Raw genomic sequence first — 55198 nt, 5'->3', positions numbered from 1 at the left:
TGCGAACCGGGCACCGGCGAGATCAACTACCCGGCGATCGCGGCCGCGCTGCGAAAGCATGGATATGACGGCACGGTCGGGCTGGAGGCGTTCGCGTCGGGCGAGAGCGAGCTGGCGTTGCGGCGTTTCCGGGACGCGTTCACAAACGCAGAGATCTGATCAAATCAGGGTGGTGGGTCGACGGATCAGGGGGAAGCCTTCAGGATGTGCGCATGAGTACCGTGCAGGTCCAGGTGGATAGGAGTAGCCGCACGCCGTTGCATGTGCAGTTGGCACAGCAACTGGAGGCGGCGATTCAGAGTGGGGAGTTGCCGGTCGGATCGCGGCTGAGCAACGAGGTGGACCTGGCCGAGGCGTACGGGCTGAGCCGGCCGACAGTGCGGCAGGCGATCGCGCGGCTGGTCGACCAGGGACTGCTGGTGCGCAAGCGCGGCGTCGGCACGCAGGTGGTGGGGAACTCGGGTCAGGTACGCCGCTCCCTTGAGCTGACCAGCCTGTACGACGACCTGGCTGCGGCGCATCGCAAGCCGGAGACCGAAGTACTGCGCTTCGGCATCGCTCCAGCGACCGCTGAGGTCGCCACTGCCCTGCAGATCGAGCAGGGCGACCGGGTGCTGCGGCTGGAGCGACTGCGGCGAGCGGATGGCGAGCCGCTCGCCCTGATGCGCAACTGGCTGCCGCCGGAGCTTCTGGAGACCGACCCGGCCACGCTGGCCGAGCGCGGTCTGTACTCGCTGCTGCGCGCCGAGGGAGTGCGGCTGAAGGTGGCGCACCAGACCATCTCCGCACTGCCTGCCACCACCGAGCAGGCGCGCTTGCTGGCCGAGGAGCCGGGCGTCCCGTTGCTCGCCACCACCCGGATCACGTACGACGACCACGGTCAGCCGGTCGAGTACGGGTCGCACCTGTTCCGCGCCAGCCGCTACGCGTTCGAGCACACGCTGGTCCATCGCTGAGGGTTATCCACAGGCTGTAGTGACCGGGTGGCGCCGGGTGCTCCCCGCTTGAAAGTATGGTCGCGCATGGTGATCGAGTGGTTGCCAGACGGGACATACGGGGAGACCGATGACAGCCGACAGACTCGCCACGCGCCGGTCCGGCTGGGACGGCGTCGTCGAGGTGATCGACGCCCAGGTGCGCGACGTCGTACGCCGCGAAGGCATCGATCCGCTCCGTGACCCGGCCGCGGTCGACCGCATCGTCGCGACAGTGGTCCGGGAGTACGACGAACGCAGCCTGACCGGCGTGGTCCCACCGATCGGCGACCTCGAGGCGGTCAGCCGTGAGGTGCACGACCGCGTCGCCGGCTTCGGCCCGCTGCAGCGGTACCTGGACGACCCGGCTGTCGAAGAGATCTGGATCAACGAGCCGTCGCGGGTGTTCATCGCCCGGGACGGGCGGCACGAGCTGACCACGACCGTGCTGACCGAGGAGGAGGTCAGCGACCTGGTCGAGCGGATGCTGAAGTCGACCGGCCGGCGGATCGACGTGTCGCAGCCGTTCACCGACGCGCGGTTGCCGGACGGGAGCCGCGTGCACGTCGTGCTCGGCGGCATCACGTACAAGCACGCGGCGATCAACATCCGGAAGTTCACGGTCCGGGCGACGCGGTTGAGCGATCTCGTCGCGCTCGGGTCGCTGACACCGCACGCGGCCGCGGTTCTGGACGCGGCTGTCGCGGTCGGGCTGAACATCCTGGTCTCCGGCGGGACGCAGGCCGGCAAGACGACGATGCTGAACGCGTTGGCCGGCTCGATCCCCGGGAGCGAGCGGGTGATCAGCTGTGAAGAAGTCTTCGAGATCAAGCTGCCGATTCCCGACTGGGTGTCGATGCAGACCCGGCAGGCCGGGCTCGAGGGGACCGGAGAGGTTCGGCTGCGCGACCTCGTCAAGGAGTCGCTGCGGATGCGCCCGTCGCGGGTGATCGTGGGCGAGGTTCGCGGTGAAGAGTGCCTGGACCTGCTGCTCGCGTTGAACAGCGGGTTGCCCGGGATGTGCACGATCCACGCGAACTCGGCGCGCGAGGCGCTGACGAAGATGTGCACGTTGCCGTTGCTGGCCGGCGAGAACATCGGTTCGCGGTTCGTGTTGCCGACAGTGGCCGGGTGCGTGGATCTCGTCGTACATCTGGGCATCGGGGCGGACGGGCAGCGGCGGGTGCGGGAGATTGTGGCGGTCAGCGGGCGGATCGAGGAGCAGGCGATCGAGACGGAGACGTTGTTCGGCACGTACGAGGGGACGTTGCGGCGGGCCGAGGGGCATCTGCCGCATCCGGAGCGGTTCCAGCAGGCCGGGTACAACGTGGCTGGGTTGCTCACCGAGTTGCCGCGCGGGGTGAGCTGATGGGGCTGCTGCTGGGGTTGTTCTTCGGGATCGGTCTGTTGCTGATCATCTGGACGTTCGTGGCGCCTGCGGATGAGCAGTCGGCCGGCGACGGCCGGTTGATCTCGCGCAGCCGGGAGCTGCTCGCGAGTGCCGGCGTCGAGGGTGTGACGCCTGGCGCGTTCATCGGTGCGTGCGTGATCACGGGCGTGGTCGGCGGTGTGCTGATGTTCGTGGTGTCGGGCGCTTGGCCGGTTGGTGCGGTGTTCGGGTTGATGGCGGGGTGGTTGCCGGTTGCGCTGTTGCGGAGCCGGGCGCGGAGGCGGCTCGCGGAGTTCCGTGAGCTGTGGCCGGATGTGGTGGACAACATCGCGTCGGCGGTTCGGGCCGGGCTGTCGCTGGCGGAGGCGTTGGCCCAGGTGGGTGAGCGGGGGCCGTTGCCGTTGCGCGAGCCCTTTCGGCGCTTCGGGGCGGACTATGCGTCGACGGGACGGTTCGCGGACTCGCTCGACCGGTTGAAGGCGCGGCTGGCGGATCCCGTCGGCGACCGCGTGGTCGAGGCGCTGCGGATCGCCCGCGAGGTCGGCGGTGGTGATCTCGGCCGGTTGCTGCGCTCGCTGTCGACATTCCTGCGCGACGACGCTCGTACCAGGTCCGAACTGGAGTCTCGCCAGTCCTGGTCCGTCAACGGCGCTCGCGTGGCGGTCGCCGCTCCCTGGCTGGTCCTGGCACTTCTGTCCTTTCAGGGCGACGTCATCCAGCGCTACAACACTCCGGTCGGGGCCCTCATCATCGCCACCGGTGCCCTGGTCTGCCTCCTCGCGTACCGCCTGATGCTCCGCATCGCTCGCCTCCCCACGCCCGAAAGGGTCCTCCGATGAACGGTGGACGGTGGTTGCCGTGAGCCCGATGGTGTTGGGGGCTGTGCTGGGTGGGGTGTTCGGGCTCGGGCTGCTTGTGGTGGTACGGCGGTTGCCGTTCCTGCGGAAGCCGCCGGTGGATGAGCGGGTCGGGCCTTACCTGCGGGATCTCGGCGGCGGCGAGGTGTTTCTCGGGGTGGCCGACTCCGGGTCGCCGTTCTACGCGATCCTGCGGTTGTTCGGGCCGACGCTGCGGGCGGGCGCGACCCGGCTGGAGCGACTGCTCGGCGGAGCGGGCTCGATCCGCCGTCGGCTCTCGCGTGCGGGGATCGACCGGACGGTCGAGGAGTTCCGGATCGAACAGTTGCTGTGGGGGACCGCCTGCTTCGGCTTCGGGCTGGTCGTCTCGATCGTCGCGCTGGCTGTCGGCGCCGGGAACCCGGTCGGCATGCTCCTGTTCTGCGCCCTGCTCGGCGTGATCGGAGTGCTTGCCCGCGACACCTATCTGACCACGCAGGTACGGCGACGTGAGCGGCGACTGCTCGAGGAGCTGCCGACCGTGGCCGAGTTGCTGGCGTTGTCGGTGGCCGCTGGTGAGGGACCGGCGGCTGCGCTCGATCGGGTCGCGCGGTCCTGCCGCGGAGAGCTCGCCGAGGAGCTGAAACGGGTTCTCGGCGAGACCCGCGCGGGGGAGACGCTCGTCCGCGCGCTCGACGGACTCGCGGACCGGACCGGGTTGCTGGCCTTGTCGCGGTTCGCGGACGGGCTTGCCGTCGCACTCGAACGCGGTACGCCGCTGGCCGACGTACTGCGGGCCCAAGCGGGTGACATCCGTGAGGCCGGGCGACGGGAACTGATCGAGTCCGGCGCCCGCCGCGAGGTCGCCATGATGATCCCGGTGGTGTTCCTGGTGCTGCCGGTGACGATCGCTTTCGCCTTCTACCCAGGCGCTGTCGGAATCCGGCTGATCGCCGGATGAACTGAGGAGAGTTCATGCAGTCACTGCTGACGAAACTGTTCGTGGCGCTGGTCCTGACCCCGCGCCCCGCCCGCAGGGAACGCGGCGACGTCCCGGGCTGGGTGCTCATCACCGTGATGACCGCGGGCCTCGTCGTCGCCATCTGGGCGGTCGCCGGACCCCAACTGTCCAAGATGCTCCAAGACGCCCTGAGCTCAGTCACCAACAAGTGACCACCAACTACACCTTCAATGCCCGCCGACGGGGTGAGCGGGGGAGTGCGGTGGTGGAGTTCGTGCTGGTCTCGATGCTTGTGGTGCCTTTGTTCCTGGGGGTCCTGCAGGTCGGGCTGTACTTGTACGTGCGGAACACCGTGGCGGCTGCGGCCTCGGAGGGCGCGCACTACGCCGCGGTGCTGAACCGGGAGCCGGCCGACGGTGAAGCACGCACACGTGAGCTGGTCGACGGGGTGGTGAACGACCAACTGATCGACTCGGTGGCGGCGGAGGAGGTCGACGTCGACGGGCAGCCTGGCGTACGGGTCGTGGTGCAGGCCCACATGCCACCCCTCGGCCTTTGGGGACCCGGCATGGGTTTCACGATCGAAGGCCACGCGGTCAAGGAGACCGGCGAATGACGACCCGGCGGACCGCGGCTTCGCGGGACCAGCGCGGCAGTGCTGTGGTGGAGTTCTCGTGGCTGGCGTTGCTGCTCATGGTGCCGTTGGTCTACGTGATGCTGGCGGTGTTCGACGTACAGCGAGCGTCGTACGGCGCGACCGCTGCGACCCGGGCAGCAGGACGCGCGTTCGTGATCGTGCCGGCCGGACTGTCGGAGGACGAGGCGCGGGACCGTGCGTTCGAGGCGGCGCGGTTGGCGATGAAGGACCAGGGCAGGGAGCTGAGCTCCGACGAGCTGTCCATCACCTGCAGTCCCGCCTGCCTGGAGCCCGGCTCGACCGTCACAGTCACGCTCGACACCGCCGTACGCCTGCCCTTGATCCCCGACGCGCTCGGTGGTGAACCGCCCGCCGTACACATCAGCGCCTCGCACACCGAGACGTACGGCGACTACCGCGAAGCCAAGGGCGACGGATGAAGCGCTCCAGGGATGAGCAGGGCCAGATGACCGTCCTGATCATCGGCTTCCTGGCCGTCATCCTGCTGATGATCGTCGTGGTGACGGACATCTCCAAGGTCTTCCTGGTACGGCGGGACCTCGATGCGACCGCGGACGGCGCCGTACTCGCGGCGGCGAACGGCCTGGCGGCGATCTACTCCCAGCCCGCGGCCGGCGGGAACGCCGAGCTCGACCCGGAGCAGGCGCGCCGCCTCACCGCCGAATACCTCGACCAGATTGCCGCCGGCAACAGATTCGGCAACCTCGACTGGTCCGCCGACGTCACCGGCACCACCGTCACCGTCCGCCTCACCTCCACCGTCGACCTCCCCTTCGAACCTCCCGGCTGGCAAGGCTCCACCGACATCGCCTCCGAAGCCTCCGCCATCGTCCCCCTCCGCTGACGGCGCCCAGCGCTGGAGGTAGGCGGTTGATCACGCTCCGTGGCGGGGTGGGCAGGTCGTTTTCGGCGATCTGCGTCACGGCCTTTTAACGGCAAGCAGCGACTAGCGGGTAGTCTGCTTGGTTGTGGCTGGACTGGATTTTGACGCTGAGCTCAAGCAGCTCGACGCGACGCTGACCTCGATCGAGAAGGTGCTCGATCTCGACGCCCTGCGCAAAGAGATCGCCGACCTCGGCGAGCAGGTCGCCGCGCCCGACCTGTGGGACGACCAGGCGAACGCGCAGAAGGTGACGTCGCGGCTGTCCAGCCTGCAGGCCGACGTGGAGCGGGTGACCGCGCTGCGCGGCCGGGTCGACGACCTCGGCGTCCTGGTCGAGCTGGCCCGGGAGGAGAACGACGCGGACAGCCTGGCCGAGGCGGAGAAGGAGATCGGCTCACTGGCCAAGGCGATCCAGTCCCTCGAGGTCCGCACGCTGCTGTCCGGTGAGTACGACGAGCGCGAGGCGCTGGTCACGATCCGCTCCGGCGCGGGCGGTGTGGACGCGGCGGACTTCGCCGAGATGCTGCAGCGGATGTACCTGCGCTGGGCCGAGCGGCACGGATACGGCACCGAGGTCTACGACACGTCGTACGCCGAGGAGGCCGGGATCAAGTCGACCACATTCGCGGTCAAGGCGCCGTACGCCTACGGCACGCTGAGTGTGGAGTCGGGCACGCACCGGCTGGTCCGGATCTCGCCGTTCGACAACCAAGGCCGTCGGCAGACCTCGTTCGCCGCGGTCGAGGTGGTCCCGGTGCTGGAGCAGACCGACGAGATCGACGTCCCCGAGGAAGAGCTGCGGATCGACGTCTATCGGTCGTCCGGTCCGGGTGGTCAGAGCGTCAACACCACGGACTCCGCGGTCCGGATCACCCACATCCCGACCGGGACCGTGGTGTCCTGCCAGAACGAGAAGTCCCAGCTGCAGAACAAGGCCAGCGCGATGGTCATCCTGAAGGCGAAGCTGCTCGCGCTGAAGAAGGCCGAGGAGCGGGCCCAGCTGGACGCGCTGCGCGGCGACGTCGCCGGCTCGTGGGGTGACCAGATGCGGTCGTACGTGCTGCACCCGTACCAGATGGTGAAGGACTTGCGGACGCAGTACGAGTCCGGCAACACCTCCGGTGTCTTCGACGGTGAGATCGACGACTTCATCGAGGCCGGCATCCGCTGGCGCCGGACCGGCCAGACGGTTGCCGAGCAGAACTGACCTTCGGGCCGACTGCAGCAGCTGCTTCGGCCTCTGCTGCGTCGCGCTGACGTTCAGCAAGTCGGCGGACTTCGCGATCGACAAGCCCGCCGGTGACCCGTGCCCGAATCTCAGCGAAGACTTCCGCTGCTCGATCCACAGCAAGCTGCGGCCCGCGGGCTTCCCGGGCTGCACGGTGTACGACTGCTTCGGCGCGGGACAGGAGATCTCACGCCGCGCGGGCAAGAGCTGGCGAGAACAGCCCGGGCAGGAGATGTTCGCGGCCCTGCCGATCCTCCGCCAGCTGCACGAGCTGCTCTGGTATCTCACGGAAGCCCTTGAATACAAGGCCTTTGACGCCGAGGTGCGTACGGCGATCGCGCGCGTCGAGGCCGTGAGCCGTACGGCGGACCTCACCACGGTCGACGTGGTCGCGGAGCGCGCGGCCGTCAACGAGATCCTGCTGAAGACCAGTCAGCTCGTCCGCGGGAAGCAGAGCAAGAAGAAGGAACGCCACGGCGCCGACCTGATCGGCGCCCGTCTGCGCGGCGCCGACCTGCACAAGGCCAACCTCCGCGGCGCCTACCTGATCGGCGCCGACCTCCGCGACGCCGACCTCCGCCAGGCAGACCTCATCGGCGCCGACCTCCGCAACACCGACCTCCGTGGCGCCAACCTCACCGGCGCCCTCTTCCTCACCCAGTCGCAGATCAACGCGGCAGTCGGCAGCGAGACCACCAAACTGCCGGAGGCAGTCACCCGGCCCGCGCACTGGTGACCGCCCGTCGGCGCGCCCGGACGAGCCGCCATCCACGCCACCCGAGGTAGCCGGCCGCTCCGAGGCCGAGCGCCGCGACGAACATCCACTCGTCCGAGTCGCCTCCGTGGATCGACGGCCGGTCCGGGGTGCCGACGTACTGGGCAGGAACGCTCTCGCCGACATCACCGGGATCGCCTTCGAACAGCACATCAGTCAGCCGGACTTCGCCGTCACTACTGCTGAAGTTGCCGAAGTAGGTGCAACCGCCGCCCTTCTCCCACCACGGCCGGCACTCCTTGCGGATCGTGGTGAACGTGCCGGGGACGCCTTCGTTGCGCGCTGCCCGCAGGCTGTCAGGGAGGTCGGCGATTGCGAAGCCGAGCACGAGCACGGCAACCACGGGGTACACCAGGCTGACCAAGGCTGTGCCGAACCTGGACAGCGCACGCCCTATGCCGCGTGCTCGCGGCCTCCCCGTGCCCATCGACATCCCGCCCTCCTCGCGTGGGCGGATCTTACGTGACGGGCGGTCAGTCGCGGGCGGTGCGCAGTTGGTGGGTGACTGGGGTCATCAGGAGGGAGATCGCGGTGATGGCCAGGGCTACTGCGGCTAGTGCGCCGCCTTGGCCCCAGGTGGTGCCGGCGAGGGCTAGGTAGGCCGTGCCTACTGTGGCGGCACCTAGGGCTAGGCAGGTTTGCTGGCTGGTGAGGAGAATGCCGCTGCCCAGGCCGGCTTGGGCTGGTGGGACCTGGCTGACTACTACGCCCATGAGCGGGACCATGACCAGGCCGCTGCCGAAGCCGGCGATCAGCATCGGTAGCGCGAGCTTGAGCGGGTCGACGTTCGGCCAGAGGGTCAGGGCGGCGACTGCGAGCAGGCCGTAGCCGACTGCTTGGACGATCCAGCCGCGCAGGATGAGGCCGGCGCCGTACCGCTGCTGCAGGCGCGGTCCGTAGATCGACGTGATCAGGAAGCCGACCGCCATCGGCAGCAGGCTCAGACCGCCTTCCAGTGGGGACATGTGGGCCTCGCCCTGCGTGGCGAGCGCGAACACGAACATGAAGCCGCCAAAGGTGGTGAAGAACGCGACCGCGAGCAGCAGACCGATCCGCATCGCACGCAGCCGCAGTACCGTCGGCGGGATCAGCGGAGCCTGGCCGGACTGCTCGGCGCGGTGCTGGTGCAGGCCGAGCACCGCTACGGCAGGGATGGTTGCGGCGAGGCAGAGCCACGTCCAGAGTGGCCAGCCGAGCGGACGGCCTTCGGTGAGGGGGAGGAGCAGGAGCACGAGCGTCAACGCGAGCAGTGCCGCTCCGACGAGGTCCACGCGGTGTGCCTGGTCCGCTTTGGTCTCGGGGAGCAGCCGGATCGCGGCAGCCACGGCGAGCACGCCGACGGGCACGTTGACGAGGAACACTGCGCGCCAGCCGAGGCCGAAGACGTCTGCTTCGACCAGTACGCCGCCGAGGATCTGACCGAGCGCGGCCGCGGCTCCGCCGGCGACACCGAACCACGCCATCGCGCGAGCGCGGTGCTCGCCGGTGAGCAGGCTGGTGATGGAGGCGAGGACCTGCGGGGTCATGGCGGCCGCGGCTGCGCCCTGTACGACGCGAGCCGCGAGCAGCACGCCGATCGTCGGGGCGATGGCGCAGATCAGGGACATGACGGTGAAGCCGGTCAGCCCGATCAGGAACAGGCGCTTGCGGCCGAACCCGTCGCCGAGCCGGCCGCCGACCACGAGCAGGGTCGCGTTGGCGATGCCGTAGCTGCCGACGACGAGCTGGAGCTCGCCGGAGCTGGCGCGCAGGTCGGAGCCGATCGCGGGCAGGGCGACGTTGATGATGAAGAAGGAGAGCATCGGCAGGAATGCGCCGAAGAGCAGGGTCGTGAGTGCCACCGGCCCCAGCGGTGACGCGCTGACGCGCGCCTGGGCGGTGACCTGGGTTGCTGTCATGCCACCAGCATGCGCGACTCCCGAGCCTGGTAGTTAGAGCCTGCTTATCCTGGTACCAACACCACCTGGAACCACCCTCCACCCCGATCCACCATGGAACGGTGACTACCATGCCCACCCTCCCACCACCCACCGACACGACCACCACCTCCCGACGACACCACGCCGGGGCCGGCGGAGAGCCGCAGGTGCCGGGCGATGGCGGGGAGCGCCTCGCCGGTGGCGAGCCGGCCGAGACCGGCCGAGCCGGCGGAGTGCAGCCCAGGGACGAGCCGGCCGGCGCCTCGCCCACCACCCACTCAGTTGCTCGCGCTGGTGGTGTGCAGCGGCGGGAGTCTGGCGCCGCCGGTGAACAGCATGCCGAAGTCGGCAGAGCCGGCGGCGTGCAGCCGAGGGACGGCGTCTCGCCCACCGCGCACGTCGGTGGGGTGGACAAGGGGGTGCAGCGGCGGGAGTTGGGGGTGTTTTTGCGGAGCCGGCGGGAGCGGATTCGGCCGGAGGAGGTTGGGTTGGCGCCAGGTGGGCGGCGGCGGACGCCGGGGTTGCGGCGGGAGGAGGTGGCGCTGCTCGCGGGCGTCGGCGTCACCTGGTACACGTGGCTCGAGCAGGGGCGCGACATCAACGTGTCGGCGCAGGTGCTGGAGGCGGTCTCGAGCACGCTGCGCCTCGACCGGCAGGAGCGCAAGCACCTCTACACACTGGCCGGCGTCCGGCTCGGCCCGGCGACCGGCGAGTGCGCCGCCCTGCCCCGCGCGGTCCAGAAGATGCTCGACGCCGTCTCGCCGTACCCGGCCGTCGTGCTGAACTCGCGCTACGACATCCTCGCGTTCAACGACGCGTACTGCGAGGTCGTGCTGGACATCCGGGAGATCCCGGTCGAGCAACGCAACATGCTCTGGCTGACGTTCGTGTCGAAGGAGTGGCGGTGCAGTTTCGCTGACGCCGACTCGATCAAGGTGCACCTGGTCGCCGGCTACCGGGCCGCGCTGGCGGACCATCTCGGCGAGCACGACTGGCAGGACCTGACCCAACGCCTGCTCGCCGGCTCACCCGAGTTCGCCGAGCAGTGGAAACGGTACGACGTGGGCGCACCAAGCACCCGGATCAAGGTCCTGGAACACCCAGCCGCCGGCGTCCTGCGCGTCGAGCCCGCCATCATGTGGCTGTCCCAACTCGGCCAGACCCGCGCCACGGTCTACACCCCCGCGGACGAGGCCACCGAAGCGAAACTGCAGACCCTGGTCAGTGGCTGAACAACCTACGAGGACGCGGAGACGAGCTCCGCGCCCTCGTGATCCCGGCCGGCTGTGGGGCGGTCAGCTGATCGGGATGCCTGGGTTGGCGAGGCCGCGGCCGCCGGTGACCGTGTTGCTGCGGTCGATGGTGACCTTGCAGGTAGATGCGTTGTAGTTGGTGATGTTGAAGGCGTACCGGCCGCTGCCGGTCGCGCCGGTCAGGTCCGACCTGTTCCCGCGGAACACCGTGCCGCAGCCCCAGCCGGACTGCTGGGTGTGCGTCTCGAAGCCGTTGTTCGTGGTGTTCTTCCCGGTGTTGTTCTCGATCACGTAGTTGTTGCCCTTGACATCGATCCAGCTGTCGTCGTAGTTCGCGCCGGTCAGCCCGCGGCCGTCGAAGCTGTTGCCTGCGACCCGGCCGCCGCGGGTGCCCTCCTTGAGGTCGATCGCCTCGCCGCCGACGTCCGGCCCGATCGTGTTGTCGAGGATCTGGACGTGGTCGCTCTTGTCCGAGGTTCCGCCGGCGCTGCCGACGTACACCCCTTCGCCCATCCCGCGGCCGTCGTTGCCGGTGTCGTAGATCCGCGAGTTCTTGATCACGCCGTGCGTGCTGTTGTTGCGGAAGTGCACGCCCTCCATGGTGAGCCCGTGCACGGTGACGCCGTCGACGGTGACCCGGGTCGCGCGGTCGATCATGATGCCCTTCTGGCCACCCGTCACGGTGACACCTCGGACGTTCCAGTACGACGCTCCGTCGAGATGCAGACCGTAGCCACCGCCGTTGGCCTTCAGTACGGCGCGAGCCGAGCCGGTCAGCGTGATCGGCGCGGACGACGTGCCGGCGACCGTGGTCTTGAAGTTGCCGGTGTAGGTGCCGTCGGCAAGCCTGATCGTGTCACCGGGCTTGGCGCTGGACAGCGCCGACTTGAGCTGCGCCGCCGTACTCACGTCGATGGTCGCGGCCGGTGTCGCCCCGGTGGCGAAGTTGTCCGGGGTGCGGATCCGGTCGCGGACCCAGACGCCGGCCGGCTTCAGGACCGAGGTGCCGGTGAAGGTGTTGCCCGCGCAGACGTTCTGCTTGAAGACCGCGCCGGAGCGGAAGTCGTCGGAGAAGTTCCAGTTGGTCCAGCCGATCTTCTTGCTGGCCAGGAAGTCGAGGTACTTCTGCGACCAGGTGAAGTCGTTGCCGCCGTCACCGGTGTAGGTCTGGGTGCCGAACTCGGTGACGAACAGCGGGATCTTGTCGGCGGCCCGGGAGAGCGCGCCGAAGTACTCCTGCTTGTGCGACGCGGCGTAGAAGTGGAACGTGTACATCAGGTTCGACGCCCGGACCGGATTGTTGACGATGTCGGTCTCGCTGCGGCCGTCGGAGACTCCGAGCGAGGCCCAGCCGTGGGTGCCGACGAAGATCACGCCGTCGGGGTCCTTGGCCCGGATCACCGGCACCATCTGCTCGGCGTACGACTTGATCCCGGCCCAGCTGACGTTGTTCGGCTCGTTGGCGATGTCGTAGATGATGTTGTTCTTGTTCTTGTGCCGGTCGGCGATCTCGGTGAAGAACGTCTTGGCCCGGGACAGGTTGTAGTTCGGGTCGCCCGGGTCGAGCTGATGCCAGTCGACCAGCGCGTACATCCCGCGCCGGGTCGCCTCCTCGATGTAGTTGTGCACCATGTCGGTGAACTTGCGCGGGTTGGTCTCGTAGCCGCCTTCCTGCACGTACAGCGAGATGCGCAGGATGTCGGCGTTCCAGTCGTAGGCGAGCGCGTCGAGGGACGCGGTCTTGACGCACTGGGAGTACCACTGGATGCCGTGCGTGCTCATACCGCGCAGCTGGACCGGCTGGCCGTGCTGGTTGCAGAGCTTGGTGCCGCAGACACGCAGCTGCCCGTTGATCGAGACCGGGGTGTCGGCGGCGGGTACGGCGTCCACCGGAACTGCGTCCATCGGCACGGCAGCCCTCGGTACGGCGGAAGCCGCGGACGCCGGCGTGGTCGGGAGAAGTGCTGATGCGGCCAGCAGAACGCCGGCCGCCAGGGAGCGGATCATGAACTGCCTCCTACTGCGTCGGGGCGGGGACGGAGCAAGGATGGTTAGGAAGGTTTCCTATTAGTTCACCGGAACGTAGCGGCTGATGCGGAGCGCTGTCAACCGGTCGCGCGATGTGATCACAACCGATCAGGCGGTCGTGCGGTCCGGCCAGGTCGACTTCAGGGTTGCGAGGGTAACGGTGATCGCGGGACGCCGGGAGGTCGTCGTACGCCAGACGGCGTACAGACGGCGGCTCGGGGCGGGTTGCAGCGGGATGACGACGACGCCGTCCGGGATGACGCCGCGGCCGAGCCGCGGCAGCAGGCCGATGCCGATGCCGCGGGCAAGCATCGCGAGCTGGGTCTGGTACTCGGCGACCGAGTAGGCGACCTCCGGCTCGACGTCGGCCCGGCGCATCGTGCGCATCAGCCACTCGTGGCAGATCGACCCGGCCGGCTGGCAGATCCAGCGCTCGCCGACCACGTCCTCCGCCCGGACGAACTCCTTGCCCGCCAGTCGATGCGTCGCCGGCACCAGCACATCCGCCGGATCGGAGCCGAGCTTCACCCGCGACAGCCCCTCGGGGAGGCTGAGCGGCGTGTTGTGCCAGTCGTGCACGACCGCGATGTCGATCTCTCCGCGGTTGACCGCGGCAACGGCTTCGAACGGATCCGTCTCGTTGACCCGGATGTCCAGCCCCGGATGCTCGTGCACCAACTGGGCCAGCGCGTTCGGCAGCAGGCCGCGAGCCGCCGTCGGAAAGGCGGCCAGTCGCAGCGTCCCGATCGCCTGCCCGCGTTGCTCTTCCAGTGTCAGCTCGGCGTCCTCGACCAGCTCGAGGATCCGCGCCGCGGTCGCGGCCAGCTGGACGGCGGCGTCGGTGAGCACGATCCCGCGCCCGCGGCGCTCGACCAGCACGGTCCGCGTCTCGCGCTCCAGCTTCGCCAACTGCTGCGACACCGCCGACGGCGTGTACCCGAGCACCTCGGCGGCGCGATTGACCGACCCGTACAGCGACACCGCATGCAGCGCCCGGAGCCGGCCCAGATCGATCATGTAGCACTCCTACAGTGAACCCAGTATGAATCGGTGCTGGTCCTTAAGTGTAGTCCCTCCAAGACTGGACCGTGTGAAACCACGTGACCTGCTCCTCGCGCTGGCCGTCGTCCTCGTCTGGGGTGTGAACTTCGTCGTCGTCGAGGTGGCCCTGGAGAGCTTCCCGCCGCTGTTCTTCTCCGCGCTGCGGTTCTTCTTCGCCGCCGTCCCGGCGATCTTCCTCCTCGGCCGGCCGCCGGTGCCGTGGCGGTACGTCGTCGGCGTCGGGCTCGCCCTCGGGGTCGCCAAGTTCGGCCTGCTGTTCATCGCGATGGACCATGGCGTCCCGGCCGGGCTGGCGTCGCTGGTGCTGCAGTGTCAGGTGATCTTCACGGTCCTGTTCGCGATCGCCGTACTGCGGGAACGCCCACGACCGGCGCAGCTCGCCGGGATCACGATCGCGTGCGGCGGCATGGCGCTGATCATGCTGGACCGCGGGCTGTCCGCACCGCTCGGCGCGCTGGTCCTGGTGATCGCGGCCGGCGCGTCCTGGGGCGTCTCGAACACGATCACGCGCTACGCGAAGCCGCAGGACACCTTGCGCTTCATGATCTGGGTCAGCGCGGTGGCCGTCGTACCGCTGCTCGGGTTGTCACTTCTCACTGAAGGGGTGGACGCCGACCTGCATGCCTTGAGGACGATCGATCTGACCGGGATCGGTGCCATCGGCTACCTCGCCTACGTCGCGACCCTGTTCGGCTTCGGCGTGTGGGGCTACCTGCTGCGCCAGTACGACGCGAGCACGGTGGCCCCGTTCTCGCTGCTGGTGCCCATCGTCGCGATGGCCGCGGCCTGGTTGCTGCGCGGCGAGGAAGTCGGTGTGCAGCAGGCGATCGCGACGGTCCTGGTCATCGGCGGCATGGCTTGCACAGTTGTTCGCCGGACCCCGCGCAAGGCGGAGCCCAGCGAACAACGCGAGCTAGTGCGTCGGTAGCGCCATCGGCGGCATCTGCCAGCCGCGCGCCAGCGAGGACGCGTACGCAGGTGCGCCGCCGGCGAAGTACTCGGTGAACTTCATGATCAGCGGATCCCAGCGCAACGGGTCGATGTAGCGGTCGTTGCTCATCAGCAGGTCCTCGCGGACCTGCACGCGCTCGATCTTCATCTCCAGCGCGACCAGGTGAGAGTCCGGTCCGCCGATGTCGTGGATCGCCTCGATCCGGCCCTCCAGGTTGATCGGGCTCTCCTGTACGGCGTCGACGTCGACCAGTGAGCCCGGATCCGGCGTCAGCCCGGCGGCGGTGAACTTGTCCGGCTCGTACCGGTAGCCGCGGGCCCGCTTGGCGTCGGACATCTGCTGCGACCCGGTCAGCAGGGCGATCCGGTCGAGTGCCGCGACCATGGCCGGGTCGACCAGGTTGAGGATGCACTCCGGGCGTTCGGTGAGGTTCTTGACCGTCTGGGAGCTGGTAGCCATGCCCAGCATCGCGGTGTAGCCGAGCCACCAGGCGGACGACATCGGGCCGAGGTTCGTGGTTCCGTCCGGATTGCGGGAGCTGATCAGGACGACCGGTGTGCCGAAGTAGAGGACCTTGGGTTCAACAGTGCGCTTCACGCGGATGGAACGGCGATGGGCCAGGATGTGTGAGTGGACGCACGCCAAGTCAGTCGCCTGACCGCTCGCTGGATCGAGACGCTCGCCGGCGAGGACAGCACCGTCGTCTCCGGGCTCGGCGTCCGGCCGCTGCTCGCGATCCTCGCCGAGCTGGCCGACGGCCCGGCCCGCGACGAGCTCACCGAAGCGGCAGGCGGGTCGTACGACGGCCTGCTGCAGACCCCCGAGCTCCGGATGGCTCTCGGCCTGTGGACCCGGCCGGAGATCCCGCTGCAGCCCGGCGTGGACCGGCTGCTGCCGCCGGAGGTGCGCGGACAGCTGACGGATCAAGCAGCCCTCGACGCCTGGGTGGCCGAACAGACCGGTGGTCTGTTGAAGCGGATGCCGATCCAGTTGAGCGACGACGTGCTGCTGGTGCTCGCCTCCGCGCTCGCCTTGCAGACCAAGTGGGCGCTGCCGTTCAACGAGTACCCGAGGGGTGACCGGCGCTGGCTGAGTCGCGCCGACCAGGACCTCGACAGCCTCCAGGTGTACGACGGTCCGGCCGGCCCGCTGACCGTGGTCACGGTCGTGGGGACCGGCGAGTTCGACGTACGACTCGTCGCAGGCGAGCCCGGCAACGCGCGGGGCGCCGTACTGGCTGCTGCTCTTGAACTGACGGGCGAGGGGGTGGGCGGAGCCGAGTTGCTGGCCGATGCTCCGTCCTCGCGGTGGAAGCGGCTGTTCTCGCGGGAGCGGCCGGCGCCGGCGGTCGAGGTGATCGAGTCGATGTCGCCGGTGCCGACCGTGGTGCTGTCGATGCCGTACTTCGAGATCGACGCCGAACACGATCTGCTCGAGCACTCCGAGGTCTTCGGCCTGACGTCGGCGATGGACAAGTCGACCGGGCATTTCCCCGGGCTGAGTCCGTTCCCGCTCGCGGTCAGCCAGGCCAAGCAGGCCGTGATGGCCCGATTCTCCGCCACCGGCTTCGAGGCGGCCGCGGTCACCGCGATGGCGATGGCGGCCGGCTCCGCCCCAATGCCAGGCGGCAAGGCGCTGAAGGTATCGCTGGACCAGCCGTTCGGCTTCATCGCGGTCCACCGCCCGACCGGCATTCCGGTGGTGGCCGGCTGGGTTGCGGATGATGCGTACCGGGACGCCGTACGACCTACTCGTACGGGTTAGCGGGGGCGCTGACCGGACTGATCGTCTCGACCGTGAGGGCGGCGACGTCGCCGTCGGCGCGCTTGGTCGGCTCGGCCCATTGGCCGGTGACGGTCACCCACTGGTTCTTCGGTGGTGCGGTCTGGCCGCGGGCTTCGACCATGAACGCCGTACCGTCGGCGACGCAGCAGGTCAGGCCGATGCGCGTCACGTACCAGGTGCCGTTCTTCGCCGGGGTGACGAAGCCGGTCAGCTGGAACGCGCGGCCCTTCATGCTCTCCTTCTCCCACACCGCCCAGACTGCGTAGTCGCGGACCGCGAGCGCCACCGGGGCGTCGCCCTGGGAGTTGTTCGACAGCCACGAGTTGCTCTTCGGATCAGCCGGTTTCGACGCGACCGGAGACTGCCGCTGTGCCGCGTCCGCACCGAGCGCCGGAGGATCGACGACGAGCAACGCGAAGATCGGGATCAGCAGCAACCAGGCCGCCCGGGGCAGCCCGTGATGCCCGTGCCCGTCGTCCACCGGCTTCTTCTTCCGGGTGTCCGCGAGTACGTCGAGCACCGCGAGCGCGATCAGGATCAGCCCGGCCGCCAGCAGCATCCACCGCATCCCCGGCTTCACGTACCGCAGATAGGTGTTCGAGGTCGCCAACTGCACCACCGCAGCCCCGACGAACACCACCACCAGACCGGCAACGTTGCGCTTCACAGCAACCACCACCCCACGAGGAGACTGGCCAGGATTGCGACCACGAAGGTGGCCGGGGCGAACCGGGCGGCGAACTTCGGGCCGAAGGTTCCGGTCTGCAGGGCGATCAGCTTCACGTCGACGATCGGCCCGACCACCATGAACGCCAGCCGCGCGGTCAGCGAGAACTGCGTCAGGCTGGCCGCCACGAAGGCGTCCGCCTCGGAGCAGATCGCCAGCAGTACGGCGAGCAGCCCGAGCACGACCACCGACAGCAGCAGGTTGCCGGCCACGTGGTCGAGCCAGCTGCGCGGTACGACGACGTTCAGCGTGGCCGCCGCGGCCGCGCCGATGACCAGGAACCCGCCCGCGTGCAGGAAGTCGTGCAGCATCGCGGACCGGAACACGTCGAACTTGCCGGTGCCCTCCGCGTGCCGGTTCTTCGGCATCCGCAGCCACGACGCGCCCTTGCCGGTCGCCAGGAACAGCCAGCCGAGGATCATCGACACCCCGAGCGAGGTCACCGCGCGGGCGACCACCACCTTCGGCTGCCCCGGGAACGCGACCGCGGTCGACGCGAGCACGACCGGGTTGATCGCCGGCGCGGACAGCAGGAACGCGAGCGCCGCCGCCGGTGTCACGCCGCGGTTCATCAACGCCGCCGACACCGGCACCGACGCGCACTCACAGCCGGGCAGTACGACGCCGGACGCGCTGGCGACCGGTACGGCGAGGGCCGGGTGCTTGGGCAGCGCCTTCGCGAAGAACGACGCCGGGATGAACGCGGTCAGCGCGGCCGACAGCAGCACGCCGAGGACCAGGAACGGCATCGCCTGCACGGTGACCCCGACGAACATCGTCGCCCAGGTCCGGATCCCGTCGTCGGTGAACCACCCGGCGAAGATCTTGCGCCCGAACAACGCCAGCCCGACCAGCAGGACCAGCGTCGCGGTGAACGCGATCGAGGAGCCGGTGGACTCCTTGTTTTCCGCGTCAGGCGGCGGCGAGTCGACGGGTGGTGGGGCGGTCGGATTGGCCGTCATGGGCGGCATCCTGACACAACGGAGCGCACTCGGACGAGGACACGGCGCTCTCATGAAATGAAAATCAGCGTCGTTCCGGGGAATTGTCGTTGCGGACCGCCAGGCCATCACAACCCGCGCATTCCCGGGGCCGCCCGCGGGGCGGACCGGCGGTCCGGGAATTGTGATGGGGTTGGCGTCCGCATGGCAGGGTGGACGTATGGATGCCGACGTGGTGCGCGCAGTCAACGACCTCACCGCCCGCTGGGCTCGCGAGCTCCCGCAGGGCAACACCGTGGTGTCGGGCCTCGGCCTGTGGCCGCTGCTCGCGATCCTCGCGACCGCCGCGGACGAACCAGGCCGCGCCGAGTTGGCCGCGGCCGCCGGGGTGGACGCGTCGGCAGGCTCACAGCAGGCGCTGGAGTTGGTCCGGGCGATCGACGGCTCCGATGATCTGCACGCGGCCCTCGGCGTCTGGGTGAGTGAGCAGCTGAAGCTCGCCGAGTCGTTCGACAGCGTGATGCCGGCGCCGCTGGTCGGCGCGCTCACCGGCAACGCGTCCGTCGACAAGCCCAAACTCGACGCCTGGGCCGCCGAGCACACCAACAACCTGATCCGCGAGATGCCGATCGAGGTGACGCCGGACCTGATGCTCGTCCTCGCGTCTGCGCTGTCTCTCAAGACCACCTGGGTCACCCCGTTCAAGGAGATGGTCCGGCGGTTCTACGACGGCCCGTGGTCGGGCGGCTCGTGGCACTGGCTGGAGCGCGTCGACGACGACCTGGACGCCGTACGGCGGTATGAGGATCTGACTGTGATCACCGTGACCGGCGATGCGGATGTCGACGTACTGCTTGGCGTCGGGCAAGCCGGGGCAGAGCAGGCTGACGTGCTGACTGCGTTGCTGCAGGCGCAGGGGGAAGGGGTGCCGGGGAGCCGGCTGATCGATCAGGGGGAGCCTGGGGGCGAGGTCGCGCCCGGGGTGAAGGTCGGGCAGACGACCGCGCCGAGGCCGGATCTGAAGCTGTCGTTGCCGTCGTTCAACGTGGAGACCGAGCATGACCTGCTGGAACTGCGGGAGCTGTTCGGGCTGAGCGCGGTGACGACGGATCCCGGCGGGCACGGTCACTTCAGTGCGATCAGCCCGACGCCGCTCGCGGTCGGGCAGGCGAAGCAGAAGGTGCTGGCGCGGTTCTTCGCGACCGGGTTCGAGGCCGCGGCGGTGACGGCAGTCGGCCTGATGCGGACCGCGATGCCGACGAACCAGGCGCGCCGGCTCGAGGTGACGTTGGACCGGCCGTTCGGGTTCGTCGCCGTACTGCGGGAGTCGCGGCTGCCGATCGTGGCCGGCTGGGTCGAGACGCCTACCGAGCCGGGAGACTGAACAGCCGGTTGAGCAGGGCGGACGCCTCGTCGACCGCGTCCCGGTCGCCGGTCAGCAGCAGGTCGAACAGCAGACCGCGGGACGCGGCCAGGCCCAGCCGCGCGTACGACGGTGCTTGCTCGGGCGGAATGCCCGCCCGGACACACAGTTCGATGACCGGTGGCAGCCAGACGTTGATCAGATCCGCCTTGAGCGCGGCAGTGTGTGGCCGGTCCTGCATGGCGTGGGCGCTCAACTCGAAGAACAGCGGTCCGTAGATCAGCGTCGCCTCGGTGACCCGCCGCCAGAACAGATCCGCCTGCTCCTCGAGCGGCAGGTCCAAGGCCATCACGTCGGCCAGCAGGTCGCGTTGCTGCTGCTCGACGGTGCGCACCACCTCGGCGAGCAACCCCTCGCGGGAGCCGAAGTGGTAGATCAGCATCCGGTGGCTGGTGCCGATCGAGGTCGCGATACTCCGCAGGCTCGCGTCGCCGATGCCGTTCTTGGCGAAATGCTCGACGGCATCGGCGAGCAGCGAATCACGACTCACTGACCTGCTTCAGCTTCTCGGTCTCGGTGGCGATGTAGCGGCGGGTCAGGCCGGCGTAGAGCTTGCCGAAGAGCCAGCCGAGCGGGCCCTCCTGGATGATCGTGGCCGTCGCGACGGTGCCTTCCGGCGTGCTGATCACCCGGTGACCGCCGGTGGTCTTGATCCCGGGCGCCTTCGAGACCCACTCGAAGTACTCGCCCTCCTTGAGCTCCGTCACCTCCCAGACCGCGACCGGAAGCTTCGGCTGCCGGATCCGCGTCCGGGAGCCGATGTGGATGCGGCCCTCGTCGAGCCGCTCGACCGACTCGACCGTCGGTGTCCACTCGGGCCACCGCTCGACGTCGCTGAACACCTGCCACACCCGCTCGGGCGGGGCCTGGATCGTGCTGGAATGATCGAAGCGCATGTACCAAATGGTACACCCAATGGAAGCTGACGGCGCAGCAATATCTGGCGGGGCCCGAACGGCCGTGGCCGGGCGTGCCGGTAGGGTCTGGGGCCATGGCTGAGCAGAACGTCCCGCAGAACGTCGAGAACGAGCAGGACCCGGGCGCGAACACCCAGATGTTCCGTGCCTTCGTGAACGAGGGCCAGGCCGAGGCGACCACCGAGCCGAAGCTCAACGGCCGGGTGCTGGCGTTCGTCGGCGCCGCCGTGGTGCTGATCGCCGTCATCGCCGCGATCACCGTCCTCTGACTTGACCCAGCTGCACGCCGAGGTCGTCCGGGTCTTCACCGACCCCGATGGCCGCTTCGGCAACCCCTTGGGCATCGTGGACGGCGCCGCCGTCCCGCCCGCAGACCGGCAGCGCGTGGCCGCTCAGCTCGGCTACAGCGAGACCGTGTACGTCGACGACGCAGCCGCCGGTGTGGTCCGGATCTACTCCGCCGCCGGTGAGATGCCCTTCGCCGGCCATCCGACCGTCGGCATCGCCTGGTGGCTGCATTCCCAGGGCTTGGCCGTCGAGACCCTGCGCGTCCCCGCCGGTGACATCCCGGTCACCCGCGATGGCGACCTCTTCTCCGTCCGCGCCGACGCCAGCTGGGGCAGCGCTTTCGAGTGGCATCAGCTCGAGTCGCCGGACGCCGTACTGGCCGCCGACCCCGCCTCGTACTCGGCCGGTCACACATTCATCTGGTCCTGGCAGGACGAAGCCGCCGGGATCGTCCGGGCCCGGGCGTTCGCTCCGGCCATGGGCGTCGCCGAGGACGAGGCCACCGGCTCCGCCGCGACCCAGCTGACCGCTCAACTATCCCGGGATCTCCTGGTCGTCCAAGGCGCCGGCTCGCATCTGCACACCACTTGGCAACCGCCTGCGCACGCGACCGTCGGCGGCCGGGTGCTGCCCGCCGATCCCCGCAGCATCACGATCTGACGGGTTTTCCACAACCGCTCCGACATCCGTTGACTGTCGTGGGTTGGCGGATGGAGCATGGGTGCTCGGCTAGTGGTGGGAGGGCTGATGTCGGAGGTTGTGCGGGCTGCGTTGGTGCAGACGTCGTGGACCGGGGACAAGGAGTCCATGATCAAGGCCCACGAGGAGTACGTGCGGCAGGCCGCCGCGCAGGGTGCGCGGGTGATCTGCTTCCAGGAGCTGTTCTACGGCCCCTATTTCTGCCAGTTGCAGGATGCCAAGTTCTACGAGTACGCCGAGGCGGTGCCAGGCCCGACGACCGAGCGGTTCGCCGCGCTGGCCAAGGAGCTCGGCATGGTCATGGTGCTCCCGGTGTACGAGCAGGAGCAGCCGGGCGTGCTCTACAACACGGCCGCCGTGATCGATGCTGACGGCAAGTACCTGGGCAAGTACCGGAAGAACCACATCCCGCAGGTGAAGGGGTTCTGGGAGAAGTTCTACTTCCGCCCCGGCAACCTCGGCTACCCGGTGTTCGACACCGCGGTCGGCCGGATCGGGGTGTACATCTGCTACGACCGGCACTTCCCGGAGGGCTGGCGGGCGCTCGGGCTGGCCGGGGCGAAGATCGTGTTCAACCCGTCCGCGACCCACCGCGGGCTGTCGTCGTACCTGTGGAAGCTGGAGCAACCCGCCTCGGCGGTGGCCAACGAGTACTTCATCGGCGCGATCAACCGGGTCGGGATCGAGTCCGACTACGGCGAGAACGACTTCTACGGCACGTCGTACTTCGTCGATCCCGAGGGCAAGTTCGTCGGCGAGACCGGGCACGACCACGATCCGGAGCTCATCGTCCGGGACCTGGACCTGGGTCTGCTGGACACGGTCCGGGACCGCTGGCAGTTCTACCGCGACCGCCGCCCGGACGCGTACGGCGACCTGACCAAACCGTAGGCCGCTTTCCAGCCGTCACGCTGCACAAGCCGTCTCAAAGGGGAGTACGGATATGTTGCTGGTCAAGGGTGGGACCGTCGTCGGGCCGACCGGGACGCAGGTCGCCGACGTGCTGGTCCAGGGCGAGAAGATCGTCGCGCTGCTGGACCCGGCGTTCAGCCAGACGATCACGCCGGACGAGGTGATCGATGCCGCCGGCAAGTACGTGATCCCGGGCGGGATCGACGCGCACACGCACATGGAGCTGCCGTTCGGCGGCACCGCGGCGAGTGACACCTTCGACACCGGCACCCGGGCCGCGGCCTGGGGCGGGACCACGACGATCATCGACTTCGCGGTCCAGCGGACCGGCGAGGTGGTCCAGGACGGGCTGGCCGCCTGGCACGCGAAGGCCGACGGCAACTGCCACATCGACTACGCGTTCCACATGATCCTCGGCGGCGTCGACGACGACTCGCTGAAGGCGATGGACCAGCTCGTCTCGGACGAGGGCGTGACCAGCTTCAAGCTGTTCATGGCCTACCCGGGCGTCTTCTACTCCGACGACGGCCAGATCCTGCGGGCGATGCAGACCGCCCGCGACAACGGCGCGATGATCATGATGCACGCGGAGAACGGCATCGCGATCGACGTGCTCGTGCAGCAGGCCATCGCTCGCGGCGAGACCGACCCGATCTACCACGGCATCACCCGGCCGGCCGCGCTCGAGGCGGAGGCGACGAACCGCGCGATCGCGCTCGCCGAGGTCGCCCGGGACTGCCCGCTCTACATCGTCCACCTGTCCGCCAGCCAGGCGCTGGAACACGTCGCCGAGGCGCGGGACGCGGGCCGGAACGTGTTCGCCGAGACCTGCCCGCAGTACCTGTACCTCACGCTCGAGGACCAACTCGGCGCACCCGGCTTCGAGGGCGCGAAATGGGTCTGCTCGACCCCGCTGCGCAGCAAGCACGAGTCGCACGCGAAGGACCTGTGGAAGGGCCTGCGGAGCAACGACCTGGCGATCGTGTCGACCGACCACTGCCCGTTCTGCATGAAGGACCAGAAGGAGCTCGGCCTCGGCGACTTCTCCAAGATCCCGAACGGGATCGGCGGCGTCGAGCACCGGGTCGACCTGATCTACCAAGGCGTGGTGGACGGCCAGCTGTCGCTGGAGCGCTGGGTGGAGACGATCGCGACCACGCCGGCCCGGATGTTCGGGCTGTACCCGCGGAAGGGGATCGTCGCCCCGGGCTCGGACGCCGACCTGGTCGTCTACGACCCGAACGCGACCACCCGGATCAGCGTCGACACCCACCACATGAACATGGACTACTCGGCGTACGAAGGGGTCGAGATCAAGGGCCGGGTGGGCACGGTGATCTCGCGCGGCGAGGTGATCGTGGCCGACGGCAACTACCATGGCCGCAAGGGCCGGGGGAAGTTCCTCGAGCGCGGCCTGTCGTCGTACCTGGTGTGAAGGGGGAGCGCCGTGGACTTCGGAGTCGTGTTCCAGTGTGATCCGCCGGCGTCCGCGGTGGTGGACCTGGCGCGCAAGGCGGAGGAGGCCGGGTTCGGCTACGTGTGGACGTTCGACTCGCACCTGCTCTGGCAGGAGCCGTTCGTCATCTACAGCCAGATCCTGGCCACCACCGAACGCGTGATCGTCGGGCCGATGGTGACCAACCCGGGGACCCGGGACTGGACCGTGATCGCGTCCCAGTTCGCCACCCTGAACGAGATGTTCGGGAACCGCACGATCTGCGGGATCGGCCGCGGCGACTCCGCGCTGCGCACGCTCGGCGCCAAGCCGGGCACCATCGACGAAATGAAGCAGTGCGTCGGCGTGGTCCGCGCGCTGGCCCGCGGCGAGACGGTCGAGTACCGCGGCCAGCAGCTCAAGTTCGCCTGGGTCGAGAACGGCGCGCTGGACGTCTGGGTCGCGGCGTACGGTCCGAAGGCGCTGGCCGCGACCGGCCAGATCGGCGACGGCTACATCCTGCAGCTTGCCGACCCCGACATCGCCAAGTGGATGATCGCAGCGGTACGGCGCTCCGCCGAGGAAGCCGGCCGCGATCCGGCCGCGATCAAGTTCTGCGTCGCGGCCCCGGCGTACGTCGGGGACGACCTCGAGCACCAGCGGGAGCAGACCCGGTGGTTCGGCGGGATGGTCGGCAACCATGTGGCCGACATCGTGGAGCGGTACGGGACATCGGGTGCGGTGCCGAAGGCGCTGACCGACTACATCGAGGGCCGCAAGGGCTACGACTACGCCCAGCACGGACGGGCGGGCAACACCCACACCGACTTCGTCCCGGACGAGGTCGTAGACCGGTTCTGCATCCTCGGCCCGGTGGAGAACCACCTGGCCCGGCTGTCGGAGCTCAAGGCACTCGGGGTGGACCAGTTCGCGGTCTACCTCCAGCACGACGCGAAGGAAGAGACGCTGGCGGCGTACGGCAAGGACATCATTCCGGCGTTCTGAGTCGCTCGGCCGCCCGGGCGACGCGGGTCGCCGGCGGTGTTGCGCCGTACAGGGTGGCCGGTGGGTAGTCGGTGGTGACCGTTCGGGTGACCAGGCCGGCTGCCTCCAGGTCTTTGAGGGCGAGGGTCAGGGCGCGGTTCGTCGTACCCGGAAGGCTGTTGCCGAGCTCGGAGAAGCGGCGGGGCCGGTCGCCGAGGGCGGTGAGGATGGGCAGCGACCACTTGCGGAGGCCGACGTCTGTGGCGTCCAGCTCGCGGAGGAGGTCGGTGAGCGCGACGGCGGGTTCGCCAAGGCGCGCGCCCGCGTCGGTGAGCAGGTATTCGGGCCGCAGTGGGTGGCCGTAGCCGGGGTTGCGCTGGATCAGGCCGTCGGATTCGAGGAACGCGATGGTCCGGCGGAGCGACTCGCGGCTGACTCCGAGGCCGTGGACCAGGTTCACGAAGCGGCCGCCGCGGCCGCGGTGCAGCTCGGCGATCACCGGGATGGTCCACCGGAGGTGGACCAGGCGGGCGAGCGTTGACACGAAAGTAAGCTTAGTATAAAAACAGGACTATGAGTGGATCGCCAGAGGTGTCGACTGCGATCGAGTACGACGGCAGGGCCGTCTGTGCGCTGGACGTCTCCGACCTGGAGCGCTCACTGCAGTGGTACCGGGAGGCCCTCGGGTTCGAGGTGGTGCACCGGCTCGACAGCTGGGGCTGGGCCGAGCTGACGACGCCGCTGCCCGGTATCAACATCGGCATCGGCCAGGTCGAGCAGCCGCAGACCGAGGGCGGGACGGTGATCACGTTCGGGGTGCGCGACATCGACGCCGCCCGGCGGCACCTCGAGTCGCTCGGCACCCGGTTCGACGGTGAGACCCGGCTGGTCGCCGACGAGGTCCGGCTGGCCACGTTCTACGACCCGGACGGGAACACGTTCATGCTGTCCGAGCGGGTGAAGTGAGCACGCCGCCACGGCCGGGGATGGAGAGCCTGTCGCTCATCCTGCTCCGGCGCCCACCGAACCCGCCCGACCTGACGGACGACGAGATGGACAAGGTCCAGCAGGCTCATCTCGACTTCCTGGACGACCTCCGCGCGGCCGGCGTGATGGGTGCGGCCGGCCCGTTCCGGGACCACGACGACGTGTCGCTGCGCGGTCTCTGCGTCTACCGCACCGACCTCGACGAGGCCCGGCGGCAGGCCGCCGGCGATCCCGCCGTACAGGCCGGAATCCTGGTCGCGGAGCCGATCACCTGGTGGTTCCGCGAGGGCGAGATTCAGGTGGTCGGGGTCCAGCGGTAGGACTCGGGCAGCAGGTCGGTGACCAGGACCGAGCCGACGCCTTCCGCGGTGGGCAGGATGACACGGATCGTCGGGTGGTAGTCGACCAGGACCTGGCGGTCCCGCCCGCACGGGCCGACCACGCCGCGGCCTTCGTTGCCGACAGCCACGATCGTGGTGAGCTCGCGGGCGCCCTCGGCCCGGGCCCGGCCGAGGGCGACGAGCTCCGCGCACGGCCCGCCGGTGAAGTGGTACAGGTTGATCCCGGCGTACATCTGCCCGTCCACACCGCGGACGGCGGCGCCCATCGTGTAGACCCCGTCCGGCCCGTCGGTGTTCGCGTCGACGGTACGGCGGGCGAGCTCGATCAGCTCCCGGTCCTCGTCGGTCAATGCCTGCACGATCATTCGCTGATACCCCAACCTGTCGACGCCTTGAACGATCCGCTATCGACACTACGACTCCTGGGTCGGGGTATGCTCGGCGGCATGTTCGCTCCCCGTGACTAGAGACGGCTCCCGCGTTCGCGCGGTCGAGCCCGTATTCCCTTGATGTCTCCAGGAGCGTTCTCTTGTCCGGCACAGCTCGTGCCGGGAGCTACCGTGACGTGCTGTCGCTGCCGTCGGCGTTGCGCACCTTCGTGCCCGCGCTACTCGGCCGGCTGTCGTACGGTCTGCTCCCGTTGTCTCTGCTTTTCACTGTCCAGGAGTCCACCGACTCGTTCGCCTCGGCCGGCGCGGCGGTCGCGCTGTTCGGCCTCACCTCGTTGTCCATGCCCTACAAGGCACGGCTCGTCGACCGCTTCAGCCAGCGCCGAGTGCTCCCGGTCCTCGCGATCGGTTGCTCCGCCGCGCTCGGGCTCATCGCCAGTACGACGACCAACCTGGCGCTGGTCGCTCTGGCTGGCCTCCTCGCGCCACCGCTGGGGCCGTCGATGCGGTCGAACTGGCGGTTGCTGACTGAAGGGTCGCCGCTCAAGGAGCGGGCCTACGCCCTGGATGCGGTTAGCGAGGAGTCGCTGTTCCTCGGCGGTCCGCTGCTGGTCGGCGTGCTGATCAACGTCGTCTCCGCGCCGGCAGCGCTCAGCTGCTCCGCCGGGCTGATGGTCGTCGGCACGCTCGCCATGGTGACCAGTCCGGTCACCTCGCACACCGCCGCGCGCCCTGCAACGCGCCATCTCCTAGGCCCACTCGTCATCCCGGCGCTGCGACGGGTCCTCCTGGTCATCGCGGCCACGGCCTCGGGGATCAGCGTCGCCTACCTGTGCGTGGCCGGAGTCGCTCAGCGCAGCGGTAGCCCGGGGGCAGCCGGGTACGTCGAGGCCGCGATCGCTGCCGGGAGCGTCGTCGGCGGACTCCTCTGGGGAAGTCGCCAGCACACTCGGTCGTGGTCCGCTCACCTCGGCGGGCTGATCGCCGTACTGGCTGCCGGACTGCTGACGGCCTCGCTCGCGGGCAACCTGGTTCTGCTCGGGCTGGTCATGGCGGCCACGGGTGTCGCTGTGGCGCCGATCTTCGTGGTGTCGTATCTGGCTGCCGACACGGTCACGCCGCCGTACCAGCGCACCGAGGCCAGCACCTGGATCAACACCGCCAACAACGTCGGCAGCTCGGCCGGCTCGGCGCTCGCGGGGCTCACGCTCGATCGGACCACACCGTCCCATGGCTTCCTGGTCGGTGGCGTCCTGCTTGCCCTGGTCGCCGCGGCGGTCTGCTGGTCAGGCGTCCGACAGGCGCGCGATGGTGGCCGACGCGCGGCGGACGATCGGGACCGGGCCCTCGGGGAGGACGTCGCCGATGAAGTTGTAGTGGGCAAGCACCGCGGGGTCGATGCCGCCCGGGCGGTGCCGGCTGTGGTCACGCACCCAGTCGATGATGTCGCCCCAGCCCGGCGCGGCGAGCGATCCGCCGAAGTGCTGGACCGACAGGCCGGCACAGAGGTTGCCGAACGCGAGCCGGTGCGCCAGCGGCCAGCCGCGGAGCGTGCCGAGGACGAGTGAGGCCAGGAAGACGTCGCCCGCGCCGGTCGGGTCGTAGGACCTGACCGGCAGGGCCGGCACCTGCTCCTCCTCGCCGGTGGTCGCGTCGATCGCCAGCACGCCGTCCGCGCCGTTCGTCACCACCGCCAGCGGCACCCGCTCGGCGAGCTTGTGCAGCGCGGCCTTCGGCGTGTCGGTCCGGGTGTACGCCATCGCCTCGCTCGCGTTCGGCGTGAAGGCGTGGAAACCCTCGAGGACGTCGAGTACGGCGGGGGACCACTGGTCGGTCGGGTCCCAGCCGACGTCGCCGAACAGCAGCGCGCCGGACCGCATCGCGTCGATCGTCCAGCCCGGCAGCTCGTCCTCGACCGGGACGATCGCGGAGCGGGTGTTCAGGCCCGGGCCGACCAGCTTGCTCGGGTCGCCGGGCGCCTCGTGCGCGTGCGTCACCATGGCCCGGTCCCGGTCGAGCGACATCGAGACGGTGACGGGGGAGTGCCAGTGCCCGATCCGGCGGGAGTGGGACAGGTCCACGCCCTCCTGGTCGGCCAGGGTCCGCCAGCAGAAGTCGGCGTACACGTCGTCGCCGAACACCGACGCCAGGCCGGTCTTCAGGCCCAGCCGGCTGGCGGCGATGGCGAAGTTCGCGACGCCGCCGGGGCAGGACCCCATCCCCTCGGCGAAGATCTCGGTCCCGGTGGCCGGGGCGGACTCCAGACCGGTCAGCACGATGTCGAGGAACACGGTCCCCTGCACGAACACGTCGTAGCGGTCCGGCTCGTCCATCTCAGTGACACTGCTCCTTGTCAGACTTTGGCGGTTCTTGTCGGTCGCGGGTGGAATGCTTCCTTTCGTAACATCTTCGGCCGGTCATCTCCATGGGATTGGGAGGTCGCGCATGAGCGGCGGGGTGTGTCCGTGATTCCTACCTGGATCTCCGTGGTCGGCGTGGTGGTGACCGTGCTGAGCCCGTTCCTGGCCCTGGGCGGCGTGGTGCTCGGGGCCTACCTGACCCGGAAGTCGGACCGTGAGCTGGACGTCTGGCGGCACCGCGAGGAGACGATGCGGATGGTTCGGTGGTCGGTCGAGCAGATTCTCGAGGGCACGGACGCGGGGACCGACGCCGGCGTCGTCACGCTGCGCTCACTGATGCGGTCGGAACTGTTACAGCCCGAGGACTACGACCTCGTCGCCGCGCTGACCGCCTCGGTGGCGATCGACCGCGTCGGTCAGGCCGCGTACGCTGATATCGCGGAGTCCGACACAGAAGTCGTCGAGGGAGACACTGCCAATGGCTGAGAAGAAGACCGTGAAGGTCTCCCGCCAGGCCGTCGAGCTGGCCCGGTTGCACGTCGAGGCAGCCCGCAGAGCCGGCCGCAAACCCGAGCCCGGCCTGGCCCGAATCGCCGACGCCCGCCCCGACAACGGCAACGGCACAGCCCCGGCCCCCGCCTGACCTGTGGATAACTCCACCGGCCAACAGGTGGAAACGGATACGCTCAAGCAGGAAGAACAGGGGGCGGGCAGCGTCGGCGCCGAAGCAGCCGGTAGCCGTCCGTGACACCCTCGGAGCGCACCGGATGCACGGCACACGCACCGGATGCACGGCACACACACCGGATGCACGGCACACGCACCGGATGCACGGCACACGCACCGGATGCACGGCGCGGCGTGCGGTCGTGCACATCCGGGTATCGGACGGCGCCGTACGGTGCGGCACGCCTGGTCGGCGGCACGCCCGGGACCACCTAGACTGACCTGCGGCCGCTCCGGTGGCGTACGGTCTCCTGGTGGTTACCGCTGCGCCGCTCCCTGTTCCCGACCACGGCCGGATGATCCCGTGATCCGCTTCGAGAATGTGTCAAAGACGTACGAGGGCCAGTCCAAGGCCGCTCTGCTGAACGTCAACGTCGAGATCGAGAAAGGCGAGTTCGTCTTCCTCGTCGGCACCTCCGGGTCCGGCAAGTCGACGTTCCTGCGCCTGGTCCTGCGTGAGCACCGGTCGTCCAAGGGCCACATCATGGTGGCCGGCAAGGACCTGAACCGGCTGGCCAGCTGGCGGATCCCGCAGATGCGCCGCCAGATCGGCACTGTCTTCCAGGACTTCCGGCTGCTGCCGAACAAGACCGTCGCCGAGAACGTGGCGTTCGCGCTGCAGGTGATCGGCAAGCCGCGCTCGCACATCCGCAAGACGGTCCCCGAGGTCCTGGAGCTGGTCGGCCTGGACGGCAAGGAGGACCGGCTGCCCGACGAGCTCTCCGGCGGTGAGCAGCAGCGGGTCGCGATCGCCCGGGCGTTCGTGAACCGGCCGATGATCCTGATCGCCGACGAGCCCACCGGAAACCTCGACCCCGGCACCTCGGTCGGCATCATGAAGCTGCTGGACCGGATCAACCGCACCGGGACGACGGTCGTGATGGCCACGCACGACGTGTCCATCGTCGACCAGATGCGCAAGCGCGTGATCGAGCTGGAGAACGGTCATGTCGTCCGCGACGAGTCGCGCGGCGTCTACGGCTACCAGCACTGAGAAGCAGGGACTACTGACTGATGCGCTTGAACTACATCCTCTCCGACCTCGGCATCGGCCTGAAGCGGAACCTGTCGATGACGATCGCGGTCGTCGTCACCATCTGGGTCTCGCTGTCGCTGTTCGGCAGCGCGCTGCTCGCCCGCGAGCAGGTCGAGCTGATGAAGGGGAACTGGTACGACAAGATCCAGATCTCGGTCTTCCTCTGCACCAAGGACTCCGGCGGCCGCGGCTGCTCGGGCGCCGAGGTGACCCAGGAGCAGAAGAACCGGATCCGGCAGGTGATCGAGTCGAACCCGGACACCGCCCCGGACGGCGTCTTCGGCGAGTCGAAGAAGGAAGCGTTCGAGCAGTTCAAGAAGCTCTACAAGGACTCGCCGATCGTCAGCACGGTCACCGAGGACCAGATGCAGGAGTCCTTCCGGGTCAAGCTGAAGGATCCGCAGCGCTACCAGAATCTGGTCAGCGCGGTCGCCGGCCTGCCCGGAGTCGACACCGTCCAGGACCTCAGACAGTATCTGGATCCGTTGTTCAAGGCCCTCAACGGGTTGCAAGTCGGCGCGCTGGTGGCCGCGGCACTGCTGCTGGTCGCCGCGCTGATGCAGATCTCGAACACCATCCGGCTGGCGGCGTACGCCCGGAGACGTGAGATAGGCATCATGCGCCTGGTGGGCGCCTCGAACTTCTATATCCAGCTGCCATTCTTGCTGGAGGCGGTGCTGGCCGCCCTGATCGGCGCGGTCCTTGCCTGCGGCACCTTGTGGGTCGGCGTGTACTTCGTGGTCATGCAGCGGGCCCAGGAGACGTTCCGGGTCTGGCAGTGGGTCGGCGCCACCGAAACCTTCCGCGCCACGCTCATCATGGTTGTGGTCGGACTGGTGCTCGCCGTGGTCCCGACATTCCTGACAACGCGGAAATACCTCAAAGTCTGACCCGGGTGACTTATCGTGCTTCGGTAGCACGACAACTCAACCCAGAGCAAGGGGTCGACTGTGGTCCCGCACTTCCCCGGTGCGAACCCGCGTGAGCGGGGGAGCATCAAGCGAGACGACAGCAGCGGCACCCCCGCGAAGCCACGCCTGCGCCTCCGCACGAGGGCCCCAGGCCGGCCGACGGTCGTCGCCGCTTGCTGCCTTGTCCTGTCCCTGTCCGCCGGCGCCCTGGCGGTGGTTCCGTCTGCCCAGGCGGACCCACCCGACCCGGCCGCCAAGAAGAAGCAGCTCGACTCGCAGATCGACCAGTCCAAGGCCGATCTCGCGCACGCCTCCGACCAGCTGGGCGAGTCCGTCGTCGCCTACAACCAGGCGGACGCGCGGTACAAGGCCGTCCAGGCCCGGTACGCCGTTGCCCAGGGCAAACTCGCGGCCGCGAAGGCCGCCGACGCGGTTGCCGCGAGCAAGCTCCGGGCCGCCGAGCAGGCGCTCCGGTCGGCGGTCGCCGACGTCGAGGCGGGCGAGCGGCTGATCGCCGAGAAGCGGGCGGTGGCGGGTCGCGCCGTACGGTCGGCGTACCAGCAGCAGAACAGCCTGGTCGGGCTGTCGATCGCGCTCCGCGGCGCCTCGCCGGCCGACATCGCCACCGGGATGCAGGTCCAGCGCAACGTGTTCGGCATCCAGGGCAACGCGATCACCAACCTGAACAACGCCCAGGCCCAGCTCGCCAGCCGGCGGGTCAAGGTCGCCGCCGCGGAGAAGGCAGCCGAGGAGGCGCGCGCCGAGGCGGCTCGCACCGTGCGGCAGGTGACAGCGCTGACCAAACAGGTCGCCGCGGACAAGGCCGAGGCCGCCGCGGTCGCGCAGGTCAAGCTGGTCGCGTTCAAGGCCGCCGAGAAGGAGAAGAACTCCGAGCAGGCGCAGTACAACGCCCTGGTCCGGGAGCGGAACCGGGTCGAGCAGATCCTGATCGCCCGCGCCCGCGCCGAGAAGGCCGCTGCGGCCCGCCGGAAGGCGGCCCGGGAGAAGGCCGAGCGGGAGAAAGCCCGCAAGGAAGGCCGCCCGCCGCGGGACGTCCCCGACGAGCCGAAGGAGAACGGGCGGCTCAGCTACCCGATCCGCAGCTACATCACGTCACCGTTCGGGATGCGGTTCCACCCGGTCCTGCACTACTGGAAGCTACACGACGGGACCGACTTCGGCGGCGGCTGCGGTACGCCGATCCGCGCGGCCGCCAGCGGCGTCGTCACGGACAGGTACTACAACGGCGGCTACGGGAACCGGGTGTTCATCTCGCACGGGGTGATCGACGGCTCCTCCATCACCACCGTCTACAACCACCTGTCCCGCTACAAGGCCCGCGTCGGCGAGCGCGTCTCCCGAGGCGAGATCATCGGGTACGTCGGCACGACGGGCTACTCCACCGGCTGCCACCTGCACTTCATGGTCTACCAGGACGGCCGAGTCGTTAATCCGATGAAGTGGCTCTGAGCGGTCTGAGATACTGGTCGGATGGTGAAAGAGACCGGCCGGAAACCGATCGCGCAGAACCGCAAGGCGCGACACGACTACCACATCGAGGACGTGGTGGAGGCCGGGCTCGTGCTGACCGGGACCGAGGTGAAGTCCCTGCGGCAGGGCCGGGCCTCCCTGGTCGACGCCTTCGCGGCAGTCCGGGGGAACGAGCTGTGGCTGCAGGGGATGCACATCCCCGAGTACAAGCACGGCACGTGGACCAACCATGAGCCACGCCGTACCCGCAAACTGCTCCTGCACAAGGACGAGCTTCAGAAGCTGATCCGCGCCGTCGAGCAGCAGGGCGTGTCGCTCATCCCGCTGTCGCTGTACTTCAAGGACGGCTACGCCAAGGTCGAGCTCGGCACCGGGCGGGGCAAGAAGGACTACGACAAGCGCCACGCGCTGGCCGAGCGCCAGGCGAACCGCGAGGCCCAGCGCGCCCTGTCGGACCGGCGTCGCGACCGCTGAGCCGTGCCCTGTGGATAACTCCACGGGTGGCCTGGCGAAAACGGATACGCTCAGGCAGGAAAGAACAGGGGCGGGGGCGGCGCGGCGCATGCCCCGTCGCACCGGAGTCGAGGCTGGGGTCCGGTCAGGGGTTGGTGGGGGCTGCACCCGATGGGGTGCGGCGCTCGGGGCGCGCAGAGTGGAGACATGTCCACTTCAGACCTGCTGGTGACGCCGGCCCAACGGGACCGCGCCGTCGAGATCCTCAAAGAAATGTACGCCGACGGCCGGCTGGACCACGGCGAGTTCGACACCCGGCTCGAGCTGGCGCTCAAGGCGCGCACCCGGGCCGAGCTGAACAGCACGTTCAACGGCCTCGTCTCCCGGCCCGTCCCGACGTACGCACCCGCCGCCTTCACCCGGCCGGCCCAGCTGCAGCGGTACAACAGCAACGGCCGTGGGATGGGCACGGTGGCCCACTGGCTCGGGTACCCGACCTTCTTCGTCGGCCCGGCGATCGTGGTCGCTACCGCCGGCCAGAAGAACCCCGCTGTCCGCAAGCACGCCGTCGAGGCGCTGAACTTCCAGCTGAGCGCGTTCGGCGCGTTCGCGCTGGTGGGCATCATGACCGGGGTGACGGAGGGGTTCACTGCGTTCCTGTTCCCGCTGCTCGGCATGCTCTGGTTCATCCTGACCGGGATCGGCGGCCTGGCCACCGCGGTCGGCTCCAACTTCCGCTACCCGTTCACGCTCCGTCTGATCAAGTGACGCTGGGTGATGTCGCTAGCGGGAGGTGGGCCGCCGCCCCTTGCGGTCGCGCCGCGCGGGAATCCGGGGTGCGGGTGGGTTGTTGGACTTGATAGTGTGGATCTTCCACCGGGGCTCCGGCGCCGGCGGGAGTTTGAAAACTCAACAGGGGGTGAACGGTTTCGACTTTGGACGTTAGTTCCAAGGGAAGCGGGCCGAGGATCCAGGGTTATCTCGTTAACGATCTCTGGAAACCAATAACTGCCAACGCTAAGCGCAGTAGCTTCGCTCTCGCCGCCTGACGGCCTGAGCACTTAAAGAAGCGGTCAGCCCGGGGATGCTTCCGACCCGGTTCCTGGCCTCAGCTAGGAAGCTTGCTTTGTTAGCCCGGTCACGGGGCTAGCACGGGACATTTACAGTGACTGAGCCTGTCAGCGACTTGTCTGTGAGAGCGCTGGGGCTGAGAAAAGCGACCAACAGACTGCGCCCGGAGAAGTCTTGGATCAACGCTGAAGGACGCGGGTTCGATTCCCGCCACCTCCACTCCATGCCAGAAGGCCGGCCCCAGGTGGGGCCGGCCTTCGGCTGTTTGTAAGCCCCACGCACCCGCTACGCGCGCTCCTCCATCGCGTGCTACGCCGGGTGCTCCCACCCACGCCTTTTGCGTGGCTGCCGTCGCTTGGTCGATCGCGCTGAGGTCCCGGGCGGTCGTGGTCACTACGCCGCAGCCGCTTCGCGTGCTCCTGCGTCGCCCGCGCGGCTTGCTGCAACCGTCTAGCGGGGGGTGGCAAAAGCCAGCCGCGGAACCCTGCGACGCAGATCGCAGATCGTAAGACGCAGGACCAGGTCGCTCCGCCAGGTCGACGTCGTCCTGCAACTGGGCCGGTAGATCCGCGCTGGCCTGCTCGCTGGACTGGTTCGGCTCGACCACGGTCGATCCTGGTGTGCCGTCCTTGCGCGGGCGGCGTGTTACCGGCTCGACTCGCGGATGATTAGGTTGTGGGGGACGGTGTAGACGCGGGCTGGGTCGCGGTTGCCTTGGATTCTGCTGATCAGGGCCTCGAAGGTTCGGTCGGCGAGGAGGTCCATGTCGGTGGCGACACTGCTGAGGCTGGGGGACAGGTAGCGGCCGTCGACGATGTTGTCCCAGCCGACCACCGCCACGTCGTCGGGGACTCGGACATGGTGCTCGATGAAGGTTCGGATGGCGCCGATCGCGAGCAGGTCGCTGGCGCAGACCACGGCGTCGATCTCGCGGATCCGGGGCAGCAACCGCTCGGCGAGCTCCGCGCCCGTCTCCCGGCTGTACCGGTCGCACCGGAGCAACCAGTCGGCGCGGCTCTCCAGGTCCAGCTCTTCCACCGCGGCGTGGAAGCCTCGAAGTCGTAGCTGGCCGACACTCGACGGCCTGGCCGGGTTGCCACCGAGGTAGGCGATCCGCCGCCGTCCGCCCTCGGCCAAATGCCGGACCACATCGCGGGCCGACTGCTCGTTGTCGATCGCGACGTAGTCGGCGGCGCCCTCACTCAGGTGCTCGCCGAGCATCACCATGGGCGTGAATCGGCTCATCTCCGTCATCCGTTGCGGATCCACGGCCAGCGGGCTGTAGATCACCCCGTCGATGCTGTGCCCGGGATAGCCGCCGGCGGCGCGCAGTTCGTGCTCGTCGCTGCGTCCGGTCTCGTCGGTGAAGACGGCGTACCCGTGTCGTTCCCCGGCCATGATCAACGCGTGCGCCAGCGCGCCCAGGTACGGCTCGTCGATCCGCGGCACGGCCAGGGCGACGATGTTGCTGCGCCCGCTCTGCAGTTGCCGGCCGACCAGGGAAGGGATGTAGCCCAGTTCGGCGATGGCGGCCTTGACCCGCGCCCGGGTCTCGGCCTTCACATAGCGCCGCTCGTGGACCACGTTCGTGACGGTCTTCAACGACACCCCGGCCAGCTCCGCGACGTCCTTCAACCGGGCAGGGCGGTTCGGACCGTCGTTCGCACCTGGCGCCATCGTGCTCCCTTCGACTACCGCAAACACCGTAGGACGACATCTTGACAGAGCCCATCAGCGCCGTCAGCATCACTTCTAACGTTAGAACTTCTAACGTTAGAAACACTCCGACGCCTCGCCGCCGACAAGGAAGTCGCCTCGTGAAGAAGATCGCGTACGTCGCCTCGATCGCGCTGACCACCGGAGCACTGTTCGTCACCGCCGCCTGCACCGGCGGCGCGCCGGGCACCGGGTCCGGGGATGTCCAGCAGGACACCAGCGAACAGCAGGAGATCCGCTACATGATCGGGCAGCCGGAGGACCCGGCGGACCTGGAGCTGATCAAGTCCGACCTGAAGACCTTCGAGTCGAAGAATCCGGGCATCACGGTGAAGCTCGACGTCATCCCGTCCGAGAACGTCCGGACGGTCCTGCAGACCCAGCTGCGCTCCGGCGAGGGGCCCGACGTGTTCGGGTACGACACCGGACCGGGCTTCGCCGGCGCGCTGGCCAAGGCCGGGCTGGTCTACGACCTGACCGGCGCCTACGCCGAGCACGACTGGCCGGTCTACGACTTCGCGAAGAAGCGGGTGACCTTCGACGGCAAGATCGTCGGGGTGCCGAGCCAGATCGAGGAGGTCGGCGTCTTCTACAACAAGACGTTGTTCGCCAAGTACGGGATCGCGGCACCGAAGAACCTAGCCGAACTGACTTCCGCCGCCGAGAAGCTCAAGCAGAACAACGTCGTCCCGTTCGCCGTCAGCGACAAGGAAGGCTGGCAGGGCGGCCACCTGCTCAGCATGTCGCTGTCCAGCGCGGTCGGGTCGAAGGGCATGGACGATCTGCTCAACGGCCGTACGTCGTGGAACACCCAGCCGGTCGTGGACTCGCTGGCGGTCTGGAAGGAATGGAACGACAAGGGCCTGCTGACTCCGTCACCGGCCGCGGTCAGCTACGACAACGCGAACGCGCTGTTCTACTCGGGCAAGGCCGCGATCAATCCGACCGGCAGCTGGCTGGCGCTGGACATCGAGCGGAACGCCAAGTTCGAGGTCGGCTTCATCCCGTTCCCGGCCAAGGACGGTCCGGGCATCTTCAGCGGCGGTCTCGGGTCCGGGACCTTCGTGTCCGCCTCCACCAAGAAGGCGGAGGCGTCGATCAAGTTCCTGGACTACCTGCTCACCCCCGAGCACGGTCGCTGGGCCGCCGAGAAGTTGCAGGACATCCCGGCGTACCCGATCGACACGGCCGGAATGAAGGCGTCGCCGTTGTTCAAGCAGGTGCTGGACGACTCGGCCAAGATCGCCGACGGGACCGGTGACTTCGGGTACAACATCGACGTACTCACCACCGACGTGTTCAACAACGCGATGTGGAAGGGCATCCAGGGCATCCTGAGTGACCAGGCCGAGGCGGCGCAGGTCGCCGCGCAGCTGCAGGCCGCCTACGAGAAGTCGGCCAAGTAGGATGCGGGCCGCGAGCAACGTTCCTCCGGTGACCCGCAGGGCGCAGGCGCGGCTCGGCATCGTGCTCGCGCTGCCGGTCGCGGTCGTCACGGCAGTGTTCTTCCTGTTCCCGATGGTCAACGCCCTGTACTACTCGGTGGTCGACTTCGACGGCCTCGACCCGACCCCGCCGTTCGTCGGACTGAGCAACTTCACCGAGATGTTCACGGACTCGGCGACCTGGCACGCGCTGGGCAACAACGCGATCTGGATCGCGATCGGCACCGCCGCGCCGATGATCATCGGGCTGCTGACCGCCGTGCTGATCTGGTCCGGGCGTCGCGGTGGGCCGGTCTACCGGGTGCTGTTCTTCCTGCCCTTCATGCTTCCCGGCGTGGCGATCGGCATCGTCTGGGGGTGGATGTACGACCCCGTCAACGGCTGGATCAACCGGGCGCTCGGAGCCGTCGGCCTCGGCGGGCTGAGCCGCGGCTGGCTCGGGGATCCGGACACCGCCATCTTCGCCGTACTGGCCACCGCGATCTGGGCGACGTGCGGTTTCGTCACCATGATCATCCTGTCCGCACTGCGCAACGTCGACGTAGAACTCGTCGACGCCGCGCGGATCGACGGCGCGAACGCCGCCCAGCGGCTGTGGCACATCCTGCTGCCACAGATCATGCCGGTCTTCCTGATGGTGCTGACCCTCACGCTCGTGGGCGGGTTCAGCGTCTTCGACATCATCTTCATCATGACCGGCGGTGGGCCGGCGGACGCCACCGAGGTGCTCGGAACGTACGCCTACTCGAGCGCCTTCCAACTCAACCGGATCAGCTACGGCACCGTGCTGGCGCTGTTGATCACGGTCCTCGCCGTGCCGTTCACCATCATGCTGAACCGACTTCAGCGACGGCTCTCGCTGCAAGGGCTGGGGGCGTGATGGTCGAAGTACCGGTCGCCGTTTCGCGCAGCAGCGAGTCCGCGGACCCAGCGGCTGTCCGTGGACGTGACGTACGTCGGTCCAGCGGGCTGGTGGCCCGTCATCTGGTGCTGATCGCGATGGCGATGCTGACACTGTTCCCGGTGCTGCTGATCGTCTCGACGGCGCTCAAGACCCCGCAGGACGTCCGCAGCAACCCGTTCGGACTGTTCACCTCGTTCTCGCTGGAGAACTTGCAGTCGGCCTGGACGGTGGGGCGCTTCAGCAGCTACTTGCTGGACAGCCTGCTGCTGAGCGTGCCCAGTACGTTGGTGGTGATCGTGATCTCCACGATGGCCGGCTACGCCTTCGCCCGGTTGCCTTTCCCCGGACGTACGGTCGTCTTCTACCTCGTCGTACTCGGCCTGCTGGTGCCGTTCTTCACCTACATGATTCCGCTGTACTTCCAGCTGCGATCGATGGGGCTGCTGGACAGTCTGGTCGGCGCCAACCTGGTGCTGATCTCGACCAACCTGTCGTTCGGGACGTTCTTCATGCGGGCGTTCTTCTCCGACCTCCCGGACGAGCTCGAGCAGGCGGCGCGGATCGACGGCGCCTCCGAGAGCCGCATCTTCGCGCAGGTGATGATGCCGTTGGTGAGTTCGGGTGCCGCCGCGCTCGCGGTCTTCACGTTCCTGAGCAACTGGAACAACTTCCTGGTGCCTTTGCTCTACCTGCCCAGCGGAAAGTACCGGCCGCTCACGGCTGGGCTCTACAACTTCACCGGCGGTCGCTCGATGGACATCGGGCCGCTGGCCGCCGGCACCTTGATCACCATCGTCCCGGTGATCGTGATCTTCGTGATCCTGCAACGACAGGTCACGCAGGGCTTCATCTCCGGCGCCGTCAAGGGCTGACCGCCCTGCCAACGACGCTGCCAACCACGCCTCGAAGGAGACACCGTCCTATGCCATCCCTGGTCAGATTCAGCTCACCTCATGTCGCGGAGGTCGTCCCCGACGCCGAACCAACCCTTCAGCCGGACGAGGTGCTGATCCGCACCCTGTACTCCGGGATCTCCGCGGGCACCGAACTGACCGCCTACCGCGGCAGCAACCCCTACCTGAACAAACGATGGGACGACGCATCCCGCCTCTTCGTCGACGGCGACACCTCGATCAGCTACCCCGTCGACGGCTGGGGCTACGAGGAGGTCGGCGAGGTCGTCTCGCTCGGTGCCGCCGCTGACGGCGTCAAGGTCGGAGACGTGGTCTGGGGGACCTGGGGACATCGCAGCCACACGGTCAAGAAGGGGGACTGGGCCACACGACGAGTCCTGGACCCCGCCGTCGATCCCCGGATCGGCATTTTCAGCCAGATCGGTGGGATCGCGCTGAATCTCGTGCTCGACGCCGACATCCATGTGGGGGAGACGGTGGCCGTCTTCGGTCTCGGCGTACCCGGGCAACTGGCGGCCCAGCTGGCCCGGTTGAACGGCGGCCGGGTGATCGCCGTCGACGGCCTCCCCGCCCGCCGCCAGCTGGCGCTGGAACTCGGCGCCGACTGTGCGCTCGATCCCGCCGACGGCGGGGTGGCTGAGCGGATCCGCGACCTCACCGACGGCCGCGGCGCCGACGTCTGCTTGGAGGTGTCGGGCAGCTACCAGGCCCTGCACGAGGCGGTTCGGTCGGTCGCGTACAGCTCTCGGGTCTGCGTCGCCGGCTTCATGCAAGGCGAAGGCGCCGGGCTCCGGCTGGGCGAGGAGTTCCACCACAACCGCGTCGCGCTGATCTGCTCGCAGATCTCGGGCGTCGCGCCTGCCTTGAGGCATCGGTGGAACTACGACCGGCTGGCGAAGACCGCAATCCAGCTCGCCTCGGCGGAGCGGCTCAACGTCACCGACCTGATCACCCACACCGTGCCGGTCGGGCGAGCCGCGGAGGCGTTCCGGATGCTCGACGAGCGTCCGCACGAGGCCCTGCAGGTCGTGCTCAGCTTCGACGAGGAGGTCGCGGCATGAGCTTCCGGCTTGCAGCTGCGGAGTTGACCCTGCCCGGCGAGACGTTGGAGGACAAGTTCGCGTTCGTCCGGGCGATGGGCTTCGACGGGATCGAGCTGTCCGCCCGCGGCGACGGCATCTTCGGAGCGCGGATCGACGAACTGCGGCGCGCCCGCGACGCCGGCGTACTGATGCCGACCGCCGTCGTACACATGGATCACTTCATCGGAGACTTCGACGCCGACCGCCGCCGGGACGCCATCGAGCAGCTCAAGATCCACCTGAGCACGATCGCGGCAGCAGGCGGCACCGGCATCGTCTCGCCGCACGCGTTCGGGCTGTTCTCCCGACGGTTGCCGCCGTTCGAGCCGCCCCGATCGGTCGAGGAGTCCCGCGCCGCGCTGGTCGAGGCCTTACGTGAGGTGGGCGAGCACGCCGAGTCAGTCGGGGCGAAGGTCTATCTGGAGCCGTTGAACCGGTTCGAGGACTTCGTGATCAACCAGTTGGCCGATGCCGTCTCGGTCGTCGAGGAGGTCGGATCGCCCGGCGTCATGATCACCGCGGACACCTTTCACATGTCGATCGAGGAGGCCCGGGTCGGTGAGTCGATCAGGAAGGCCGGCTCGCTGATCGGTCACGTCCAGTTGGGCGACAGCAACCGGCTCGAACCGGGCGCCGGTCACTACGACTGGCCCGAGACCCTGGATGCTCTGGACGCGATCGGCTACCAGGGCTGGCTGGCGATGGAATGCGGCCTCAGCGGCCCAGTCGACCAAGTCCTACCCAAGGTAGCCAAGCTGCTGTCCCGCTGATGTTGCGGAGCATCTGACGCCCGGCTCTCAGCGGCGCCCTGTGTGCGACAGGGCGCCGCTGACCGTCTCCCGTGGTTCTGGAATTGCATGGGCCTTGCCGGGGTCGGGGGACGGGTGTTAGGCGGTGGTCTGTTGGTAGTCGGCATCCTTGATCGCGGCGCTGGGGATCCGCAGGCTGATCGCGGCCAGGATCGCACCGACAGCGGCGACGACTGCGGCGCCGATGAAGGCGGCCGAGTATCCGTCGGTGAGCGCGGCGGCGTCATCGGGGAGGTCGGCGCCGTTCGCGGCGGCCACCGCGGTCATCGCGGCCAGGCCCAACGCAGACCCGATCTGGTAGCTGGTGTTCACGATCCCGGACGCCAGGCCACCCTCCTCCGGGCGCGCTGACGACAGAGCGATGCCGAGGCTGGGGATGAACGCCAGCGACATCCCGGCGGCCGCGATCAACGAGGCCGGCAGTACGTCGGTCCAGAACGACCCGTCGGAGCGGATCAGGGACAGACCGGCCAGGCCGACGGTCAGGATCGCCATACCGCCGACCAGTGTCCTCTTCGGACCGGCCGCGGCGATCACCCTCGGCGCGACGACGATCATGCCGAGCATGATGAACGTTGTCATCGGCAACAGTGCCGCGCCGCTGGGGAACGCGCTCAACCCGAGGACCTGCTGCAGGTACAGGTTCAGGAAGAACCACATCGGAACCCACGCTGCACCCAGCAGCAACTGAGCGACGTTCGCAGCAGCCAGGTTCGGCGCCGCGAAGATCCCGAGCCGCATCAGCGGCTCCCGCCGCTTGGCCTGCACCGCGACGAACACGCCCAGCAGTACGACGGCGGCCGCGCCGATCAGCAGCGTCGAGCCCGCCGACCAACCGACCTCGGGTGCCCGGACGATCGCGTACACACCGGCGCCGAGCCCGAACGTCACCGTCAACGCACCGAGCAGGTCCACCGACCCACGCCGTACGGCGGAGCTCGGCATCAACGCCGGCGTGGCCAGCAGCGCGATCAGCGCGATCGGCACGTTGAGGAAGAACACCCACGGCCAGGACAGATACTCGGTGATCACCCCACCGAGGAACACCCCGGCCGTGCCGCCGGCCGGAGCGGCCGCGCCGTACAGCGCGATCGCCTTGGTCAGCTCCCGCGGATTCGCTCCGAACAACATCATCAGCAGCGTCAACGCGGCCGGCGCGATCAACGCCGCACCGATGCCTTGAATCGCACGGCCGGCCAGCTCGGTGCCGACACCGGTCGCGAGGCCCGCGACCAGCGACCCCGCCAGCAGTACCGCCCAGCCGGCCGCGAAGATCCGGCGGGCGCCGAGCAGGTCGGACAGCCGTCCGCCCAGCAGCAACAGGCCGCCGAACGCGACGACGTACGCGTTGAACACCCACGACAGGTTGCCCGGGCCGAACCCGAGCTCGGCCTGCATCTTCGGCAACGCGACACCGATGATCGAGGTGTCCATGATCACCATGAACTGCGCCGCGGCGATCAGGCCGAGCGCCCACCAGCGCCGTGACGACGCCTGCGACTCCATCTGACTCATTGCAGTACTCCTTACCCGTATGGGGTATCAATCAAGGTCGTAAGAGGTTCCCTGGGTGGGAACCGGGAAAACGAAACGATACCCTAGGGGGGTAAGGTGTGAAAGGCAAGAGGGGGTCGGGATCCTGCGGTCTGGCGGGTAGGGTGCGGCGAACCCCAGGGAGGACGTGGTGAGCGTGGCCGGACCGGCACAGCACGGTTACATCGACGACAAAGAGGCCTACCTGCGGCGGCTGCGCCGCATCGAGGGCCAGGCTCGCGGTCTGCAACGCATGGTCGAGGAGGAGAAGTACTGCATCGACATCCTCACCCAGATCTCAGCCATGACGAAGGCACTGGAGTCCGTCGCCCTCGGCCTGCTCGAGGACCACCTCGCGCACTGCGTGGTCGACGCCGCAGCCGCCGGCGGCCCCGAGGCCGACCGCAAGATCAAGGAAGCCTCCGACGCCATCGCCCGGCTCGTGCGCTCCTAGCCGCTTGCGCACCCGGCAAACCGTCCCGCGCGGACCGTCGCGGCAGCCGAGCATAGCCGCGCAAATACTGCCAGTGTCCGAGCAGGAAAGCGTGGCCCCGCGCGAATGGCGGCGGAGGGTGCGGGCACCGGGACAGTCCAAGCAATCGTGGTGGTGAGATTCGGGATCGAGGTGTTCGAACATGACGACCGCGCGTGAGCTGATGACGGCCGGCGCCGAGTGTGTCGGTGAGAAGGAGACGTTGGTCGACGCCGCCCGGAAGATGCGGGATCTCGACGTCGGAGCCTTGCCGATCTGCGGTGAGGACAACCGGTTGAAGGGCATGCTGACCGACCGCGACATCGTGGTGAAGTGCATCGCGGACGGTGGCGATCCGGCCTCGGTGACGGCGGGGCAGTTCGGGCAGGGCAAGCCGGTGACGATCGGAGCCGACGACAGCGCTGAAGAAGCCCTCAAGACGATGAGCGAGCACCAGGTGCGGCGATTGCCGGTGATCGACGGCCACGACCTCGTCGGCATGCTGGCCATGGCTGACGTCGCGCGCAGTCTGGGCAAGACCGACGTTGGCGACGTCGTCCAGGACATCTCAGAACCCTGACGACACTCGCCCCCGGGAGGCGCGACTCTGACACGCATCAGCGCTGTTCTGTCGACCATGGTTCGTGGCGCGGCGGCCGGTACGACGGCCTTGAACGGGGCGACGTACTTGGACATGGCCATCCGCGGACGGCCTTCCAGCGAAACGCCACAGCGGACGATCGAGCACGTAGCGGATCGAATCGGAGTCGCGATCCGGTGAGGAGCGCGCACCGCGGGGCGGCGCTCGTCGAGGACATGCAGCTGACTAGCTCGTTGGGTCGGGGCTGCAGGCCCTCGGTTAGGGCTGTTCGGTCTGCAGTCTGTACTTGGGCGGCGCGACGCGGGCGCGTGCGACGGTGGTGTCGGCTGGGACCTGGATCGTGCCGTTGCTGACCCATTCGGTGATGTTGGCGACCATCGTTCCGACCGCTTGCTGGGATTCGGCCGACGGTGCGGGCACGGTCCAGTTGGACGGGCAGCGCCCGACCAGGAAGCAGCCGAAGGCGAACGTCGAGCCGTTGAGCACGCGTGCGCCTGAGGGGGCGACGTAGGCCGTGGTGTGCATGGGCACCGCCTTGCCGTTCGAGCGGCAGTTCCCGGTGCCGCTGGCGACCGTGGTCAGGCCGGGGTGCTTGTACAGGCCTGGCCAGACGTAGTCGATCTCGCCCGCGATGAATCCTGGCACGGTGGTGCCGGCGGGGACGCCGTCGAACATCCAGCTTGTCCCGGCGGTCAGGGTGTTTCCCATGACTGGGCAGATGTATTCCGCACCGAGCAGGGGCTGCGAGGCGTAGGCGTCACCTTGGTAGCGCCACTCCGTCGATTTGTAGCCGGCGGTGTAGCGGTCGATGTCCCAGGCTCTGCGGCCGTCGTCGGTGAAGTCGATCTGCCGGTAGGCCGTGTTGGCGCCGAGGTTGGCCACGTTCACGCCGCGGCTGATCGCCTGGCTCAGCGCTGCCCGCATCCGGAGTGAGTAGTACTCGTCGTGCCCGGGCAGGAAGATCGTCGCGGCGCGGGCCGGCAGTTGGCCGCCGTACTCGTCGAGGTCGTTGTTGGTCCAGTAGGTGACGTCGAGGCCTTTCGATTCGGCCCAGAACACCAGTCCCTGCTCCAGCGACAGGAACTGTCCGGAGCCTTGGCCTTCGTTGTACGGGCGGTCGAAGGTCAGCCGGCCGGAGCCTCCGGACTCGCCGCCGGCGTAGAAGCTCAGGCCGCCGTAGCGGTTGTAGGCCTGCCAGGTCGTGGTTGCTTGCTGGATCAGCAGGTCGTGCTTGGTGCCGGTGTCGTCGCGGACCGTGAGCGGTGCGTACGACGCGTAGGTGCCGTCGCTGACCTTGATCAGATAGGTCCCCGGGATCCAGGTGCTGTCCACCGGGATGCTCAGCGCCTTGGTCCAGTGTTCCGCGGACGTCATCCGCAGGTCGTTGCCGTCGGTGGACGTGCCGCCCGTTACCGGAACCTCCTGCACCACTGTCGGTACGTCGTCCTTCCGCCAGACCTCGCGGGCGCCGAGTCCGGCGTAGTACCCCATCCGGTAGGCGACCACGCTGACCGGGTTGCCGGAGGTGACCTTGAGGTCGACGGTGTCCCCGCAGGTGGCCGAGACCTCGGTGAGGTACGCCGCGAGCGGCCCGTCCATCGTGGTCGGGATGACCCAGTCGCCGGTTCCGGGCTTGGCGTTCTCCGTGGATGTGGACGGCCAGCTCGAGGGGCAGCCGGGTGGGATGGTCGCGAAGCCGGTGGCCGAGATCGCCGGCATCGGAGCCGGCGGGGCGATCAGGGAGAGGGTTCCGGTGCCGGACGTCAGGAGGATGCCGGTCGATGTGCTGGCCGACACCGCCAGCGTCAGGACGCCGCCGTACTTGGACAGTTGGACGCCGTTGATCGGGATGCCCAGCCGGGCGCCGGCCGCGACGCTGATCGGCGCGTTGGGCTTCCAGGTCGCGTAGCCCTGCGAGGTCGTCAGGGTGCCGTTGATGGTCGTCACCGTGCCGGTCGCTCCGGCCGGGAGTTGCATCCGTACGGCGGCCAGGACGCCGGCCTTGGTCACGGTGGCGGCGTACGCCAGGTTCGTCTTCTGGCCCGGGATCGGGTTGGTCGCCGTGATCGCCACGTTGGGGGTGTAGGTCTTCAAGGGCTGCAGGACTCCGGTGCCGGAGGTCAGGATCGCGCCGGTGGTGCCGGTTGCCTTGAAGCTGAGCGTCCACGGCCCGCCGGCCGGCAGGCGCAGTCCGTACAGCGGGATGGAGAACCGGGCACCGACGGCGACGGTCACTGTCTTGGCCGGCCGCCACCGCAGGACGCCGGGCGACACCGTGCTCACCGTGCCGTTGATCGAGGTGATGGCCCCGGTCGATCCGGACGGAATCGAGAACACGATGTCGCGCACCGTCCCGGCCCGCAGCACGGTCGCCCGATAGGTCAAGGTCGTCGTGCCGTTGGTGGCCGTCGTGGCCGTGATCGTCACGTCGGCGCCTGCCGCGTCCGCGGATCGAACGACGAACAGGGTGGCCGCGGCGACCACCAAGACGACGGCGGCCGACGCGATCAGCTTGCGGAACATGTATGCCCTTCCGGCTTACCCAGCACTGCCCGGGACCGGTGATCCGCGCACACCGACGCCCGGGCGGCAGCCCGGCGCGTGGACACGTCGATTCCCCACCCGATTCCGCGAGCCTTATCGGCCCAGACCACATCGGCGTTACAGCCGACCCGAAATCTTTTCCCCGACCTGAGGCAGGAGCGCGGAACCAAGCGCCGGAGGTGATGCAGCCCATACCACGCCGGCCACGTTCGCCTTGTAAATAAGGGTTCCCTCAGTTTGCAACCACCTGCAACCGGGTTGCCACGGCCCGTGTTCGAACGATACAAATTCCCCTGACTTCGCCGGTGTTGCTCGGGGCGCGCCGGATTCCCGCCCTCGCGACGTTCACCCGGGATCAGACCTACGACGACCCGTTCGACCGTCGGTTACGCGGAGGGGATCGGGCGATCAGTCACGCCGGTCAGTGAGCACTCGCACATGATCCATATGGCAGTTTATTGATGTGTGCGCCGCGCGGTGTCAGCCTCAGTTCGCGCCGGGAACGCCTGCACACGTGTCAGGTGCGTGGGGTCGATGAGTGGGGTCGGACTTGCTGAGAAGCAGCTGGCTGTTGTGTCTTGGTCGGGGCTTCGAGCCGGAGGGGGATCCGCTCTCGCGGTGACCTGCGGGTTCTGTTGCTCGTGGATGACGATGCACAGGGGCATCTCTTCGAGTGTGCACCGGCAGTTGTGTCTGTGATTGTCGGGGCGCGTGGCAGATCGCTGGTGATGTGCTGTCGGTGCTGGACGGCGATCACGCCAAGCGTTTTCTTGTGTAGTCCTGGCCGCTGGCGTCTGGCGTGGTTGTTTCAGTCGTCGGCTCCGCGTGACTGGTTGGCCTCGAGGAGGTGGAGGACTGGTATGCCGAGGTGGCGGCGGGCCTGGGAGGACCAGTCGACGTGGAAGAACTCGGCCACGACGTGTGGGCGGGTGAGAACGATGACTTCCTGGCCGTTGACTTGCTGGATCTGCTCTTTGAGTTCGTCCAGGGGGCGGCCGTGGGCGATCAGGCCGGTGGCGTCCTGGCCGAGTGCGTGCAGCCGGTCGATGCTGCGTTCGAGGGCGGCCTTGGCCTGGGCGTCGACGGCTTCTTGAGCATGCCGTTGCGCCTCACGGACTTCCTCGTCGGACGCGATCGAGTGCCGCTCGGCGGCCAGCCCGTAGAACTCCGTGGACGCCAGTCCGCTCAGAGACGACTGGACTCGTGCCTGCGCGTCCTCGCACGGGACGATGACGTGATACCTGACCTGGTCGGGTGCGCTCGCGTGCAACTCAACGACACGGTCCGCATCCGGGGAGCTCAGCTCCTCCTCGACCAGCAAGACGACGTCGTACATGACGATCACCTACCTCGCCGTACCAGTACCCAACAAAGACATCCGGGGACGCCACGAGTCGCGGCGTCCCCGGATGGTTTGGTGCTACGTCAACCGGCGGGTTGAGTCACTCGCCGAAGAGCTGGTCGTAGTGGGTGGTGAAGGCCACGTGGTTGATGCCGTTGAAGACTGCCGGGATCTTGCCGTAGGAGGTGATGGCGGTCTGCGAGCCGATGGCGTGGCTGAAGGCGTACTGGTAGCCGGAGTCGGTGTTGTGGTCGACGCCGACGACCAGGGTGCCGCCGCGGGTGCCGCAGCTGTGCGTGACCAGGGACTCGAAGGACGACCAGCCGGAGCTGCGGATCAGCTTGACGACCGGCTTCGCGGTCCCGGTGACCGGGATCCGGATCGTGTAGAGCGCGCCGGCGTTCGTGGTCATCAGCAGGGTGTCGTACGTCGCGGTCTCGCTGATCACGGTCATCGTCTTGAAGCCGCGGAAGCCGGCGAACGAGCCGAGCGACTTGAAACCGCCGTTGACCTGCGCGTAGCGGTACAGGTTGCCGTTGGTGTTCAGGCCGTACAGGTACGCGTGCCGGGGCTGCGCGACGCTGTAGTTGGACGTGGCGATCGACTTGAAGCTGGTCCAGCCGCCGCCGACTCGCTTGTACGTCGGTCGCGGCAGACCCGTCTCGTACAGGTAGGTCGTGTGCCGGTACAGGGCGTCGCCCTGCAGGAACAGGCCGTAGAAGTAGACCTGGGTGCCGGTGGCGTTCTGTGCCAGGTACCAGGTCGCGTTGGCCCGGGTGCTGGTGAAGTTGAACGGCTCGTACGCCGCCGCCCGCGGCGGCTTGGCGGCGGTGACGTCGACCGACTCCACGGTGTTGGCGCCGGTCGGCCAGCCGACCCAGCTGATGCAGGCGGCGGCCGCGGCCTGCACCGACAGGCGCTGCTTGGACTCGGCGGACTTCACCGTCCAGGACGGCTTCGGGTCGGCCTGCGTGCCGGCGATGGCCGGGCCAGAGGCGGCGGTCGCGGCGAGCATGCCCACACCCGCCATGGCGAGCGCGAGGCGCTGCAGTTTCATCAAAAGTCCCCCTCAGGACAAAAGAAAAGTTGCCTCGGGCTCCGAGACAGCAGGTCACTCTAACCTGAAGTGTCGACATTTCGGTGACTTCTGCACGTACATGCAACAGTCCACCGAAACGGAGTCACGACACCGCTGCACGAGCACTCCGCGTGCAGGAGCGCCTACGTTTCCGGGAGTATTGCGTCACGCCATGGGACTGGATGGTTACCCCGGGTATGGCCGTGTCCACGGCTCGGGGGCTAGGCGTACGGCGTTCGCGACGTAGCTGATCGTGCGGTACCAGCCGGCCAGTACGACGATTTCGAGCAGTTGGGCCGTGGTGTAGTGGGCGGCGAGGGCGTCCCAGGCCGCGTCCGTCAGCTGGGCGGTGATGTGGAGCTCGTCGATCGCCTCGAGTAGGGCGCGGTGGTGTGGGGGCCAGTCGGTGCTCCCGTGGATGGTTGCCTGGAGCATTGACGGGGTCAGGCCGACCTGATCGGCGAAGACGGCGGCGTGGACGGTCCACTCGTACCTGCAGTCGTTCAGGGCGCAGACGCGGGCGATGACGAGCTCGCGGTCGAGGGCGGGAAGCTCGCCGTGCGCCAGGAGGCCGGCGCCCAGGACGCGCATTCGGGACGCGAGGTCGGGGTGGTGCTGGAGGAGGCGGAACAGGGCCAGCGGCTCGTGGGCGACGCCTGGCGGCATCCACTTGCGGAGAGCCAGTTCGACGTCCGGGGCGTACGGCGGGGTCAGCGGTTCGATGCGTGGCACGGTCACCTCAAGGAGTGCTTCTGTTTTCGAACCACTATGATGCTTCGAAAATAGAAGCACAAGGGAGGTGGCGATGGCTGAGACCCCACGCCCCGGCCGGCCGGTCCGGGGGTCGACGACCGGGCGGCCGATCATGGCGGCGCTCGACCTGCTCGGGCAGCGGTGGACGTTGCGGGTGATCTGGGAGCTGCGGGCGGACGCGCTCGGGTTCCGCGAGCTCCAGCGGCGCTGCGGGCAGATGTCCTCGAGCATCCTGACCACCCGCCTCGCCACCCTGACGGAAGCCGAAATCGTCACCCTCGACGACGACGGTTACTACCTGACCCCGCTCGGCCGAGACCTCATCCAGGCCCTCGGCCCCCTCCAAACCTGGGCCGACAACTGGCAGGAAGCCCTCCGCGCCTGAACTGCCGTACGGTCAAACGTTGAGCAGGATCCGCCCCCGCACGCCGGCCTCCATCTGACGGTGGGCTTCGGCGGCCGCCGACAACGGCAGGGGCGGACGTGTCCGCGCCCGAAGGCGCTTCAAGGCCAGCTGATCGTTGATCAGCTTCGCCGCGTCGGCGAGATCGCCCGCCGACGCGTTGCTGATCACGAAGCCGCGGATGCTGGCGTCCCGGGTGTAGAGCGCACCCATAGGCAGCACCGGCCGGGCCGCCATCCCGGCCAGCGCGATGATGCGTCCACCCCGAGCCAGCCGCGGTACGGCGGTTTCCAGGTCATGCCGACCGGAGTTGTCGATCCAAAGATCAACCGCGGACGCAGGTACCTCGTAGTGGTAGTCGACGACCTGATCGGCCCCGCAACTCCTGACCCAGTCGAAGTCGTCCGGAGAACACGACGCAACGACCCGAGCGCCGGCGGCAGACGCCAACTGCACCAGCGCACTCCCGACACCACCGCCCGCGCCCAGCACCAGCACCGTCTCGCCAGGCGCCAGCCCTCCGGTGCGAAAGAGCGCCAGGTACGCCGTGGCCGCCGTGTGCAGCACCGCCACCGCCTCGGCAGGCGCCACCCCATCCGGCAGCCGATACAACCGATCCCGCGGTACGACGGCAAACTCGGCAAACGACCCCTGTCGCCCGTCATGGCCGAGGCTGTTGCACCACACCCGGTCGCCAGGCGCGAACTCCGCCACCGACGACCGGACCACCGTCCCGACCAGATCCCGCCCGATCACGAACGGGAACGGCGTACTCGTCGCATAGGCACCCGACCGGACGAACGTGTCGACATGGTTGACGGCCACGACCTCGACCCGGACGAGCACATCGGCCGGACCCGCTGCCGGCACCGGCAGTTCGCCGTACTGGATGACGTCCGGTGAACCGTGGGACGTGATGTACGCGGCGCGCATGGTCTCCGTCACGACGACGCCTGCCGCACTGCGTCGTACCGGGCGATCCACGCCTTCGTCAGCTCGGCCTCGTCGGCGCGGCCGAACGTGTACGCCGGCGAGAGGATCGGCAGCGCCCGCTCGACCCGGATCAGCACCGCCTGGTTCGCCGGGTACCCGGGCCCGTTGACCGACAGCAGCCAGGCGTTCAGCTCCTCGTACGACGGCTCGCCCGGCGGCACGATCGTCGCGGTCCCCTTGAACCGGTAGCCGCGGCGGCGGAACACGTCGATCGTGTTCACCTCGACCCGCGGGTCGGCGGCCAGGTTGCGCATCGTGTTCGGTGAGGCGATGTCCATGAAGATCAGGTGCTCGTCGTCGTGCACCCGTACCGACCCCTTCGGCGACAGGTTCGGCGAGCCGTCCGGGCAGACCGTCGCGACGAAGCTGAGCATCGCCTGCTCGACGATCATCCGCATGTCGTCAGTGATCACGGGCACGTGCTTCTCCTTCGAGTGAGAGCGGGCGGCCGGAGTACGGCAGGCCCACCATGGAGCCGGACAGCAGGTCGGCGTCGGCCTTCGCCGCCGGTGCGCCGAGGTCGACGTCCCGGGTCTCCGGCCCGACGTACGCGCCGAGGCCGATCAGCAGGCCGCCGGCGGCGAGGAACACCAGCGGTGTCAGTTCATACGGCATCACGGTCGCCAGGCCCTCCTGGTAGAAGGCGTAGAAGGCCGGCACGATCACGGCCGTGGTGTACCCGAGACCGTAGCCGCTGGAACGGATCCCGGTGTGGAACCGCTCGATGATGTACGTCGTCACCACCGCGAACGTCGACACCACGACGACCACCAGCGCGATCGTCACCAGGCCGATCGCGACGGCACCGGAAACCTTGCCCCGGGCAATCAACCAGAACAGCACCGGAGCGATCACCGTCGTGGTTGCACCCTGCAGCAGGAAGAACGGCCGGCGTCCGATCCGCTGCGCCAGCGATCCGGCGAGCAGGTACGTGACGATCAGCACGGCGTACGCGACGACCAGGATGAGTGTCACCGTGCCGACCGGCAGCCGCGTTCGCAGTACGCCGGGAAGCACCGCGCCGACCATGTTGAACGCCAGCCAGACCCCGGACATCAGCGTGAAGACCTGCAGGAACCCGCGCAGGTTCGGCCCCTGGAACAGGTCCCGAAGCGGCTGGTGCCCGTCGTTCTTCCGGTTCTTCCAGACCGGCGACTCCTCCACGTTGCGGTGGTACCAGAGCGCCCACGCGAGTGCCAGCAGCCCGCCGATCACGAACGGGATCCGCCAGCCCCAGGTCACGTACGGCGTGCCGAGCCCACCGGCCGGGATCAGTTCGAGCAGGACGACCGTGATCAGCGCGATCGAACAGTACGCGGCCGGGAATCCGGTCATGATGATGGCGCCGTACAGCCCGCGTTTGCGGGCGGGCGCGTGTTCGAGGGCCAGCGGCGCGGCCGCCGTGTACTGGCCGCCGAGGAAGGTGCCGTCGGTGAAGCGCAGCAGGATCAGCGCGATGATCGCGAACAGGCCGGCCTGCTGGTATCCCGGCAGCGCGGCGATCGCGAGCGTGGTCAGGCCGAACCCGACCAACGACGTGAGCGTGGTCCGCTTGCGGCCGGACTTGTCGCTGAGCCGGCCGAAGACGAGTGCGCCCAGCGGGCGGCCGAGCAGCGTGGCCGCGAACACGACCGCGGTGAGGATCCGCTGGGCGCTGGTGGAGATGTCGTCGGGCGCGAAGTACGCCGCGGCCGGGGCCAGCGCGACGATCGGCAGGTACACGTCGAACATGTCGACGTAGAGGCCGACCTGGGCGCCTACAAGAGGTTTGCGGCTCGATGTTTTCATGGGATGCCTCCGGTCAGACGCCGTACAGCCAGTCGATGGGGGAATGGTCGGAGCGATCGCGGGTGCGCAGCAGTTCGTTGCGCAGCAGCCGCGCGGTGCCGTCGACGTGCCAGATCTCGCCCCAGATCCGGGCCGTGCGCTGGATCCGCGCGGTACGGGGAGCGCGGATCTTCTGAGTTGCCTCGAGGACGGCGGGCCAGTCGTCGTGCTTCACAGCCTGGTCGGTGAGGACCCGTGCGTCCTCCAGCGCCTGGCAGGCGCCCTGCGCCAGGTACTGCAGCATCGGGTGCGCGGCGTCGCCGAACAGCCCGAGCCGGCCGCGGGACCAGGTTGCCGTCGGCAACCGATCGGTCATCCGCCAGAACCGGTCCCGCCACAGCGACGCGAGGCCCGCGCGGACCGCGTCACAGCAATCCGCGAACGCATCGTCCAGCGAAGCAGGTGTTTTGAAGACGGCGACCTGGTTGATCAGCTCGCCGCGACGCAGCGGGTACTGCACCAGATGGCAGTCGGGGCCCAGCCAAGCGACCACGCTGCGCTGATCCACGAACTCGGGCGCTTCGTCGGCCGGCATCGTGCCCGGTACGCGACGAAGCCGGAGTCGATCTTCTCGTCGCCGACGATCGCCTTCCGCAGCGCGGAGTCCACGCCGTCCAGACCCAGTACGACGTCGCTGCCGAACTTGGTGCCGTCAGCACACACAGTCTCCGCACGATCAGCATCCAGCCGTACGTCGGCCACCTCGTGCGCGGTGTGGAGCTCGACGCCCGACTCCTTGCACGCCGTCAGCAGTACGTCGTGCAGGTCGCTGCGATGCACGACGACGTACGGCGCCTGATACCGGCGACGGAACTCGTCGCCGAGGTCCAGGCTGGTCAGCTCCCGGCCGTCAATCGCGTCACGCAGGACCAATCGCTCTGGCAGGACGCCGCGGTCGACGATGTCGTCGAGCAGGCCCCAGTCCTGCAGCAGGCGGGTCGCATTGGGCGCCATTTGGAGCCCCGCGCCGACCTCGCCGAAGTGGTCGGCGCGCTCCAGCAGCCGAACGCCGAATCCGTTGCGGGCCAGGCCGTTCGCGACCGCCAGGCCGCCGATACCACCACCGACGACCACTACTTCGGACTGGTTGTCCATCTCGTTGCCTCCCTGGTTCGGGTGACACGAATGTAGGAGCCTGTTCTGCAGAGCGGTATCGTTTTCTGCTATGAAGAACAAGCCGCCGTACCCGCTCGCCTCCGTCGACAACGCGCTGCGGCTGATCCACATGCTCCGCGACGAGGGTGAGCTGCGCCTGAGCGATGCCGCCGACGAGCTCGGGGTCGGCCGGTCTACGGCGCACCGCCTGCTGTCGATGCTCGTCTACCGCGACTTCGCCGTACAGGACGAAGTGAACCGGACCTACCTGCCCGGGGCGGCGCTGTCGGCCGGGCCGCTCAACGGGCAGCCGCGGAACCAGGAGCTGCGGCGACTGCTGATGCCGCACTTGGAGCGGCTCTGTCATCAGGTGGATGAGTCGGTGAACCTGATGGTGCGAGTCGGGACCCACACCCGCTTCCTGGCGACTGTGGAGACGCGGCAGATGCTGCGCGTCGGCGATCGGCAGGGGACGGTGCTGCCGGCTCATGAGTCGTCCGGTGGCAAGGCGCTGCTCGCGGAGTTGCCCGACGACCACCTCGCCGAGCTGTATCTGCGCGGTCCGGAGCCGGTGCTGTCCGAGGAGGACTTCGGACGGTTGACGCGCGACGTCGCTCAGACGCGGCGGTCCGGATACGCGCTCAACCTAGAGGCGACGGAGGCCGGGATCTGCGCGATCGGCCGGGTGGTCCGGGACGCGGACGGGGCGGCGATCGCGGCGGTCACAATCAGCGCGCCGACGGTCCGGTTCCCGGCCGATCGGATCGAGTCGCTGGCCAAGGCGCTGGCCGAGACCACGGCTCGCGCCGGACGTGACCTGCCGTCAGGGCTTGGTTGAGCGGACAGTCGGTGGCCGAGGCGGCGAAGGAGCTGGGCGTTCCGCCCGGTACCG

The 55198-nt window shown here is 68.5% G+C and carries 61 protein-coding genes, 1 other RNA gene and 1 pseudogene (1 of these 63 cut by a window edge); 40 read left to right on the top strand and 23 right to left on the bottom strand.

What is annotated here, in order from left to right; all coding sequences use genetic code 11:
- From ACWCOV_RS28810 to ACWCOV_RS28760, 11 genes are all read left to right on the top strand, one after another.
- Positions 1-159, top strand: partial view of a TIM barrel protein gene (locus ACWCOV_RS28810; protein ID WP_449832446.1) — the 3' portion only. The gene continues 615 nt to the left of window position 1, outside the view; the window shows 159 of its 774 coding nt (coding positions 616-774); the start codon falls outside the window, past its left edge; its stop codon occupies positions 157-159.
- A 53-nt stretch (positions 160-212) separates the two neighbouring features.
- Positions 213-956: a GntR family transcriptional regulator gene (locus ACWCOV_RS28805; protein ID WP_449832445.1), complete on the top strand. Its 744-nt coding sequence runs from the start codon at positions 213-215 to the stop codon at positions 954-956.
- 109 nt (positions 957-1065) lie between these two features.
- Entirely contained in the window at positions 1066-2343 is a 1278-nt protein-coding gene (locus tag ACWCOV_RS28800) for a CpaF family protein (protein ID WP_449832444.1), read from the top strand.
- Positions 2343-3203, top strand: a complete 861-nt coding sequence (locus tag ACWCOV_RS28795; protein WP_449832443.1) for a type II secretion system F family protein — start codon at positions 2343-2345, stop codon at positions 3201-3203. Before ACWCOV_RS28800 ends, ACWCOV_RS28795 begins: the two co-directional genes overlap by 1 nt.
- Before the next feature lie 28 nt (positions 3204-3231).
- Positions 3232-4161, top strand: a complete 930-nt coding sequence (locus ACWCOV_RS28790; protein WP_449832474.1) for a type II secretion system F family protein — start codon at positions 3232-3234, stop codon at positions 4159-4161.
- Positions 4162-4175: 14 nt separating this feature from the next.
- A complete protein-coding gene (locus ACWCOV_RS28785) occupies positions 4176-4373 on the top strand; it encodes a hypothetical protein (protein ID WP_449832442.1) in 198 nt (65 codons plus the stop codon).
- Complete coding sequence (locus tag ACWCOV_RS28780; RefSeq protein WP_449832441.1) at positions 4370-4777, top strand: TadE/TadG family type IV pilus assembly protein; 408 nt, start codon at positions 4370-4372, stop codon at positions 4775-4777. Before ACWCOV_RS28785 ends, ACWCOV_RS28780 begins: the two co-directional genes overlap by 4 nt.
- Entirely contained in the window at positions 4774-5238 is a 465-nt protein-coding gene (locus ACWCOV_RS28775) for a hypothetical protein (protein WP_449832440.1), read from the top strand. Before ACWCOV_RS28780 ends, ACWCOV_RS28775 begins: the two co-directional genes overlap by 4 nt.
- Before the next feature lie 26 nt (positions 5239-5264).
- Positions 5265-5663 (top strand): pilus assembly protein TadG-related protein, encoded by a 399-nt coding sequence (locus ACWCOV_RS28770; protein WP_449832439.1) that lies wholly within the window; start codon positions 5265-5267, stop codon positions 5661-5663.
- Positions 5664-5787: 124 nt separating this feature from the next.
- Positions 5788-6909 carry a peptide chain release factor 2 gene (gene prfB / locus ACWCOV_RS28765; protein ID WP_449832438.1) on the top strand — a complete coding sequence of 374 codons (1122 nt, stop codon included), beginning with the start codon at positions 5788-5790 and terminating at the stop codon, positions 6907-6909.
- A complete protein-coding gene (locus ACWCOV_RS28760) occupies positions 6893-7666 on the top strand; it encodes a pentapeptide repeat-containing protein (protein WP_449832437.1) in 774 nt (257 codons plus the stop codon). The genes prfB and ACWCOV_RS28760 overlap by 17 nt, the downstream gene beginning before the upstream one ends.
- Here the strand turns inward: ACWCOV_RS28760 and ACWCOV_RS28755 are convergent.
- Together ACWCOV_RS28755 and ACWCOV_RS28750 are read right to left on the bottom strand one after the other, a co-directional pair.
- Complete coding sequence (locus ACWCOV_RS28755; protein ID WP_449832436.1) at positions 7644-8048, bottom strand: hypothetical protein; 405 nt, start codon at positions 8046-8048, stop codon at positions 7644-7646. The genes ACWCOV_RS28760 and ACWCOV_RS28755 overlap by 23 nt on opposite strands.
- Before the next feature lie 130 nt (positions 8049-8178).
- Positions 8179-9603: an MFS transporter gene (locus ACWCOV_RS28750; protein ID WP_449832435.1), complete on the bottom strand. Its 1425-nt coding sequence runs from the start codon at positions 9601-9603 to the stop codon at positions 8179-8181.
- A 110-nt stretch (positions 9604-9713) separates the two neighbouring features.
- Between ACWCOV_RS28750 and ACWCOV_RS28745 the strand changes: the two genes are divergently transcribed.
- Complete coding sequence (locus ACWCOV_RS28745) at positions 9714-10856, top strand: helix-turn-helix transcriptional regulator (protein ID WP_449832473.1); 1143 nt, start codon at positions 9714-9716, stop codon at positions 10854-10856.
- A gap of 63 nt (positions 10857-10919) precedes the next feature.
- Here the strand turns inward: ACWCOV_RS28745 and ACWCOV_RS28740 are convergent, their stop codons facing one another.
- Together ACWCOV_RS28740 and ACWCOV_RS28735 are read right to left on the bottom strand one after the other, a co-directional pair.
- On the bottom strand, positions 10920-12884 hold the full coding sequence (locus ACWCOV_RS28740; RefSeq protein ID WP_449832434.1) for a cellulase family glycosylhydrolase: 1965 nt from the start codon (positions 12882-12884) through the stop codon (positions 10920-10922).
- Positions 12885-13013: 129 nt separating this feature from the next.
- Entirely contained in the window at positions 13014-13922 is a 909-nt protein-coding gene (locus ACWCOV_RS28735; protein WP_449832433.1) for a LysR family transcriptional regulator, read from the bottom strand.
- A gap of 73 nt (positions 13923-13995) precedes the next feature.
- On the opposite strand from ACWCOV_RS28735, the gene ACWCOV_RS28730 reads away from it, so the two are divergent.
- Entirely contained in the window at positions 13996-14895 is a 900-nt protein-coding gene (locus ACWCOV_RS28730; protein WP_449832432.1) for an EamA family transporter, read from the top strand.
- On the opposite strand, the gene ACWCOV_RS28725 is transcribed toward ACWCOV_RS28730, so the two are convergent.
- Positions 14881-15516, bottom strand: a complete 636-nt coding sequence (locus ACWCOV_RS28725) for a flavin reductase family protein (protein ID WP_449832431.1) — start codon at positions 15514-15516, stop codon at positions 14881-14883. The two genes, ACWCOV_RS28730 and ACWCOV_RS28725, sit on opposite strands and share 15 nt — an antisense overlap.
- Before the next feature lie 33 nt (positions 15517-15549).
- On the opposite strand from ACWCOV_RS28725, the gene ACWCOV_RS28720 reads away from it, so the two are divergent.
- On the top strand, positions 15550-16683 hold the full coding sequence (locus ACWCOV_RS28720) for a serpin family protein (protein WP_449832430.1): 1134 nt from the start codon (positions 15550-15552) through the stop codon (positions 16681-16683).
- Here the strand turns inward: ACWCOV_RS28720 and ACWCOV_RS28715 are convergent.
- Both ACWCOV_RS28715 and ACWCOV_RS28710 read right to left on the bottom strand, forming a co-directional pair.
- Positions 16667-17371, bottom strand: a complete 705-nt coding sequence (locus tag ACWCOV_RS28715) for a TIGR03943 family putative permease subunit (RefSeq protein ID WP_449832429.1) — start codon at positions 17369-17371, stop codon at positions 16667-16669. The genes ACWCOV_RS28720 and ACWCOV_RS28715 overlap by 17 nt on opposite strands.
- The gene (locus tag ACWCOV_RS28710) at positions 17368-18393 is read right to left on the bottom strand and encodes a permease (RefSeq protein WP_449832428.1); all 1026 of its coding nucleotides are present in this window, start codon (positions 18391-18393) and stop codon (positions 17368-17370) included. Before ACWCOV_RS28710 ends, ACWCOV_RS28715 begins: the two co-directional genes overlap by 4 nt.
- Positions 18394-18592: 199 nt before the next feature.
- Here ACWCOV_RS28710 and ACWCOV_RS28705 point away from each other — a divergent pair, with 199 nt between their 5' ends.
- Complete coding sequence (locus tag ACWCOV_RS28705; protein WP_449832427.1) at positions 18593-19756, top strand: serpin family protein; 1164 nt, start codon at positions 18593-18595, stop codon at positions 19754-19756.
- Here ACWCOV_RS28705 and ACWCOV_RS28700 read toward each other — a convergent pair.
- Positions 19737-20285, bottom strand: coding sequence for a TetR/AcrR family transcriptional regulator (locus ACWCOV_RS28700; RefSeq protein WP_449832426.1), 549 nt, complete (start codon positions 20283-20285; stop codon positions 19737-19739). The two genes, ACWCOV_RS28705 and ACWCOV_RS28700, sit on opposite strands and share 20 nt — an antisense overlap.
- Positions 20275-20691 carry an SRPBCC family protein gene (locus ACWCOV_RS28695; protein ID WP_449832425.1) on the bottom strand — a complete coding sequence of 139 codons (417 nt, stop codon included), beginning with the start codon at positions 20689-20691 and terminating at the stop codon, positions 20275-20277. Before ACWCOV_RS28695 ends, ACWCOV_RS28700 begins: the two co-directional genes overlap by 11 nt.
- 95 nt (positions 20692-20786) lie before the next feature.
- On the opposite strand from ACWCOV_RS28695, the gene ACWCOV_RS28690 reads away from it, so the two are divergent.
- The 5 genes from ACWCOV_RS28690 to ACWCOV_RS28670 all read left to right on the top strand — a co-directional run bounded on the left by ACWCOV_RS28690 (position 20787) and on the right by ACWCOV_RS28670 (position 25051).
- Entirely contained in the window at positions 20787-20981 is a 195-nt protein-coding gene (locus ACWCOV_RS28690) for a hypothetical protein (protein ID WP_449832424.1), read from the top strand.
- A 1-nt stretch (position 20982) separates the two neighbouring features.
- The gene (locus ACWCOV_RS28685; RefSeq protein ID WP_449832423.1) at positions 20983-21660 is read left to right on the top strand and encodes a PhzF family phenazine biosynthesis protein; all 678 of its coding nucleotides are present in this window, start codon (positions 20983-20985) and stop codon (positions 21658-21660) included.
- Between the two features lie 87 nt (positions 21661-21747).
- On the top strand, positions 21748-22590 hold the full coding sequence (locus ACWCOV_RS28680; protein WP_449832422.1) for a nitrilase-related carbon-nitrogen hydrolase: 843 nt from the start codon (positions 21748-21750) through the stop codon (positions 22588-22590).
- Positions 22591-22642: 52 nt separating this feature from the next.
- Positions 22643-24046 carry a dihydropyrimidinase gene (gene hydA, locus ACWCOV_RS28675; protein WP_449832421.1) on the top strand — a complete coding sequence of 468 codons (1404 nt, stop codon included), beginning with the start codon at positions 22643-22645 and terminating at the stop codon, positions 24044-24046.
- 12 nt (positions 24047-24058) lie between these two features.
- Positions 24059-25051: a TIGR03842 family LLM class F420-dependent oxidoreductase gene (locus tag ACWCOV_RS28670; protein ID WP_449832420.1), complete on the top strand. Its 993-nt coding sequence runs from the start codon at positions 24059-24061 to the stop codon at positions 25049-25051.
- On the opposite strand, the gene ACWCOV_RS28665 is transcribed toward ACWCOV_RS28670, so the two are convergent.
- Positions 25035-25574 (bottom strand): winged helix-turn-helix transcriptional regulator, encoded by a 540-nt coding sequence (locus ACWCOV_RS28665; RefSeq protein WP_449832419.1) that lies wholly within the window; start codon positions 25572-25574, stop codon positions 25035-25037. The two genes, ACWCOV_RS28670 and ACWCOV_RS28665, sit on opposite strands and share 17 nt — an antisense overlap.
- A gap of 29 nt (positions 25575-25603) precedes the next feature.
- Here ACWCOV_RS28665 and ACWCOV_RS28660 point away from each other — a divergent pair, with 29 nt between their 5' ends.
- On the top strand, positions 25604-25996 hold the full coding sequence (locus ACWCOV_RS28660) for a VOC family protein (protein WP_449832418.1): 393 nt from the start codon (positions 25604-25606) through the stop codon (positions 25994-25996).
- A complete protein-coding gene (locus ACWCOV_RS28655) occupies positions 25993-26337 on the top strand; it encodes a YciI family protein (protein WP_449832417.1) in 345 nt (114 codons plus the stop codon). Before ACWCOV_RS28660 ends, ACWCOV_RS28655 begins: the two co-directional genes overlap by 4 nt.
- Here the strand turns inward: ACWCOV_RS28655 and ACWCOV_RS28650 are convergent.
- A complete protein-coding gene (locus ACWCOV_RS28650; protein WP_449832416.1) occupies positions 26313-26723 on the bottom strand; it encodes a cytidine deaminase family protein in 411 nt (136 codons plus the stop codon). The genes ACWCOV_RS28655 and ACWCOV_RS28650 overlap by 25 nt on opposite strands.
- A gap of 365 nt (positions 26724-27088) precedes the next feature.
- Between ACWCOV_RS28650 and ACWCOV_RS28645 the strand changes: the two are divergent.
- Positions 27089-28021, top strand: a pseudogene (locus ACWCOV_RS28645) (MFS transporter); the annotation flags it as partial.
- A gap of 12 nt (positions 28022-28033) precedes the next feature.
- Here ACWCOV_RS28645 and ACWCOV_RS28640 read toward each other — a convergent pair.
- On the bottom strand, positions 28034-29080 hold the full coding sequence (locus ACWCOV_RS28640; RefSeq protein WP_449832415.1) for a carbohydrate kinase family protein: 1047 nt from the start codon (positions 29078-29080) through the stop codon (positions 28034-28036).
- A gap of 132 nt (positions 29081-29212) precedes the next feature.
- Between ACWCOV_RS28640 and ACWCOV_RS28635 the strand changes: the two genes are divergently transcribed.
- From ACWCOV_RS28635 to ssrA, 8 genes are all read left to right on the top strand, one after another.
- Positions 29213-29593 carry a hypothetical protein gene (locus tag ACWCOV_RS28635; RefSeq protein WP_449832414.1) on the top strand — a complete coding sequence of 127 codons (381 nt, stop codon included), beginning with the start codon at positions 29213-29215 and terminating at the stop codon, positions 29591-29593.
- Positions 29586-29750 carry a hypothetical protein gene (locus ACWCOV_RS28630; RefSeq protein WP_396353250.1) on the top strand — a complete coding sequence of 55 codons (165 nt, stop codon included), beginning with the start codon at positions 29586-29588 and terminating at the stop codon, positions 29748-29750. The genes ACWCOV_RS28635 and ACWCOV_RS28630 overlap by 8 nt, the downstream gene beginning before the upstream one ends.
- Before the next feature lie 387 nt (positions 29751-30137).
- Positions 30138-30827: a cell division ATP-binding protein FtsE gene (gene ftsE, locus ACWCOV_RS28625; RefSeq protein WP_132325159.1), complete on the top strand. Its 690-nt coding sequence runs from the start codon at positions 30138-30140 to the stop codon at positions 30825-30827.
- Positions 30828-30847: 20 nt separating this feature from the next.
- A complete protein-coding gene (gene ftsX, locus ACWCOV_RS28620) occupies positions 30848-31759 on the top strand; it encodes a permease-like cell division protein FtsX (protein ID WP_132150413.1) in 912 nt (303 codons plus the stop codon).
- Positions 31760-31819: 60 nt separating this feature from the next.
- The gene (locus tag ACWCOV_RS28615) at positions 31820-33250 is read left to right on the top strand and encodes a M23 family metallopeptidase (protein WP_449832413.1); all 1431 of its coding nucleotides are present in this window, start codon (positions 31820-31822) and stop codon (positions 33248-33250) included.
- Positions 33251-33271: 21 nt separating this feature from the next.
- On the top strand, positions 33272-33745 hold the full coding sequence (gene smpB / locus ACWCOV_RS28610) for an SsrA-binding protein SmpB (RefSeq protein WP_449832412.1): 474 nt from the start codon (positions 33272-33274) through the stop codon (positions 33743-33745).
- 186 nt (positions 33746-33931) lie between these two features.
- Positions 33932-34492, top strand: a complete 561-nt coding sequence (locus tag ACWCOV_RS28605; RefSeq protein WP_449832411.1) for a DUF4870 domain-containing protein — start codon at positions 33932-33934, stop codon at positions 34490-34492.
- Between the two features lie 147 nt (positions 34493-34639).
- Positions 34640-35017, top strand: a transfer-messenger RNA (tmRNA) gene (gene ssrA / locus ACWCOV_RS28600).
- Between the two features lie 423 nt (positions 35018-35440).
- On the opposite strand, the gene ACWCOV_RS28595 is transcribed toward ssrA, so the two are convergent.
- A complete protein-coding gene (locus tag ACWCOV_RS28595) occupies positions 35441-36472 on the bottom strand; it encodes a LacI family DNA-binding transcriptional regulator (RefSeq protein ID WP_449832410.1) in 1032 nt (343 codons plus the stop codon).
- Between the two features lie 140 nt (positions 36473-36612).
- Between ACWCOV_RS28595 and ACWCOV_RS28590 the strand changes: the two genes are divergently transcribed.
- From ACWCOV_RS28590 to ACWCOV_RS28570, 5 genes are read left to right on the top strand one after another with little or no spacing between them, the layout of a single operon-like run.
- The gene (locus ACWCOV_RS28590; RefSeq protein WP_449832409.1) at positions 36613-37917 is read left to right on the top strand and encodes an ABC transporter substrate-binding protein; all 1305 of its coding nucleotides are present in this window, start codon (positions 36613-36615) and stop codon (positions 37915-37917) included.
- 28 nt (positions 37918-37945) lie between these two features.
- Positions 37946-38836: a carbohydrate ABC transporter permease gene (locus ACWCOV_RS28585; RefSeq protein ID WP_449832408.1), complete on the top strand. Its 891-nt coding sequence runs from the start codon at positions 37946-37948 to the stop codon at positions 38834-38836.
- Positions 38836-39732: a carbohydrate ABC transporter permease gene (locus ACWCOV_RS28580; protein ID WP_449832407.1), complete on the top strand. Its 897-nt coding sequence runs from the start codon at positions 38836-38838 to the stop codon at positions 39730-39732. Before ACWCOV_RS28585 ends, ACWCOV_RS28580 begins: the two co-directional genes overlap by 1 nt.
- A gap of 50 nt (positions 39733-39782) precedes the next feature.
- Positions 39783-40835 (top strand): zinc-binding dehydrogenase, encoded by a 1053-nt coding sequence (locus tag ACWCOV_RS28575; RefSeq protein WP_449832406.1) that lies wholly within the window; start codon positions 39783-39785, stop codon positions 40833-40835.
- Positions 40832-41626: a sugar phosphate isomerase/epimerase family protein gene (locus ACWCOV_RS28570; protein WP_449832405.1), complete on the top strand. Its 795-nt coding sequence runs from the start codon at positions 40832-40834 to the stop codon at positions 41624-41626. The genes ACWCOV_RS28575 and ACWCOV_RS28570 overlap by 4 nt, the downstream gene beginning before the upstream one ends.
- A 117-nt stretch (positions 41627-41743) precedes the next feature.
- Here ACWCOV_RS28570 and ACWCOV_RS28565 read toward each other — a convergent pair whose 3' ends face one another.
- Positions 41744-43180: an MFS transporter gene (locus ACWCOV_RS28565; RefSeq protein ID WP_449832404.1), complete on the bottom strand. Its 1437-nt coding sequence runs from the start codon at positions 43178-43180 to the stop codon at positions 41744-41746.
- A 169-nt stretch (positions 43181-43349) separates the two neighbouring features.
- Here ACWCOV_RS28565 and ACWCOV_RS28560 point away from each other — a divergent pair, with 169 nt between their 5' ends.
- Positions 43350-43652 carry a metal-sensitive transcriptional regulator gene (locus ACWCOV_RS28560; protein WP_449832403.1) on the top strand — a complete coding sequence of 101 codons (303 nt, stop codon included), beginning with the start codon at positions 43350-43352 and terminating at the stop codon, positions 43650-43652.
- Positions 43653-43833: 181 nt separating this feature from the next.
- On the top strand, positions 43834-44250 hold the full coding sequence (locus ACWCOV_RS28555; protein ID WP_449832402.1) for a CBS domain-containing protein: 417 nt from the start codon (positions 43834-43836) through the stop codon (positions 44248-44250).
- A 279-nt stretch (positions 44251-44529) separates the two neighbouring features.
- On the opposite strand, the gene ACWCOV_RS28550 is transcribed toward ACWCOV_RS28555, so the two are convergent.
- From ACWCOV_RS28550 to ACWCOV_RS28535, 4 genes are all read right to left on the bottom strand, one after another.
- A complete protein-coding gene (locus tag ACWCOV_RS28550; RefSeq protein WP_449832401.1) occupies positions 44530-46794 on the bottom strand; it encodes a N,N-dimethylformamidase beta subunit family domain-containing protein in 2265 nt (754 codons plus the stop codon).
- 829 nt (positions 46795-47623) lie between these two features.
- Positions 47624-48151, bottom strand: a complete 528-nt coding sequence (locus ACWCOV_RS28545; RefSeq protein ID WP_449832400.1) for a hypothetical protein — start codon at positions 48149-48151, stop codon at positions 47624-47626.
- A 106-nt stretch (positions 48152-48257) separates the two neighbouring features.
- Positions 48258-49214 carry a hypothetical protein gene (locus ACWCOV_RS28540; protein WP_449832399.1) on the bottom strand — a complete coding sequence of 319 codons (957 nt, stop codon included), beginning with the start codon at positions 49212-49214 and terminating at the stop codon, positions 48258-48260.
- A gap of 207 nt (positions 49215-49421) precedes the next feature.
- Complete coding sequence (locus tag ACWCOV_RS28535) at positions 49422-49967, bottom strand: carboxymuconolactone decarboxylase family protein (protein ID WP_449832398.1); 546 nt, start codon at positions 49965-49967, stop codon at positions 49422-49424.
- Positions 49968-50040: 73 nt separating this feature from the next.
- Between ACWCOV_RS28535 and ACWCOV_RS28530 the strand changes: the two genes are divergently transcribed.
- A complete protein-coding gene (locus ACWCOV_RS28530) occupies positions 50041-50373 on the top strand; it encodes a winged helix-turn-helix transcriptional regulator (RefSeq protein ID WP_449832397.1) in 333 nt (110 codons plus the stop codon).
- Positions 50374-50385: 12 nt separating this feature from the next.
- On the opposite strand, the gene ACWCOV_RS28525 is transcribed toward ACWCOV_RS28530, so the two are convergent.
- Genes ACWCOV_RS28525 through ACWCOV_RS28505 form a run of 5 tightly spaced genes read right to left on the bottom strand, consistent with a single transcriptional unit; the run spans position 50386 to position 54306 of the window.
- Positions 50386-51336 carry an NADPH:quinone reductase gene (locus tag ACWCOV_RS28525; protein ID WP_449832396.1) on the bottom strand — a complete coding sequence of 317 codons (951 nt, stop codon included), beginning with the start codon at positions 51334-51336 and terminating at the stop codon, positions 50386-50388.
- A complete protein-coding gene (locus ACWCOV_RS28520) occupies positions 51333-51803 on the bottom strand; it encodes a pyridoxamine 5'-phosphate oxidase family protein (protein ID WP_449832395.1) in 471 nt (156 codons plus the stop codon). Before ACWCOV_RS28520 ends, ACWCOV_RS28525 begins: the two co-directional genes overlap by 4 nt.
- The gene (locus ACWCOV_RS28515) at positions 51787-53172 is read right to left on the bottom strand and encodes an MFS transporter (RefSeq protein ID WP_449832394.1); all 1386 of its coding nucleotides are present in this window, start codon (positions 53170-53172) and stop codon (positions 51787-51789) included. The genes ACWCOV_RS28520 and ACWCOV_RS28515 overlap by 17 nt, the downstream gene beginning before the upstream one ends.
- Positions 53173-53185: 13 nt before the next feature.
- The gene (locus ACWCOV_RS28510; protein WP_449832393.1) at positions 53186-53671 is read right to left on the bottom strand and encodes a hypothetical protein; all 486 of its coding nucleotides are present in this window, start codon (positions 53669-53671) and stop codon (positions 53186-53188) included.
- Positions 53641-54306, bottom strand: coding sequence for an FAD-dependent monooxygenase (locus tag ACWCOV_RS28505; protein WP_449832392.1), 666 nt, complete (start codon positions 54304-54306; stop codon positions 53641-53643). The genes ACWCOV_RS28510 and ACWCOV_RS28505 overlap by 31 nt, the downstream gene beginning before the upstream one ends.
- A 70-nt stretch (positions 54307-54376) precedes the next feature.
- On the opposite strand from ACWCOV_RS28505, the gene ACWCOV_RS28500 reads away from it, so the two are divergent.
- The gene (locus ACWCOV_RS28500; RefSeq protein WP_449832391.1) at positions 54377-55144 is read left to right on the top strand and encodes an IclR family transcriptional regulator; all 768 of its coding nucleotides are present in this window, start codon (positions 54377-54379) and stop codon (positions 55142-55144) included.
- The last annotated feature ends 54 nt before the right edge of the window (positions 55145-55198 follow it).

The organism is Kribbella sp. NPDC002412 (assembly GCF_053592935.1).
This window is presented reverse-complemented; position numbering and strand designations above follow the sequence as displayed.

Bases quoted from the DNA above. Each gene is read 5' to 3' on its own strand.
- ACWCOV_RS28690 (WP_449832424.1), top strand. From the start codon at position 20,787: ATGGCTGAGCAGAACGTCCCGCAGAACGTCGAGAACGAGCAGGACCCG.
- ACWCOV_RS28805 (WP_449832445.1), top strand. From the start codon at position 213: ATGAGTACCGTGCAGGTCCAGGTGGATAGGAGTAGCCGCACGCCGTTG.
- ACWCOV_RS28680 (WP_449832422.1), top strand. From the start codon at position 21,748: ATGTCGGAGGTTGTGCGGGCTGCGTTGGTGCAGACGTCGTGGACCGGG.
- ACWCOV_RS28570 (WP_449832405.1), top strand. From the start codon at position 40,832: ATGAGCTTCCGGCTTGCAGCTGCGGAGTTGACCCTGCCCGGCGAGACG.
- ACWCOV_RS28775 (WP_449832440.1), top strand. From the start codon at position 4,774: ATGACGACCCGGCGGACCGCGGCTTCGCGGGACCAGCGCGGCAGTGCT.
- ACWCOV_RS28630 (WP_396353250.1), top strand. From the start codon at position 29,586: ATGGCTGAGAAGAAGACCGTGAAGGTCTCCCGCCAGGCCGTCGAGCTG.
- ACWCOV_RS28705 (WP_449832427.1), top strand. From the start codon at position 18,593: ATGGATGCCGACGTGGTGCGCGCAGTCAACGACCTCACCGCCCGCTGG.
- ACWCOV_RS28515 (WP_449832394.1), bottom strand. From the start codon at position 53,172: ATGAAAACATCGAGCCGCAAACCTCTTGTAGGCGCCCAGGTCGGCCTC.
- ACWCOV_RS28540 (WP_449832399.1), bottom strand. From the start codon at position 49,214: ATGAAACTGCAGCGCCTCGCGCTCGCCATGGCGGGTGTGGGCATGCTC.
- ACWCOV_RS28605 (WP_449832411.1), top strand. From the start codon at position 33,932: ATGTCCACTTCAGACCTGCTGGTGACGCCGGCCCAACGGGACCGCGCC.
- ACWCOV_RS28745 (WP_449832473.1), top strand. From the start codon at position 9,714: ATGCCCACCCTCCCACCACCCACCGACACGACCACCACCTCCCGACGA.
- ACWCOV_RS28695 (WP_449832425.1), bottom strand. From the start codon at position 20,691: ATGCGCTTCGATCATTCCAGCACGATCCAGGCCCCGCCCGAGCGGGTG.
- ACWCOV_RS28505 (WP_449832392.1), bottom strand. From the start codon at position 54,306: ATGGACAACCAGTCCGAAGTAGTGGTCGTCGGTGGTGGTATCGGCGGC.
- ACWCOV_RS28785 (WP_449832442.1), top strand. From the start codon at position 4,176: ATGCAGTCACTGCTGACGAAACTGTTCGTGGCGCTGGTCCTGACCCCG.
- ACWCOV_RS28530 (WP_449832397.1), top strand. From the start codon at position 50,041: ATGGCTGAGACCCCACGCCCCGGCCGGCCGGTCCGGGGGTCGACGACC.
- ACWCOV_RS28640 (WP_449832415.1), bottom strand. From the start codon at position 29,080: ATGGACGAGCCGGACCGCTACGACGTGTTCGTGCAGGGGACCGTGTTC.
- ACWCOV_RS28650 (WP_449832416.1), bottom strand. From the start codon at position 26,723: ATGATCGTGCAGGCATTGACCGACGAGGACCGGGAGCTGATCGAGCTC.
- smpB (WP_449832412.1), top strand. From the start codon at position 33,272: ATGGTGAAAGAGACCGGCCGGAAACCGATCGCGCAGAACCGCAAGGCG.
- ACWCOV_RS28740 (WP_449832434.1), bottom strand. From the start codon at position 12,884: ATGATCCGCTCCCTGGCGGCCGGCGTTCTGCTGGCCGCATCAGCACTT.
- ACWCOV_RS28790 (WP_449832474.1), top strand. From the start codon at position 3,232: ATGGTGTTGGGGGCTGTGCTGGGTGGGGTGTTCGGGCTCGGGCTGCTT.
- ACWCOV_RS28660 (WP_449832418.1), top strand. From the start codon at position 25,604: ATGAGTGGATCGCCAGAGGTGTCGACTGCGATCGAGTACGACGGCAGG.
- ACWCOV_RS28800 (WP_449832444.1), top strand. From the start codon at position 1,066: ATGACAGCCGACAGACTCGCCACGCGCCGGTCCGGCTGGGACGGCGTC.
- ACWCOV_RS28575 (WP_449832406.1), top strand. From the start codon at position 39,783: ATGCCATCCCTGGTCAGATTCAGCTCACCTCATGTCGCGGAGGTCGTC.
- ftsX (WP_132150413.1), top strand. From the start codon at position 30,848: ATGCGCTTGAACTACATCCTCTCCGACCTCGGCATCGGCCTGAAGCGG.
- ACWCOV_RS28710 (WP_449832428.1), bottom strand. From the start codon at position 18,393: ATGACGGCCAATCCGACCGCCCCACCACCCGTCGACTCGCCGCCGCCT.
- ACWCOV_RS28580 (WP_449832407.1), top strand. From the start codon at position 38,836: ATGGTCGAAGTACCGGTCGCCGTTTCGCGCAGCAGCGAGTCCGCGGAC.
- ACWCOV_RS28555 (WP_449832402.1), top strand. From the start codon at position 43,834: ATGACGACCGCGCGTGAGCTGATGACGGCCGGCGCCGAGTGTGTCGGT.
- ACWCOV_RS28595 (WP_449832410.1), bottom strand. From the start codon at position 36,472: ATGGCGCCAGGTGCGAACGACGGTCCGAACCGCCCTGCCCGGTTGAAG.
- hydA (WP_449832421.1), top strand. From the start codon at position 22,643: ATGTTGCTGGTCAAGGGTGGGACCGTCGTCGGGCCGACCGGGACGCAG.
- ACWCOV_RS28500 (WP_449832391.1), top strand. From the start codon at position 54,377: ATGAAGAACAAGCCGCCGTACCCGCTCGCCTCCGTCGACAACGCGCTG.
- ACWCOV_RS28565 (WP_449832404.1), bottom strand. From the start codon at position 43,180: ATGAGTCAGATGGAGTCGCAGGCGTCGTCACGGCGCTGGTGGGCGCTC.
- ACWCOV_RS28770 (WP_449832439.1), top strand. From the start codon at position 5,265: ATGACCGTCCTGATCATCGGCTTCCTGGCCGTCATCCTGCTGATGATC.
- ACWCOV_RS28795 (WP_449832443.1), top strand. From the start codon at position 2,343: ATGGGGCTGCTGCTGGGGTTGTTCTTCGGGATCGGTCTGTTGCTGATC.
- ACWCOV_RS28545 (WP_449832400.1), bottom strand. From the start codon at position 48,151: ATGTACGACGTCGTCTTGCTGGTCGAGGAGGAGCTGAGCTCCCCGGAT.
- ACWCOV_RS28750 (WP_449832435.1), bottom strand. From the start codon at position 9,603: ATGACAGCAACCCAGGTCACCGCCCAGGCGCGCGTCAGCGCGTCACCG.
- ACWCOV_RS28735 (WP_449832433.1), bottom strand. From the start codon at position 13,922: ATGATCGATCTGGGCCGGCTCCGGGCGCTGCATGCGGTGTCGCTGTAC.
- ACWCOV_RS28550 (WP_449832401.1), bottom strand. From the start codon at position 46,794: ATGTTCCGCAAGCTGATCGCGTCGGCCGCCGTCGTCTTGGTGGTCGCC.